The sequence below is a fragment of the Odoribacter sp. AF15-53 genome, from assembly GCF_003479425.1.
In the GTDB taxonomy this organism is placed as follows: Bacteria; Bacteroidota; Bacteroidia; order Bacteroidales; family Marinifilaceae; genus Butyricimonas.
The window spans coordinates 1-57671 of record NZ_QUHC01000012.1 but is presented as its reverse complement, the minus strand read 5'-3'; the positions used below and the strand labels follow the sequence as shown (position 1 = coordinate 57671).

42 protein-coding genes (1 of these 42 running past the window's edge) are annotated in these 57671 nt (G+C 43.2%); 33 read left to right on the top strand and 9 right to left on the bottom strand.

From position 1 onward, the window contains the following. The 5 genes from DWW52_RS17985 to DWW52_RS17965 form a co-directional block, all read left to right on the top strand. On the top strand, positions 1-1174 hold the 3' portion of the coding sequence (locus tag DWW52_RS17985; RefSeq protein WP_233556977.1) for a DUF4261 domain-containing protein. Its footprint begins 113 nt before the window's first position; only the last 1174 of its 1287 coding nucleotides appear in the window; its start codon lies off the left edge, out of view; its stop codon occupies positions 1172-1174. A 52-nt stretch (positions 1175-1226) separates the two neighbouring features. Then, positions 1227-1733 (top strand): hypothetical protein, encoded by a 507-nt coding sequence (locus tag DWW52_RS17980; protein ID WP_118716979.1) that lies wholly within the window; start codon positions 1227-1229, stop codon positions 1731-1733. A gap of 13 nt (positions 1734-1746) precedes the next feature. Further along, the gene (locus DWW52_RS17975) at positions 1747-2319 is read left to right on the top strand and encodes a DUF4240 domain-containing protein (protein WP_118716977.1); all 573 of its coding nucleotides are present in this window, start codon (positions 1747-1749) and stop codon (positions 2317-2319) included. A 361-nt stretch (positions 2320-2680) separates the two neighbouring features. Further along, entirely contained in the window at positions 2681-4021 is a 1341-nt protein-coding gene (locus tag DWW52_RS17970) for an MATE family efflux transporter (protein WP_118716975.1), read from the top strand. Positions 4022-4289: 268 nt separating this feature from the next. Further along, positions 4290-4886 (top strand): RNA polymerase sigma factor, encoded by a 597-nt coding sequence (locus DWW52_RS17965; protein ID WP_118716973.1) that lies wholly within the window; start codon positions 4290-4292, stop codon positions 4884-4886. Between the two features lie 2 nt (positions 4887-4888). On the opposite strand, the gene DWW52_RS17960 is transcribed toward DWW52_RS17965, so the two are convergent. Both DWW52_RS17960 and DWW52_RS17955 read right to left on the bottom strand, forming a co-directional pair. Then, positions 4889-5536: a hypothetical protein gene (locus DWW52_RS17960; protein ID WP_118716971.1), complete on the bottom strand. Its 648-nt coding sequence runs from the start codon at positions 5534-5536 to the stop codon at positions 4889-4891. A gap of 9 nt (positions 5537-5545) precedes the next feature. Further along, positions 5546-6187 (bottom strand): DUF6266 family protein, encoded by a 642-nt coding sequence (locus tag DWW52_RS17955; RefSeq protein ID WP_118716969.1) that lies wholly within the window; start codon positions 6185-6187, stop codon positions 5546-5548. A gap of 461 nt (positions 6188-6648) precedes the next feature. Here DWW52_RS17955 and DWW52_RS17950 point away from each other — a divergent pair, with 461 nt between their 5' ends. From DWW52_RS17950 to DWW52_RS17865, 18 genes are all read left to right on the top strand, one after another. Continuing rightward, positions 6649-7581: an Rpn family recombination-promoting nuclease/putative transposase gene (locus DWW52_RS17950; protein ID WP_118716967.1), complete on the top strand. Its 933-nt coding sequence runs from the start codon at positions 6649-6651 to the stop codon at positions 7579-7581. Between the two features lie 168 nt (positions 7582-7749). Then, positions 7750-8919, top strand: a complete 1170-nt coding sequence (locus DWW52_RS17945) for a FecR family protein (protein WP_158582658.1) — start codon at positions 7750-7752, stop codon at positions 8917-8919. An 84-nt stretch (positions 8920-9003) separates the two neighbouring features. Continuing rightward, complete coding sequence (locus tag DWW52_RS17940) at positions 9004-12687, top strand: SusC/RagA family TonB-linked outer membrane protein (RefSeq protein ID WP_118716963.1); 3684 nt, start codon at positions 9004-9006, stop codon at positions 12685-12687. Between the two features lie 12 nt (positions 12688-12699). Beyond that, the gene (locus DWW52_RS17935; protein WP_158582657.1) at positions 12700-14280 is read left to right on the top strand and encodes a RagB/SusD family nutrient uptake outer membrane protein; all 1581 of its coding nucleotides are present in this window, start codon (positions 12700-12702) and stop codon (positions 14278-14280) included. 18 nt (positions 14281-14298) lie between these two features. Then, the gene (locus DWW52_RS17930) at positions 14299-15276 is read left to right on the top strand and encodes a hypothetical protein (protein WP_118716959.1); all 978 of its coding nucleotides are present in this window, start codon (positions 14299-14301) and stop codon (positions 15274-15276) included. Positions 15277-15383: 107 nt separating this feature from the next. Beyond that, a complete protein-coding gene (locus DWW52_RS17925; protein WP_118716957.1) occupies positions 15384-17849 on the top strand; it encodes a zinc-dependent metalloprotease in 2466 nt (821 codons plus the stop codon). Between the two features lie 36 nt (positions 17850-17885). After that, on the top strand, positions 17886-20216 hold the full coding sequence (locus tag DWW52_RS17920; RefSeq protein WP_118716955.1) for a zinc-dependent metalloprotease: 2331 nt from the start codon (positions 17886-17888) through the stop codon (positions 20214-20216). 5 nt (positions 20217-20221) lie between these two features. Beyond that, positions 20222-22195, top strand: coding sequence for a protein-disulfide reductase DsbD N-terminal domain-containing protein (locus tag DWW52_RS17915; RefSeq protein WP_118716953.1), 1974 nt, complete (start codon positions 20222-20224; stop codon positions 22193-22195). Positions 22196-22201: 6 nt separating this feature from the next. Beyond that, positions 22202-22738: a peroxiredoxin gene (locus tag DWW52_RS17910; protein WP_118716951.1), complete on the top strand. Its 537-nt coding sequence runs from the start codon at positions 22202-22204 to the stop codon at positions 22736-22738. 25 nt (positions 22739-22763) lie between these two features. Further along, positions 22764-25046, top strand: a complete 2283-nt coding sequence (locus tag DWW52_RS17905; protein ID WP_233556976.1) for a DPP IV N-terminal domain-containing protein — start codon at positions 22764-22766, stop codon at positions 25044-25046. Positions 25047-25193: 147 nt separating this feature from the next. Then, positions 25194-25754, top strand: coding sequence for an RNA polymerase sigma-70 factor (locus DWW52_RS17900; protein WP_118716949.1), 561 nt, complete (start codon positions 25194-25196; stop codon positions 25752-25754). 84 nt (positions 25755-25838) lie between these two features. Beyond that, complete coding sequence (locus DWW52_RS17895) at positions 25839-27008, top strand: FecR family protein (RefSeq protein ID WP_118716947.1); 1170 nt, start codon at positions 25839-25841, stop codon at positions 27006-27008. Between the two features lie 108 nt (positions 27009-27116). Further along, entirely contained in the window at positions 27117-30551 is a 3435-nt protein-coding gene (locus DWW52_RS17890; protein WP_118716945.1) for a SusC/RagA family TonB-linked outer membrane protein, read from the top strand. Between the two features lie 24 nt (positions 30552-30575). Then, a complete protein-coding gene (locus DWW52_RS17885; RefSeq protein WP_118716943.1) occupies positions 30576-32096 on the top strand; it encodes a RagB/SusD family nutrient uptake outer membrane protein in 1521 nt (506 codons plus the stop codon). Between the two features lie 18 nt (positions 32097-32114). Continuing rightward, the gene (locus DWW52_RS17880; protein ID WP_118716941.1) at positions 32115-32873 is read left to right on the top strand and encodes a DUF4843 domain-containing protein; all 759 of its coding nucleotides are present in this window, start codon (positions 32115-32117) and stop codon (positions 32871-32873) included. A 39-nt stretch (positions 32874-32912) separates the two neighbouring features. Then, entirely contained in the window at positions 32913-34508 is a 1596-nt protein-coding gene (locus tag DWW52_RS17875) for a PKD-like family lipoprotein (protein ID WP_118716939.1), read from the top strand. A gap of 18 nt (positions 34509-34526) precedes the next feature. Beyond that, on the top strand, positions 34527-35531 hold the full coding sequence (locus tag DWW52_RS17870) for a hypothetical protein (protein WP_118716937.1): 1005 nt from the start codon (positions 34527-34529) through the stop codon (positions 35529-35531). A 185-nt stretch (positions 35532-35716) separates the two neighbouring features. Next, positions 35717-37198: a putative Ig domain-containing protein gene (locus DWW52_RS17865; RefSeq protein WP_118716935.1), complete on the top strand. Its 1482-nt coding sequence runs from the start codon at positions 35717-35719 to the stop codon at positions 37196-37198. Between the two features lie 28 nt (positions 37199-37226). Here the strand turns inward: DWW52_RS17865 and DWW52_RS17860 are convergent, their stop codons facing one another. Further along, positions 37227-37601, bottom strand: a complete 375-nt coding sequence (locus DWW52_RS17860) for a hypothetical protein (RefSeq protein WP_118716933.1) — start codon at positions 37599-37601, stop codon at positions 37227-37229. 234 nt (positions 37602-37835) lie between these two features. Between DWW52_RS17860 and DWW52_RS17855 the strand changes: the two genes are divergently transcribed. From DWW52_RS17855 to DWW52_RS17835, 5 genes are all read left to right on the top strand, one after another. Beyond that, positions 37836-38393, top strand: a complete 558-nt coding sequence (locus tag DWW52_RS17855; protein WP_118716931.1) for an RNA polymerase sigma factor — start codon at positions 37836-37838, stop codon at positions 38391-38393. A 168-nt stretch (positions 38394-38561) separates the two neighbouring features. Then, entirely contained in the window at positions 38562-39737 is a 1176-nt protein-coding gene (locus DWW52_RS17850) for a FecR family protein (RefSeq protein WP_118716929.1), read from the top strand. Between the two features lie 141 nt (positions 39738-39878). Beyond that, on the top strand, positions 39879-43505 hold the full coding sequence (locus DWW52_RS17845; RefSeq protein WP_233556975.1) for a SusC/RagA family TonB-linked outer membrane protein: 3627 nt from the start codon (positions 39879-39881) through the stop codon (positions 43503-43505). 10 nt (positions 43506-43515) lie between these two features. Beyond that, on the top strand, positions 43516-45093 hold the full coding sequence (locus DWW52_RS17840) for a RagB/SusD family nutrient uptake outer membrane protein (protein ID WP_118716925.1): 1578 nt from the start codon (positions 43516-43518) through the stop codon (positions 45091-45093). A gap of 11 nt (positions 45094-45104) precedes the next feature. Further along, the gene (locus tag DWW52_RS17835) at positions 45105-46037 is read left to right on the top strand and encodes a hypothetical protein (RefSeq protein WP_118716923.1); all 933 of its coding nucleotides are present in this window, start codon (positions 45105-45107) and stop codon (positions 46035-46037) included. A gap of 35 nt (positions 46038-46072) precedes the next feature. Here DWW52_RS17835 and DWW52_RS17830 read toward each other — a convergent pair whose 3' ends face one another. From DWW52_RS17830 to bcp, 3 genes are all read right to left on the bottom strand, one after another. Next, positions 46073-48148, bottom strand: coding sequence for a S9 family peptidase (locus DWW52_RS17830; RefSeq protein ID WP_118716921.1), 2076 nt, complete (start codon positions 48146-48148; stop codon positions 46073-46075). Positions 48149-48181: 33 nt separating this feature from the next. After that, a complete protein-coding gene (gene recA, locus DWW52_RS17825; RefSeq protein WP_118716919.1) occupies positions 48182-49204 on the bottom strand; it encodes a recombinase RecA in 1023 nt (340 codons plus the stop codon). Positions 49205-49389: 185 nt separating this feature from the next. After that, complete coding sequence (gene bcp / locus DWW52_RS17820; protein ID WP_118716917.1) at positions 49390-49851, bottom strand: thioredoxin-dependent thiol peroxidase; 462 nt, start codon at positions 49849-49851, stop codon at positions 49390-49392. Positions 49852-50019: 168 nt separating this feature from the next. Here bcp and DWW52_RS17815 point away from each other — a divergent pair, with 168 nt between their 5' ends. After that, on the top strand, positions 50020-50334 hold the full coding sequence (locus DWW52_RS17815) for a DUF4491 family protein (protein ID WP_118716915.1): 315 nt from the start codon (positions 50020-50022) through the stop codon (positions 50332-50334). 153 nt (positions 50335-50487) lie between these two features. Continuing rightward, positions 50488-50916, top strand: coding sequence for a PaaI family thioesterase (locus DWW52_RS17810; RefSeq protein ID WP_118716913.1), 429 nt, complete (start codon positions 50488-50490; stop codon positions 50914-50916). A gap of 87 nt (positions 50917-51003) precedes the next feature. Here the strand turns inward: DWW52_RS17810 and DWW52_RS17805 are convergent, their stop codons facing one another. After that, entirely contained in the window at positions 51004-51387 is a 384-nt protein-coding gene (locus tag DWW52_RS17805) for a hypothetical protein (protein WP_118716911.1), read from the bottom strand. Between the two features lie 117 nt (positions 51388-51504). Here DWW52_RS17805 and DWW52_RS17800 point away from each other — a divergent pair, with 117 nt between their 5' ends. Further along, a complete protein-coding gene (locus tag DWW52_RS17800) occupies positions 51505-52188 on the top strand; it encodes a hypothetical protein (RefSeq protein ID WP_148315399.1) in 684 nt (227 codons plus the stop codon). 672 nt (positions 52189-52860) lie between these two features. Here DWW52_RS17800 and uvrB read toward each other — a convergent pair. Next, on the bottom strand, positions 52861-54867 hold the full coding sequence (gene uvrB / locus DWW52_RS17795; protein WP_118716907.1) for an excinuclease ABC subunit UvrB: 2007 nt from the start codon (positions 54865-54867) through the stop codon (positions 52861-52863). Between the two features lie 115 nt (positions 54868-54982). Further along, positions 54983-55360, bottom strand: a complete 378-nt coding sequence (locus DWW52_RS17790; protein WP_118716905.1) for a thioesterase family protein — start codon at positions 55358-55360, stop codon at positions 54983-54985. 258 nt (positions 55361-55618) lie between these two features. On the opposite strand from DWW52_RS17790, the gene DWW52_RS17785 reads away from it, so the two are divergent. Both DWW52_RS17785 and DWW52_RS17780 read left to right on the top strand, forming a co-directional pair. After that, complete coding sequence (locus DWW52_RS17785) at positions 55619-57397, top strand: hypothetical protein (protein WP_118716903.1); 1779 nt, start codon at positions 55619-55621, stop codon at positions 57395-57397. A gap of 11 nt (positions 57398-57408) precedes the next feature. Continuing rightward, positions 57409-57671 (top strand): hypothetical protein (locus DWW52_RS17780; RefSeq protein ID WP_148315398.1); only part of this gene is annotated, 263 nt, incomplete at its 3' end.

Genomic DNA, 57671 nt, shown 5'->3' with positions numbered 1-57671 from the left:
TTATGAGGCGGTGTTAAGTATCGCTTATGCTTATTTGAATCAGGAAATGTATGAAGATGCAGAGGAGTGGTTGCGTAAAGTGGAGGAGCAAGGGTGCATGAGTGGGGTGTGGAATTATCGGTTGGCTGTAGCGTTGATGCATCAGATGAAGTTGGATGACGCGTTGCCGTATGCCAAGAACGCGACACGGGTAGAGGCTGATTATCCTTGGGGGTGGTTGGTGTACAGTAAATTGCTATATGGCAAAGAAAAGACCGAGGAGGCATTACAGGCGGCGAGAAAAGGGTTGGAGTTAACATCGGGTGATAAAGAATTCGTTTCGTTGATTGAAGATATGTCTAACGCTTTGTCTTTTGCCGAGGTCACGGGAATAGACTTGAATAACGGGGATACAGAAAACGGGGAAAGAAGGGGCGGAACGTTTTGCGGATCCGTGTTGTTGAATACGGTAAATGTTGATATGGAGAGGATCATGTATGACTTGAAGGAGGATTGGGGCATCGTGTCAACAGAGGCTCCGGGGGAACAAGTTAATTATGATCCCGACGAGGAGGGGACGACAAAAGTATTTTATGTCGGGGATACACTCGTGGCAATTAGTCTTATGCCGGTGAAAGTACCGGATAATGAAGCAGAGTATTTTGCCGGAACGAATTATATGTGGCCCGAAGCGGTAGAAATCACGAAAACGCATAAAGCGCACTTGTTGGTAGCTGTTTTACCTCGTGAATTGACCCCGGTGGAAGCGGGTAAGTTATACGTGAAAGTGGTTGCCGCTTGTTTGAAGCAGCCCAATGCGATTGGTGTTTATACGTCGGGAACGGTGTTCCAGCCTGAATTTTATATCGAGGTGGCAGATATGATGCGAGAGGACGAGGAGGCTTTGCCGCTACTCGATTGGGTTTACGTGGGATTATACCAGAATGAGGAGGGGAACAACGTGTATACGTATGGTATGACGGCTTTCGGGAAGGATGAAATGGAGATATTGGGAAGCAAACAAGAGTTGAGCGACTTGCAGGGATTCATGTTTGAGATTGCTTGTTATGTTATCGGGTCGGGGGTGACTTTGCGGGATGGTGAAACGATCGGTTTCAGCGAAGAACAGAAGTTGCCGATAGCACGTACCGAGGGGATTTCCGTTGAAGGAATGAGTTTGAAAATCACGTGTTAGCATTCAAGGAACTCGGTTAACCGGATTTATTGCGTGAATACGATAACAAAGAATGAAGAAGAGAAGAGGATTAAGAAAATATTACCGGAAATTGGAGCGGCTCAACGAGTTTTCGTCCGGTGAGAATTGGTTGACTTATGTTCACGATGCAGATGATTGGTTCAATTACGCTCATCTTCATTTTGACTGGGAGGGGTACGGTGATTTGTACTGGAAAGAGCGTCGAGCGCATTTGGACGCCTTGTTTCGTCATTACGAAATGCTTGCCGAGGCGTGTCTGCACGTGGAAAGGGCTTTACAGGTTTTTGCTATCATCCACGAGTTTGACAGCGGTTCGGATGCTTTATATTTGCATTCTCCCAATCCAACGGCTGACAATTATCCTTTACGATCGAATAATATTGAGACGTGTACTTTTACGAGTAAAAATCTGGTCGAATATTTAGGGGCATTAAAAATGAGAGGGTATACCGTTTTGTACGCCCCTCCGGGGAGTCGTTATTCGGACTGTATAGTTTTTAGGGATTCGGTGTGTGATAATCATTTAATAAAGAAATAATATTTGGAAGATCATGAATAAAGACCTTTTTTGGCAAATAATAGAACAAGCCGGGATTTCGAAAGGAAATTCAATTGGAGAGGGAATCCGTTTGATTCAAGGGACTTTGGAACAGTACTCGGTGGAGGACATCGTCAAATTTCAAATCCTGTTTGATGCTTATAAAGAGGCTGCCGATTACGGGTTGATCATGGGGCTTGCCAGTATATTGATGGGATGTACCAGTTATGACGAGTGTGTGGATGTTTTTGATTATTTTCTGGATGTCATCGTTTTCTACGGGAAAGAATGTTACCTGAAAACTCTGGAAGATCCGGATTCTTTCGTGGAAGTGCTGACTGCCGAGGAACAGGAGGAATATGATGTGGAGGCCTTGAATTGTCTTGCCAACGCTCCTTTCGTGACTAAATGTCCGGAAAGGGAATTTAGGGGGAAATACGAGAGTTTGATACTGAATGATCTTGAAAAGAGGCAGTTGTTGAAAGAGATCGTTTATTCCCCTCATATCAGTAAGAATTGGGATGAGGTGGATGAACTTGAAGACGTGTTGCCCCGTCTGTTTCAGGTTATTGACGGTGAAGAGTGATCAGCTGTTAACCTGGCCGGGGTGGAGACGGGAGAGAACGTGACATGCGAGTGGCTGGAATGATGGAACGAGCCTATGTCGGGCCATGTTAGCGAGTAATGGGCAGATTATAAAGATGATACTTTCGATAAATCTTAAAAAAACAGATAAAAAAGTGCATGATAATTTGGGTATGAAAAAAACAATGCCCAAATTCGCACCGCGAAAAAGAGAACATATTTAAATTCCTCATCGGAGGGGATTATAATAATAATTATAGTGCCGGATAAGATGAATGGTAGAGATCATTCAACTTGTCCGGTATTTTTATTCATGGGAAAAGGAATTTAATAAAATTGGAATAATAGAGCGATAGAACTTTATGAAAGAGTTAGATTTGACACAAGGAAGCGTACCGAAAGTGCTGTTACAATTTGCAGTACCTTTTTTAATAGCGAATGCACTTCAGGCTCTTTACGGGGGAGCCGATCTCTTCGTCGTGGGACAATACGATGATTCGGCCAGCGTGGCAGCCGTGGCAATCGGTAGTCAGGTGATGCAGACGATCACGGGAATCATTCTCGGAATTACAACGGGGACAACTGTGTTGATCGCCATTGCTACCGGGGCAAAAGATAACCGGCAAGTGGCTTCAACGATCGGTTCTTCGGTGTGGTTGTTTTCTATTGTCGGTGTGATCCTGACCTTGGTTATGACGTTTTTCCACGGGCAGATCGCCGTGCTCATGCATACTCCCGTGGAGGCTATGGCCGACACGAAAAGTTATATTTTGATCTGCTCGATAGGAATCCTTTTTATCGTGGGGTATAACGTCGTGTGCGGTATATTGCGGGGGCTGGGTGATTCGAAAACGCCGCTTTATTTCGTGGCGTTGGCCTGTATGATTAATATCGTGCTTGATTTCGTACTGATCGGGTATTTTCACATGGGACCCACCGGAGCCGCTGTTGCTACCGTGACGGCACAAGGGGTTAGTTTCGCAACGGCCCTTTGTTTTTTGTATCGGCGGGGTTTTCATTTCGAATTCACCCGGCATGATATCCGGTTGAGTCGCGTGCTGTCCCGTAAAGTCTTGGTCTTGGGGGCGCCTATTGCTTTGCAGGATGCGTTGGTGAATGTTTCGTTTTTGATTATCACGGTTATCGTCAACCAGATGGGAGTAATCGCCTCGGCGTCTTTGGGAGTGGTGGAAAAAATTATCGTCTTTGCGATGTTACCTCCGATGGCGGTGTCGTCAGCGGTGGCAACGATGACGGCCCAGAATTACGGTGCGGGACTTGTTGATCGGATGAATAAATGTCTCTATTCCGGCATCGCGATGGCGCTTGTGTTTGGTGTTGCGTTCTGCGTGTACTCGCAATTTCTGCCGGAAACACTCACGGCGTTTTTTACCAAGGATCCGGCGGTAGTGGCGATGGCGGCGGAGTATATGCGGGGATACAGTATTGATTGTATTCTTGTCAGTTTCGTGTTTTGTTTCAACTCCTATTTCAGCGGGCAGGGTAATTCCATATTTCCGATGATACACAGTATGATCACTACTTTTTTATTCCGGATCCCATTATCATATTTGTTCAGCCGGATAGATCCTTCTTCTTTGTTTATCATGGGATTCGCTCCGCCTCTTTCAACCGTGGTTTCGTTGTTGATATGTATATGGTATCTGCGATATTCCCAACGGCGATATCGAGAGAGTGTCTAGTAAGTCTATTTATATAGAACTACCATCCCTAACCCCTCCTTACACGGGAGGGGGAAACGCTTGGTTATCAACTCTCCCCCTATGTAAGGGGGAGCTGGAGGGGGTAGTTGTTTTGTAGAAAAAGGACTTGTTAGACACATCCTCTTTAGTCAAAAGTTTATAAGGTCTATGCCCCGGCGGGGCGTTTTATTCACGGTAGCCTGAGCTGATACATTCTGCTTTATGTTGATTCTCGGTTTTTATTTTTATATTTGCGTTTGGTAAATCTTTGGAACGGGATGTGTACGACATGGAAAGTGATGATGTGCTAATGGGATTAAAGCGTCGGGAAGAGTCTGCCTTGGCAATTCTTTTCGATATGTACTACGAGAAGCTGTATCTTTTCGCCGAGAAGTACATCTATGATTCAGACAAGGCGCATGATATCGTGCAGGACGTGTTCCTGAGGATATGGGAGACTGCCGAGCGTCTGGTTCTGAAATCTTCAATTCAACACTATCTTTTCGCTTCCGTTCGTAACGGTTGCCTGAATTACTTGAAAAGTCTCCAGATCGAGGATCGCAATAACCGCAAGTATGTCGAAGCTTACATCGAGTCCCAGAATGTTGACATGGTAGAGGATGAGGAGTTGCTTGTCAAAATCCGGCAAGTGCTGGACGAACTACCGGACAAGTGTCGGGAAGTGTGTTTACTGCGTTTCGTGGAGGGATACAAGTATAGCGAGATTGCCGCATCGCTGGCTATGAACGAGAACACCGTGAAAGCTCAGTTGCATCGCGGCATGGAACGTTTGAGGCAAGCCTTCTCCGGTTACGATTATGTCGTGGTGCTCTGTGCTTTGGGACGGTTGTTCATGGAACGGTGAGGTTATTCCGTTTCGGGCCGTTCGATATTCACGAATGCTGTATCGGACGTGTTTGTTTTCAGTGAGGATATGGCAAACGTGTAGCCCAGTAAATTTGCCGGGGTAAACTCCTCGGGCAGACTGATTGCCTTTTCACCCGGATTTCCTCGTTTCCCCAGCGGGTAGATGGCGGTATCTTTTTCTTTCGTGTCAAGAAGAGCAATATACAAGTCGTCTTCGTCTTTGGCTATCGGTGATAAAGGTTGCCGGAACCATTTCACGAGAAGGGAGCGGTCTGCCCCCTGAAAGCTGACTTGCACGTTAGGGGGAATTAGTTTTCCTGCCGAACAAACCACTTGTTCGAGTAATACGGTTGCTTCAAGCGTGGTTTCGTCAATTTCTACGGTTTTCTGGTTATGCTTGATAAACGCTCTTCGAGCTTGCGACCACGAATCCCTGGGAAATCCCACGATAGCTGTCTGGCAAAACGTGTCTGCCAGTTGGGTCAGGATTTTGAACCGGAGTTGTTGCACGCATTGGGATTCCGATTTCTTTTTCCTTTTGAAAACGATCTTTGCTCTCACCACGTTTTTCTTTTTGTATTTGTATAGCGTGATGTTTCCCACGGAGCCAGAAGCTCCTTCCAAGATGGAAGAGTTGAATATAGCCATATTTTCGGGTTAAAAGTGAAAGTTGAAATAAACACTCTCCGAGAACAGGTCTCGGTCTTCATTGGCGAAGAAACAATAAACGTGTACGTTCCTGACATCGGAGCGATCCACGGAGAACGTCGCTTCCCCGTCTTGTCGGGTAGCTCCGGTGTTCGTGATGATCTCGACCCGGAAGGGTTCGTCTTCGTAAATCACGGCTGCGATCAGTTGATCTTTGCCCCGGCGTTGTAACATCCACGGGGCGGCCTCCCACGTGAGAGAACAGGTCCCGGCGGGGGAGGGCTGTTGTTTCATCCCGAACGGGATTTGTAATGTTCCCACGCAAAGGGTTAATTGCGTGAAATCACCCACGTTGTAATTATCCCCGAAGGCTTTGATGTTCTTTTTCACGAAATAGTTGTAACCGGAGGAAATTTTGTTCCGAAGCGCATCCGAACGCCATGAATCGACTAGAAACGTGTGTTTGATTGATTGAAAAAGGGTCACGACCGAAGTCATGCGCGAGTTTTGTACTTCACGTGTCGGGGAGCCCGCATTCCCGTCATACGAAGGTTTTTTTCTCCCGTAGGTTTCACCTCTCATTTGGTAGATGATCATGTTTTTGTAAGTCCCGTTAGCATCTTTGAATATGCCTGATTTGAAATGTACCATATATCAATATTAAATATTACTTAATGCCTTCTCGTTCGTTCCCACTTGTTATTTTATAAACTTTCTAAAGGTACATCTGAAAAGAGCTTTTGTCAAGTTAAATAAACGTAAAACCCACTAAAATGGCGGCGAAATGGCGGCTAGGTGGCGGTTAAGTGTAGGCTAAGTCTGTCAATAATCAGGTAATTCTCGGGCAATAGTCGGTCAAAAAGGATGTTTTCTGGATGCGGAGGAGTTTTTTTCCAAGGAACGTGCTTTCGCTTTGTTCGGACAGGTTGCGCTAGATGACCGTAAATGAGGAGATAGAGGTCCTGTTGGAAAATAAATGGGAGTTTGGGGATGTGATTATGCATCGGTGGCGGTCAGGTTGAGTGAAAAGTGTTGAGCGTGTGAAATAAATACAGTTTCTTGTCTGCCGTTCGGGAAAAAATCATAACTTTGTAATTAAAGAATAGAATATTATGGAACAAGAGGATAGGTACATTCGTTTTGATTGGGCGGTTAAAAGATTACTGCGTCAGAAAGCTAATTTCGGGGTTCTGGAGGGATTCCTCACGGTGCTGTTGGGCGAGAAGGTGAAAATTATAGAATTGCTTGAAAGCGAGAGTAACCAGATGGCGATTGATGATAAATTCAACCGGGTGGATATTAAAGCTAAAGACAGTAAGGGTGAGATTATTATCGTGGAAATACAGAATACTCGAGAGTTGTACTATCTGGAACGTATTCTTTACGGGGTGGCAAAGGCTATTACCGAACATATTTCATTGGGAAATCGGTATTGTGAAGTGAAGAAAATCTATTCCATAAGTATTTTGTATTTCGATATCGGCAAGGGTAATGATTACTTATATCATGGGCAGAATTCTTTCACGGGTGTACACACGGGCGACCGGTTGGAAGTGACCACACGTGAGAAAGATGTTATCGTGCATAAGCTTCCGGCGGAGATATTCCCTGAATATTTCCTGATTCGGGTGAACGAGTTTAATAAAGTGGCGGTGACGCCGCTTGAAGAATGGATAGAATATCTTAAAACTGGTATTATCCGTTCGGATACGAAGGCTCCCGGGTTGGAAGAAGCTCGTGAAAAACTGGCTTATTTTAATATGAGTAAGGAGGAACGTTATGCTTACGACGAGCATATTAATGCTATGATGATTCAGAATGACGTGTTGGATGGGGCAAAGTTGGAAGGAAGAATAGAAGGAAGAATGGAGGGAAGAATAGAAGGACTTGCGGAAGGTCGTGAGGAAGGTCGTGAAGAAGGTCGTGAAGAAGGGGAAAGAAATAAACAACTGGAAGTTGCCCGTAACTTGAAGGATATAGGACTTTCGGTCGAGATGATTATGAAGGGAACAGGTCTTTCCAAGGAAGAGATAGAAAAATTGTAATGGGTTATTATAACTCCGATAGGCATTTTTACCGGGTCATTTTTTGATCCGGTTTTATTTTTGAAAAAAACTGACCGTATTTTGAAAAATAATTGATTTTCTTGTAAACATTTCGGGAGAGGAGTTTGTCTTTATAGTGATTTCGGGAAAGAAATAGATGAAATGATTATGAAGAAAGAAGATATACATATTGATTGGGAGATTATCTCGAAGAGTTTTCGGGGGGATTTGTTATCGGATGAGCGGGTGAAGTTGGAAGAGTGGTTACAGGTTTCCGGCAGGCATCGAGAATTTTACGAACGAGCGAAGCGTGGAGGTGAGACTGATCCGTGGGAGGGGGTGGGACGGGCTGTTCTGAACAGTAAGAAAGAGGAGATGATGCGGAAAGCCCGGGAGATTAAAAATGTTCGGGTGCGCCGGATACAATTGCGGTATTTGTGGTATGCTGCGGCTGCCGTGTTACCTTTGGTGATAGCTGTTAGCATGTGGATGAATACGAGCCGGGAGATGTCCGGGTCGGTTGTGGCTGAAAGAGTACAACCCGGTAGCGGGCGTGTTGTGCTGGAGTTGAATGACGGGCGAACATATTTTTTGGATACGACTCGTGTCGTGGAGACCGGGATCGAGGGGAGTTTGGCAAAAGCGGAACGGAAATCACTGGTGTACGAGAAACGGGAAACGGAAGAATTGATATATAATAAAGTGACGGTTCCCCGGGCTGGAGAATACGCCCTGACTCTTTCCGACGGGACGCGGGTGTGGTTGAATTCTGACACGGAAATCCGTTACCCGGTGGCTTTTAGCGGGAAGCAAAGGATCGTGTTTTTGACGGGTGAGGCTTATTTCGAGGTGACAAAAGATTCAACCCGTCCTTTCCGCGTGGTGGTGAACGATATGGAGGTGAAGGTTTACGGGACTTCGTTCAACGTGAACACGCATTACCGGGGAACGGTACAGACGGCTTTGGTCGAGGGGAAGGTTGGTATCCGGGTGAAATCGACGGGTGAGGAATTTTTGTTGAAACCGAATCAGGTGGCGAAATTTGACGTGCAAGGTAAGGACGTGGAGGTGAGTGACGTGGATACATACTATTACACGGCTTGGCGGGTTGGGGAGTTCGTGTTCCAAAACGAGACGATCGAGGAGATTATGGATCGTTTGTGTTTGTGGTATGACACGGAGGTTTTCTATGCTAATGATGACGTGAAGGGCAAACGATTCACGGGTGTTATAGCCCGGTTCACGGATGTGGCGGATGTGCTTCATCTGATCGGGGAGACGGCTACCGTCCGGTTTAATTTGAAGGGAAATACGATCACGGTAAGTGATTCAAGATAAAACCGTAAGTTGTTGACGCAACCTACGGTTTGATAACGGATGTTGTGTGTACATCCATAATGTTTAATATTAATCAACAAATCTATGAAAAAAAACAGAAAGTGTTTTATTTTTCCGAACTTTTTATGTTCGGGTAGGATAAAACTTCTATGTAGTAGGTGGGGATTTGTTCTGGTGATGCTGATCGGTTTGCCTTTTTGGGCCTCGGCACAAGACCAGAAAGTGACGATTAACGTGAATAAAGTTGACGTTCAAGTGGTGTTTAAACAGATCAAGGAGCAGACGAAATTGAATTTTGTCTACAATGCCGATCAGTTGAAATCTATGTCGAGCGTGAGCTTGAACGTGCGGGACGTGGCGGTGGATTCCGCATTGTCTAGGTTGTTTGCGGGTACTCCTTTCGAGTACAAGTTCGAGATGTCTTCTATCGTGATCAAGAAGAGTGCGGAGAAGTTCGAGAATACGAAGGTGTTGGTTTCCGGGCGGGTGACGGATAAGAAAGGGAACACGCTTCCCGGTGTCGCCGTTTTGTTGAAGGGCACGACAGTCGGTACGGCCACAGATATGGAAGGTAATTTCAAGTTTTTGATGTCCAAGGAGGACAATGCGTTGCTAGTGTTTTCTTTTATCGGTATGAAGCGGTTGGAGATTCCCGTGAAGTTCGGTGAACCGATGAAGGTGACTCTGGAAGAGGACGCCACGGAGTTGGATGAGGTAAAGGTGATTTCGACGGGATATTATAACGTGGACAAACGGCATTTGACGAGTTCTGTGACCTCGTTGAAGATGGATGATATTATGATGCCGGGAATGAGTACGATTGATCAGATGTTGGAGGGCCATGTACCGGGTATGATTTTCATGCAGAATTCGGGACAGGTGGGTGCTGCTCCGAAGTTGAAGATCAGGGGAACATCAACGATCCTGGGGTCTACGGCCCCGTTGTGGGTGTTGGATGGCGTGATATTGACCGATCCGGTGAACGTGGATCCTACTCAAATTAATGATCTTGATTTCGTGAATTTGTTGGGTAACGCAATTTCCGGCTTGAACCCGGATGATATTGAACAGATCGACGTGTTGAAAGATGCTTCCGCGACGGCTATTTACGGACCGAAGGCCTCTAATGGCGTGATCGTGATTACCACGAAGAAGGGTAAGGTGGGGGCTCCTTCTGTGTCTTATTCGGTAAGCGGTTCTATACGTCGTCGGCCTCATTACACGGATCGTGCGGTGAATGTGATGAATTCTAAAGAGCGGATTGATATATCGAGGGAAATCGTGGATAAACGCTTGAAAATTGGAGATTTAAGTAGTTGGGTCGGTTACGAGGCTGCCGCATCGGATTTGTATAACGGGGTGATTAGTTACGGGGAATTTAACGAGAAAGTGCGGGATATGGAGACTTGCAATACGGATTGGTTGGATATATTGATGAAAAATTCATTCTCTAACAATCACACGTTGAGTGTCTCCGGGGGTACGGATCACATACGTTATTACGCTTCGATGGGGTACAATGATGAAAACGGTAATATTCGTAAGGAGTCGAGCAAGCGTTATTCGGGGTTGGCGAAAATAAATTTGAATTATAGTGATTTTACGGTACAATTTTCGTTAACCGGGAACTTGCAAAAGAAAGAGTATACTCCCACGGAAGTTGGGCTTACAGGCTATGCTTATAATACCAGCCGGAGTGTGAGAGCTTATAATGATGATGGTTCTCTTTGGTTTTATCAGCGCGGGGACAGAACCTACGATCAACCCTTTAGTATTCTTAATGAACGCGATCACTCGTATAATAAGATCAATACGGATCAGTTGAATCTGACGGTCGCATTGGGGTATAAAATATGTTCTTATTTGAAGGCGGACATTCAATTTTCCTATGGCGTTTCTCATACGGATGATAATACTTATTTTGGTGAAAAATCCTGGTATGCGGCGGAGAAAAGGAAGTGGAGCGTACACACGAAGGCGATTGCTGTTGGCAGCTCTGAGCTTCCTAAGGGGGGAGAATTGAGATTGAAGAATACGAGAAACGAGAATTATAATCTGCGTGGTCAGTTGACTTTCAATAGTTTTTTGGATGCAGGTAATATTCACCAGTTGACGGCTTCTCTTATCGGAGAATTAAATTCTTCGGTTTATGATGGTTTTTCAATTACTCGCAGGGGGTATATGCCTGATCGAGGAATGATTATTGATGAGATTTATAATAAAGATAATCCATACACGGCGTATAATAATTGGTTGTTGACGGATGCCAGTGCCCGTGGGGTGTTGACAAATAATCTGACGCGTTTGGTCGGATTGATAGGGACTGTTTCTTACGTGTACAAGAATTCGTATATTCTTAACGCAAATGCCAGGATAGATGCTTCGAATAAATTTGGAGATAAGAGTAACGAACGTTTATTACCGATCTGGTCTGTTTCAGGGCGTTGGAATTTGCATGAGAACGTGTTGAAGAATGTGACTCGTGTTAATACGTTGGCGTTGAAACTGTCGTTCGGTTACCAGGGAAATATGTCAGCGCAGGAGTCTCCCCGCTTGATTATTAAGAAGGGGGGAATGGATAATTTTTTTCAGGAGTATAAATCGGAGATACAGAATTACCCGAATCCTGATTTGAAATGGGAGAAGACTTTAACCTTGAATGCTGACGTGGAATTTTCTTTCTTTAATAACAAGTTGAACGGTACCGTGGGTTATTATTACAGGAAGACAACGGATGCTTTTATGAGTAAAACCGTGTCTTTTATTAACGGTACCGGGAAATACTCGGTGAACAAGGGAACGTTGACAAATCAAGGATACGAGTTGTCATTGAATTTTGTACCGATTAACACGGCTACTAGTATAAATGGAGAACGCCGTGGTTTTGTTTGGCGTTTTGATCCGAATTTTGGCTCCGTGTTTAATCAATTGGTGGATAAACTGAAAAAGAAAGATAAGGTGTTGGAGGATGAAATAACTTTTAAAAATTACCTGGATGGTTCGGTGCAGATAGCGGGACGTCCGGTCAACACGTTCTTTTCGTATAAGTTTAAGGGGTTGAGCCCGGAGGACGGTCGTCCGATGTTCTATGGGGCGGAGGAAACTTCGATGGTCGATGGTGAAGAGGTGAGTACCCATGATTTGTACACGAGTATGGACAAAGAAGAGGTGTTTGCGGCCGTTATGGAGCGTTCCGGATGCCGGGAACCCTTTTTACAAGGAAGTATCAGTAATTATTTCGGTTGGAGAAATTGGGGGCTTTCGGTGAACGTTTCGTACAGTGTAGGGTCAAAGATTCGTTTATTGAAGATGTATAATAAGCCGACGAGTGCCGCACCGGGACCGGAAACGAATATGCGCGGGGAGTTTGTGAATCGTTGGCAGCGTCCGGGAGACGAGTTGCATACAAATGTTCCCGGTTTGTTGACACAGAAGGAGTTCGAGAATACGTTGAGTCGACAATTCTGGTTTGGGAAGAGTTACGAGTTTGCTGATAATATCTGGACGATGTATGATTATTCGAATTTGCGTGTGGTTTCCGGCGATTACGTGAAATTGCAGGGATTATCCTTGCGATACGTGGTTCCACAGCGTTTTTGCAGTAAGCTTGCACTGAAATCGGCTTATATAAACTTGAGCGGATCTAATCTTTATACATTTTGCAGTAAAAAGTTGAAAGGACAAGATCCCACGCAATCGGGATCTTCGGATTTGATAAATTTATCTGTACGTCCGATGTATTCATTCCAGATTAACCTAACCTTCTAAATGCGAATAAAGATGAAAAAAGTAATTTATTTAATTATAGGATGTCTCGGTTTTGTTTCTTGCGGGGATTTTCTGAAGGAATATTCTCAGGATTTGGTGTATGCTTCTTCGCTGGAGGATATGGATGAGGTCCTGATTGGTAATGGCTACATGAAGCATGAAGGATATCCTTCTTTTGTTTTTTCTTCGGGACAGGCTAATGCAGTATACTATATGTGGCTCAACGTGATGGATGATGATATTCAAGAATTTGGATCGGGACCTTATTCTGTCGGGAATTCGGGTAATCCCAGTGAATATTTACGTTCATTTTACGAATGGAGCAAGGTCCCGTTTCAAAATGAAAAAGGAGTGCCTTACGATGACGAGAACTGGAAGAAGCTCTACGCGCACATCAGTTATTCGAATGTTATCATTTCGCAAGTGGATGAATTTTCAGAAGATTCGAAAGGTGCCAAACGCCGGATTAAGGGAGAAGCTCAATTTTTGAGAGCGGCTTATTATTATTTGCTGGTTAATTTTTACGCGAATCCTTACGTGAAAGCGACAGCTGAAACAGATCCGGGAGTTCCTCTTAAATTAATAGAAAAAGTGGATGATAAATATTATAGCCGTAATTCAATAGCGGAGGTTTACAATCAGATTGTAAAAGATTTGAAAGATGCCGCCGAGAATTTGACCGGAGTGGAACAACCGACAGTTTATCGGGTTAACGAAGCGGCTGCGCGTATATTATTGAGCCGGGTATACCTTTACATGGGCGAGTGGCAGTTGGCCGCTGATGAATGTGACCGGGTAATGAAGCTTGGAATTCATTTATCAAATTTAAATGATTTCGACTTGACAGAAACGATAGGAGTGCCTGGGGATAAATTGAGGGTTACGAAAGCTCAATATATGAATACCAGCCAGTCACCGGAGGTGTTGTTTACCCAGGGAAGTAACGGGTGTCCGTATCTTATGTTTGATAAAACAAGCATAGGAAGATATGCCGTGTCCCAAGAGTTGTGCGATTTGTATACCAAGTATCCGGAGGTGACGGATTTGCGGTTAACCGGTTTCTTCTCGAAGTCACAAGTTAATGGTAATTATCGTTTTGTACGGAAAACTTCAGATGTTCTGGCTGATATGACGACATTTGACTGTTTTATAATCCGTTCGGCGGAAGCGTATTTGAATAAAGCGGAAGCCGAGGCGATGTTGGGAGGGGATGCGATTACACCGATAAAGAAGTTGTTGGAGAATCGGTTTGCCGGGGGGCAAATACCGGCAATTGATGGTTTATCGGGTAAGGAGTTGGTGGAATTTATTCGGGATGAACGTCGTCGGGAATTGTGCTTCGAGAGTCAGCGCTGGTTTGATTTGCGTCGCTATGCCGTGTGTGTTAAGTATCCCGAATCGAAGGAGATTGACCATGTGTCTTATTTACCCGCAACGGCAGCAAATGCTAACGGGATTCCGAATGGTACGTACCGACTGAAACGGTACGAGGAGGAGCGGGCTTACGTGTTGCCTATTCCCGGATACGAGATTGTATTTAACCGGGGCGAACTGGTTGATAATCCGGAACGAGAAGATCGTGAGGCTATTTAATGATATAATAGGATAGTTATGAAAAATAAATTTATAGTATACGGGATTCTAAGTGTTCTTTCGTTTGTCGGTTGCGATAAGGAAGATGATTTGTCTTGGAATGGAGAGAGGACCAATTGGTTTGAGATTCAAGATAAGCCTGGACGATTTAATCAATTAGCATATCAGGTTTATCGGGAAAGCGGATTACCTATTTTTGTGAATGACACGATTGGAACGGAAGTCCGCGGAACGGATGCATACGGAGAGCCAATTATTCATCACGAGATGTTTGTTGTCGGTTACAGTATTACTTCACAATTGGGGGAAGCGGGTTTCGTGTTGTCGTCCGATACTGCTAATATGTTGAAAGCTGTCGAGTTGATCCGGGATCGTGTTATTCCTAATTTGCCCGCTAAATTATTGTATCGTCCTTATTCTATTTTTTTGGTGGATACGTTGTATTCGATTGATTACGATTGGAAGGCGGATCCTAAATCTTGGCCGGATAATATGCAAACCGCGTATAGTTACAGAAGTATGATGGGGGTTGTTGCCGGGCGATTGTTTGAAATTTCAAGAATGAATGAAGATGAACAAGCGTTTTGGGCTGGGATGATTGTGGCTGAAAATGTGGCACCTGCACTTATGGAGCATTATAATGATGATATACAGGATTTTTATAAGGTGACAAAGGATGCCGGGGGAGATTATCGCACTATGTATCGGGGATTTGCATCAACGGGTGCGCCCATTGACCCTAATTTTAGTAAAGAGTGCGAAGAGTTAGGTTTTTTCGAATGGAAAAACGTGGGAAGGTATAAACCGGCGCCGACACTTTTTGTGCAAAAAACTACCATCAGTGATGCTTTGGATGTAAAGGAATATGTCGCAGCCGTGTATGCTTATACACAGCAGAAATTTGAAGAATTGTATGCAGACTATCCGTTTTGTATCAAGAAGTATGAGATCATGAAAGGGATCGTTGAACGTTTTAAGCAAGAAATAGATAAATAGTTTTTAGGGAGCCGAGAGGCTTTTCGGCTCCCTGTTTGTATGTTTTATTCGGGAGTACCGGGATTTCCGGTGCTTAGGGAGTGTGTTGTATTTAAATTGCAAATAGTATGAAAAGATTTTTGAGGATCATTGGGTTGAGCGTGTGCTGTTTAGGCGTGTGCATGGCAGAAGGGGCCGGACAGATGAAGAAGTCGCAGGAGCCGAAAAATCGGGAGGCTTCTTTACCGGAAACAGGAAGTATTACAAAGGCAAAAGAGGTTGTTGCTATTGAGAAGTTCGTGAAACCGACGGCACGAACGTATAAGGGGATGTTTAACGTGTACGTGCAGGACGGGCGGTATTTCGTGGAGATACCGAGAGCGTTGCTCGGGCGGGATATTCTGGCAATGCAGGTATTGGCGAAAGGGTCGGCGCAGAACGAGAGGGCTTCTACCCAGTTGTTGGGGTATGCGGGGGACCCGTTGTCAAATCGTTTGATTCGTTTTGTGCAGGATGGGGAGAATGAAGTGCGTTTGATAGAACCGGAGGGAGATAAATGGATGAAGGACACGACGAGCGAGATATATCGCCTGATGCAGGCGGTGGGGAAAAGATCGGTCACGATGATTTTTGACGTGAAAGCGAGGGGAAAGGAGAGCGTGTTGATTGACATGACAGATGTGTTGATGACGGATAATAACGTGTTTTCGATGAAAGACATGAAATCGACCCTAGGGTTAGGGGCGTATCAGGCGGATCGGGCGAGTATCGCGGGATGTCGCGTGTTCCCGGATAACGTGATTTTTCGGATGATCAAGTGCTACGGGGCGGGTGCGGCACCGCAGTTGTCATCTTTTAGTAAATCAAAAAATGACGTGAAGCAGAATCCGACGGAGTGGGAGTTGGCGGTATCGTTGCGCTTGCTGCCGGAGGAGAGGATGCGACCGAGGTACGAAGATAAGCGGGTCGGGTATTTTGTGGTAAAGGGGATGGAGTACGGGAATCCGTTGAGGACGAAAGAGGCTGCGTATGTTTGCCGCTGGAGGATGGAACCCTGTTCGGAAGACATGGAAAAATATAAGCGGGGCGAATTGGTGGAACCCCGGAAACCGATCGTTTTTTATATTGACTATGATATTCCCGAGTTTATGATCCCGCATTTGATTGCAGGGGTGAAGGATTGGGAGAAGGCTTTCGAGCGGGCGGGTTTCAAGAATGCGATAATGGCGAAACGTATGCCCCGTCCTGGTGAAGATCCCAGTTTTTTGCCGGAAGATGCCCGTCACTCGATTATCTCGTATAAGGTGTCACCAATCGGGAACGCTCTCGGTCTTCAAACGAGTGATCCGAGGACGGGGGAGATTTTGAGTGCCCGTATATCTGTGTTTCATTGCGTGCAGGAGTTGTTGCAGAAATGGTATTTCGCACAAGCGGGGGCTATTGACGAGCGGGTTCATCGTTTTCCTTTCCCGGAAGAGGTGATGGGAAGGCTGGCGAGATACCTAGTTTCTCATGAAGTGGGCCATGCTTTGGGTTTGCGTCATAATTTTTACAGCAGTACGACGTACACGATTGACCAGATCCGGGATAAGAATTACGTGAAGGAGCACGGGCACACTGCGTCGATTATGGATTATGCGCGTTTTAATTACGTGGCGCAACCGGGGGACGGGATTGCGCTGGATGATATGGTGCCGCGCATGGGGGAATATGATTTGTTTGCTATTGAGTGGGGGTACCGGTATTTCCCGGAGATGAAGGATGAGCAAGAGGAGAAGGATTATTTACAGGCATGGACGACCCGGCAGAGGAACGAGAATGAACGTCGGATTTTTGGTAGCGAATACAATCCTAGTGATCCCCGGATGCAAAGTGAGGATTTGGGAGATAATAATATGAAAGCAAATGAACTGGGCATCGAGAATTTAAAGCGAATTGCGAAGAACGTGGAGGTGTGGACGGAAGGGGATGATACTTTCGGTTCGGTACAGGTGGAGATGTACAAGGGTTTGTGTGACCAGTATCTGAAATATATCACTCACGTGGTGAATAATGTCGGGGGACGGTTCACGTGTGATAAGTTGCGTTCGGAGGGAAGCGGCATGGTCGTTCCTGCCAGTAAGGAGCAGCAAAAAGAGGCTTTGGCTTTCTTGGATAAACATTTTTTCCATGCCCCGGAATGGTTGTTTGAAGATCGTTTGACGGATATAGCCGGGATGAATAAGGTGAGAGTTATGCGGATGTTGTACGGGATGATGTGCGAGAAATTGGTCGGGGCTTTCTTGAGTATTTCAGATGACGAAGGAATGGCGGAAGATTCTTATCGTTTGCGGGAGTACATGGATGATTTGTACGGGATGATTTTCACGGAAGCGTTGAATTATAAACCCGTGGATCCTTGTCGTAGAGAGTTGCAACGTATGTATTTGGGTGGTTTGAAAAAGGCTATGGAGCGTACTTTCGTGGATTATCCGGCTATTACTTCTTTGATTTTTGAACAACAGGAGAGAGTGAAGGCTGATGCCCGTAAAGCGGCAGAAAAGAGTAAAAATTATTTGACACAAGCTTATTGGAAGAGCCTTGTAGAACTTTAGATTTATGATTTCAGATTTACGATTAAGTGATTGGTTATGAAAAGATATTTGATAAGTATAGTATTGTTGGTATTGTCGGTTGGCGTTTTCGCGCAAGGAAAAGAACCGATGGTGTTTTCGGCTTTTAATAAAGCGGAAGTAGAAAAAACGGATGGAATTTTGCCTGTTTACCGAATGGGGGATAAATGTTATCTGGAGATTCCGGTAAAGATGCTGGGACGGGAGATGTTTTTGTCGGGATGCGTGGTGCGCGGCACTGGGTTATCTTATACTTTGACAGAAGGGCTGGGGGTTGTTGTATTTAAAATGGAACCGGGACATAGGGTGTCTTTGTCGAAAGGCATACTGGGGGAACGGGTGTCCGATACGACTTCGGGGATGTATAAACTGATGTCGGAACGGGTGCTGGAACCGGTAGATTTTTTATATAATGTTGTGGCATACGGGGCGGATGGGAAAAGTCCGATTGTTGATATCACGGCATTGGTGAAGAGTAGTCCGGAGTGGTTCGGCAGTGCGGAGAGAGGAGCGATAGATGCTTCTAAATGCGAGGTGACGGGAGTGGAGAGGTTGGAAGACGGGGTTAAGTTTTCTGTCGTGCGGGTTCACTCGTTCGCAAAGCAGGGATTCATGGGCATACCGGGAAAGGAGGGAATAACTCCGATAGAGATGGCGTGTATTATCCGGGTGTTGCCGGAGAAGTCCATGGTAGTACGTTACGCGGATCCGAGGGTTGGCTATCGGACGTTGAGTTACTTGGATTACGGGCGTAATCCGCAAGGAGTGGAGAAAATGTCGTTGATATACAAGTGGAATCTTTCTATTGCCCCGGAGGATCAAGCTCTCGTGGAGCGCAACCAGTTGGTAGCCCCGGAAAAGCCGATTGTGTTTTATATATCTCAGGAGGTGCCGGAACGTTTTCGCCCGGCGATTCGGGAAGGAATATTGGCGTGGCAGGTGGCTTTTGAGCAGGCTGGGTTTAAGGGGGCATTGCAAGTGAAAGATGCGGATCAAACGGTTGATTTGGCTTTGGCTGATGCTGTTGTGACTTGTTCTCCTACTAGCGGGGGTATAAGTTCTTCAATTTTAGCGCATCCGAGAACGGGTGAAATCCTGAAATGCCGTTTGAATATATCGTACTATTTTATACAAAGTGAAATGGCAAATTATCTGTTGCAATGCGGGATGGTTGACGAGCGTATCGTGAATGATAGGGCTTGCGAGGCTTTGGCTATGGATATATTGCGTTATAGGGTGTCTTCTGAAGTGGCGAAAGTTTTTGGTTTACTTCCCAATTATGCCGCTAGTATGGCTTTTACAGCAAAACAGATGAGAGATCCGAAATGGCTTGCAGAGAATGGTTATACCGTTTCCGTGACGGACGAATTGCCTTTTAATTATGCCGTGCAGCCGGGTGACGGGGTGAATGTGAAGGATTTGATTCCCCGTGTCGGTTCCTACGACCGTTGGGCTATCACGTGGGGATATAAGCAATATTCCGCCACGCCTGACCCGGAACAGGACAAGAAGGTGTTGGATCAGTTGTGTCAATCCGTAAGGAAAGTTAAAGTTTTGCGGTATAGAGGGTATGACAAAGTAGATCCCCTGGGGACCCGGGGCGATTTGGGGAAAGATCGTGTTGCGGTGGTCGAATTGGGAATGAAAAATTTGGAAAGGATATACCCGAGGTTAGAAGAGATTACAGCTAAAACAGACGGGGAGTCATGGGAAGAATTGAAGGGTATGTATAGCCAGGTACATTCCTTGTATAATGATTATTTGAAGAATGTCGGAGGATTGATTGGCGGGCGGTATACCGCTCCCGTGATAAAAGGGAGTGACGAACGCCCCGTGTCTTATGTATCCCGCAAGGAACAAAAGGAGGCAATGGAGTTTTTGAATCGTTACTTGTTTGCAGGTATTCCAACGTGGTATAATAGTGAGCTTAGCGTGCAAAACGGTTGGTTGACCGCCGAGGAGATGTTAAGACGGTTTGCTGATTCTTGGCTGAAAGAAAAATTAGAGGAGGGGAATATCGAAATATTGTTTCGGGGGGAAGTTGCCGGAGGGAAGGACGCTTATTCGGTGAAGGAGTTTTTCGCTGATCTCGACAGGATGATTTTTGATGATTATAAGGTTTCGGGAGTGACAAGCGTTCATCGGAAAAATATGCAATATTCTTACGTGAAAGGCATGGTTGAGGGTATGAGAGAGGTGCAGGGAAAGTCGAAATCCGATGAATATAGTATGGTGATGGTAATGCATACCCGGGAGATGAAGGAAAAATTGGAACAATTAGGAAAATCTCACCCGGATGCCGGAGAAGGGGCATACTTTAGAAGTCTGGCTGCTAAGCTTAAAAAATAATCGTGATGAAAAGGTGTGTTTTATGTTTGATGTCTGTAGTATTATTTCTGGCGGTCAATGGGTGCCGCCAGAATACAGACCATAAACAGAATCTTCGTGTCTTGTATGTCGGGATTGATCCGGGCAAGAGATTACCTCCGATGAATTTTGCTCATGGTGCGGGTATCGCGGAAAGTCGTTACGAGGAAGATATGAGAGGGCGTATGCCTGCTTTTGAGAAGTTGTTGAAGTCGCATTTTGTCAAGGTCGGGACCGTGGATGCGCGGGATTACCGGGAAGAAATGACCGGGGATTATGATGTGATTATTTTTGATGCGGTGCCGGAAGCGGTTGTACCGGGGAAAAAAAGTACGAAAACGAACTCTTTGAATCTTGATCTGTTATCCGAGAGTGTGCGTAAGAAGCTGGAAAATGTTGTGGATACAAAAGAGTTGTTCTCGGCCCGTTATTTCTCGGATCAGTATAGTAAACCGACTCTGTTCGTGGGGGATAAAGCTGGGATTCTTGGGGCGGCTCTGGGGTTGAAGCTGAACTGGTTTTGCCGTTGTCTGGATGCTCACGGGTATGATTTGTGCGTGGATCACCCGATTTTTAAGGAACCTTTGCCTGTCGAGTTGAAATATGAGAGACGTATTGCCCCCTCGTCCGCAGTTTCCGGGGTGGAAGGGGTGATGGTTTCCGGGGTGATGGATATGTGGCGGGTGCAAACGGAGGGTTATCGCGAAGGAGGACGGAATCGGTATCGACAGGGGCTCGTGGCTTTTGGTGATGGATTCGAGGAAAATGGCGATGGGGAACGAATAGCGGGAGGAGTGAGTGATAAGAAACGGGATGCGGTGTCTATCGGGAGGCACGGGAACTTTTTCATGTGGGGGTTCGCTGCCGATCCGGGTTACATGACGGAGGCCGCGCAACGGGTGTTCGTGAACGCGATATGTTATATCAGTCATTACGGGGGGCAGGTGCCTGTAACCCGAAAGTACGAGAATGGTTACGTGACGAGGAATAAGTTGCGCCAACAACTGGCTTTGTTCGACCGGGATGCGTTCAACCGATACGTGAGTTCGAGGGAGGCTTATAACGAGAAGTTGATGGAGTTGAAACAGGAGGTGGAGAATCTGAATGCCGCAGGGAAAGAGGTACCGGGTGATTTGATGAGTCAGGCATGGCCGCAACGTCAGGAGGTAAGAGGGTACGAGGAGTATTTGAATTATTATTTGAAGAAAGAGGGGGAACGGGTCGGGTGTCCGGGTGTGGAAGCGTATCGTCGTTACTTGGAGGAAAATATGGATTATTTTTACGGGGGAACGGGTGATTTTTCTTTCACGGTGGACGAGGATTTGAAACAATTGGGTATCGCGGTGGGAGACGTACGACTGTTGGATAAGGCTATCGGGTTGCTGGGGGGGGCGAGAGAAGAGAGGGAGAGGGGAGAGCGGTTGTTGAATCGTTATTCGGTGGAACATTTTTCAACAGCGGAAGAATGGAGTGCGTGGTTGAATGGAGCGAGAGGACGATTGATTTTTACGGAATCATGTGGGTATAAATTTGTTGACAAGGAGCGAGGAATGAGACTCCCGGGGCAGAAGGTGGAAAGTCGGGGAGGAGTACAACAGGAGAATCCGGTAGTCGTGACAGCATCGAGGAAGGGGAATGAGATTCGGGTGCAGTTCGCGATAAAGGAGGGTTTTCATATTTATTCGGGTGCCGGGGAGGAAGGTGCCTACGTGTTGACAAGTGTTCAATTTGAATATCCGGAAGGTGTTCGGGCTGACGGGAAGCTTGAAACCCCGGAAGGAAAGGCGTATGATGCGGACCCCAAGGTGCGGATTTACGAGGGAACGGTTGTTTTTATACAGCCGATAAAGATTGAAACCGATGTTGATAAGATGGTTTGTACGGTGACTTATCAGGCTTGTGATGAGACGATTTGTATGCCCCCGGTGACGGAAAAAATAGAGATCATAAATATTAAATAAATTGATATGAAACGAATTATTGTATTGGTGCTGGTATTGGTCGGGTGCGTGAAGTTTTCGGACGCCCAGATAGAGACGTATCCCGAAAAGTACGGGTTTAAGGTTTGGACGGGGCAAATGGTTCCGGATTTTGAGGTGAAAATGACAAACGGGAAAACTGTTAAAATGAAGAAGTTGCGCGGAAAGGTCGTGTTGTTGGATTTCGTGGGTGTTCATTGCGGGCCGTGTATTGCGGGATTGAAGAAGTTCGAGAAGGGGATATTCGAGCGTTTTAAAGGAAAGGATTTGGTGGTTATCCCGATTCTGGTGAAATATAAGAATTTGGAGGAGGTCAAGAAGTTTCAGGAACGTCTGGGATTTACTTTTCCCTTTGGTTTGGATGAGGATTTCGGGATAGCTTCTCTTTTTTATAATCAAGGTATCCCGCGGTATTTTGTAGTTGACCGGAAAGGGAAGATCGTGTATCACGGGCCAAGTTACATGCCCGGAACTTGGGAGGTGATGCTGGAAGCTATTGATAAGGCGTTGAAAGAGAAAAAATAGATATAAACGAGATTATTTTATAAATATGAGAATCTGGGGTTACATGATGCTTTTGCTGGCCGTGAATGAGTTATCAGCACAAAGTATAGAAGGGAAAAAGTCAGGTCGGGAGGCTAATTTTGAACAGGCGGAACGGTTTACGAGTATGAAATTCGGAATGTTGGTCGGTTCTATGAATGTAACCCCTCATTTTATAAATGGGAGTGATCGTTTCTGGTATTCTTTTAAAACTGGGGACGGGACTCGTTATTATTACGTGGATCCCAAGACTAACGTGAAGAAGGAGCTTTTTAACAGGGAACGATTGGCCGGGGATTTGAGTCGGTGGGTGCAGAAAGAGGTGAAGGGAAACGAGTTGTTTTTACCGAATTTGGTGTTTTCGAAGGATGATCGAGAGGTGGAGTTTAGGTATGCCGGGAAAAATTTCAGATATGATTTAAAGAAAGAGGTACTTTTGCTGGATACCGGGAAACGTGAAATTCCTGTTTCGGTTAAGAAGAAGGTGATGTTTGGTAAATATTCACCGGATAGCGCATATGTGGCTTACGTGAAATGTCATGATCTTTACGTGATGCGGGTGAAGGATTCGATTGAGAGTAGGTTGACGTTTGACGGGGAGCGATATTTCTCGTACGGAAGTAAGGGGGATGACACAACAAGCGGGAGGGTGGAAACTCGTGCGGAGTGGTTCGGTGATTCGAAAAAGATGTACGTGATCCGGGAGGATTTGAGGAAAGTGGGGGAATTACCATTGATTTCGATTTCGGGAAAACGGCCGACAGTGCGAACGTATAAGACAGCATTGGCGGGAGACGTGCATGTGCCGCAATATGAAGCTTCGGTGTGTGATGTGGTTGGCGGTAGGCAGGTGAAGGTGAAAATGGAGAAGTGGAAAGATCAGTTGTTGTGGTTATCTTACGCTGGGAAGAGTTCGAATCAGCTTTTTATCCAGCGTAAGAAGCGTACGCGGGAGGAGTTGGAGATTTGTGCGGTGAACACGGAAACGGGAGATGTGAGGGTTGTGATTCACGAGAAAAGTTTACCTTATTTGAATGATGATTTGTACTCGATTGCTTACCTGAATGATGGCAGCGAGATATTATGGTGGTCGGAACGATCGGGGTGGGGAAATTATTACTTGTATGACAGCAGGGGAAATTTGAAAAATCAAGTAACGTCCGGGGAATGGACCTCCGGGAAGATTGTTCGGATTGACACGACGAGACGGGTGCTTTATTTCGAGGGATATGGGCAGGTGAAAGGCGGGAATCCTTATTATGCCCGTTTGAATCGGGTGGATTTGGATGGCAAGGGGAACGTGAAGATGTTGACACCGGAAGAAGGGAATCATCAAGTGACTTTTTCTCCTTCGGGGCGTTATTTCGTGGATACTTATTCTCGTCCGGATCAGGCGCCGAGGAATGTTTTGCGGGATTGGGACGGGAAGTTGATACGGGAGTTGGAAGCTCCTGATTTGAGGAATTTGTACGAGACGGGGTGGAGAAAACCGGAGTGTTTTACTGTGAAGGCGGCAGATGATTGTACTGATTTATACGGGGTGATGTATAAACCTATGGATTTTGATTCGACAAAACGATATCCCGTTATATCATATGTGTATCCGGGGCCCTGGACGGAATATATCCCTGTGGATTTTGAATGCTCGTCTTTATCGGGAGCCCCGCAATTGGCCCAAGTGGGGTTTGTCGTGGTTTGCTTCGGGAATAGAGGGGGAAGTCCTTACCGGGGGAGAGTTTATCACTCGTACGGGTATGGAAATCTGCGGGATTATCCGTTGGCCGATAATAAGTACGGACTGGAGCAGTTGATCGGACGGTATTCTTTTATTGACAGTACAAGGGTGGGAATATTCGGACATTCCGGAGGGGGAGCGATGGCGGTGACGGCGATTTGTACTTATCCGGATTTTTATAAAGCGGCGGTGGCTTCTTCCGGAAATCATGACAACACGATTTATGATTACGGGTGGAGCGAGATTCATCACGGGATAAAAGAGGTTCAACAAGAGGATAGCGTGAGTTTTGAATTTTGCATCAAGACGAATATCGAGTTAGCCAAGCAGTTGAAAGGGCATTTGATGTTGGTTACCGGGGATGCGGACGATAACGTGAATCCGGCGAACACGTTACGTTTAGTGAATGCTTTGATCATAGCGAAAAAGGATTTCGAGCTGGTGCTTCTGCCCGGACAGAAGCACGGATATATGGGACCGGCTAAGGATTTTTATTACCGGAAGATGTGGCAACATTTTGCGAGGTATTTGTTGGAGGTGAAGGATAATATGTGAAGAATAAGATTTTAATGATTCTTTTTGAATGTATATGTTATGTCCTTAATGATTTTTTTTAATCTCTGATTTGTGTATTTGTCATGATTAATGTAAAAAGATTATTTTATATTTGTATCATAAAATCGCACGTGAGATTGTAAAGCAATGATGAACAAGGACGTATTTATTGAACAGATTAACCGGAAGGAGCCGGAGGTTTTTCGTTATTTATTTAAAAATTACTATAAATCTTTGGTTTATTTTTCAATGCGTTACGTGGGAAATCGGGAGGTCGGTGAGGATATCGTGCAGGAGTTTTTCGCTCAGTTGTGGGAGAGTGAGACTGAATATCTTTCTTATAATAGTTTTCGTACTTTTTTGTATACTTCGATCCGTAATGCTTGTCTAAATTATCTGAAGCATAAGGATGTGGAACAAAAATATATTTCTTATTCCTTGTTGAACCGGGAGGAAGATGACGAGTTGGATTTGAAAATCATGCAGGAGGAGCTTTATCGTACATTGTTTCGGCACGTGGAAGAGTTACCGCAGCGAAGAAAGGAGATCTTTAAACTTTATTTGCAGGGAAAGACAAACGAGGAGATAGCTGTTTTATTGAATGTTTCTTCGGAGACGGTGAAAACGGCAAAGAAGGAATCCGTGCGTTATATCCGGGGAAAAATGGGACATGCTTTCTTGTTACTTCTTTTATTCGATATGATTTAAATTACTTTTGGGAGTAGATTTTTTTTTGTTTTTTCGATCCCCCGTTTCTTGATCCATGTTGTCTTATATTCAAAATAAGAAAATATGGACGACTATCATTACCGGATCATTGAATTGATAAAATGCCGCTTTACGGGAGAAATAACCCGGGAGGAGGAAACGGAGTTATCCGAATGGATTCGACGAAATCCTAGTCATCAAGTTTTTTTTGATATGCAATACATGGAGATGGAGAATAGGAAACGGGAAGAGGTATTTGCGGAAATTGACGAAGAGAGGGCTTTGAGGTTTTTCGAACGAAAAATAGGATATCGACACCGTGTGTTCGTAAGAAGGTGGTTTGGGTATGTGGCAGCGGTCGCTGCATGTGCTATTGTGATGTTCATGTTGTATTTGCCCGGTCGTGACGGATTGAGGAGAGAACAGGAGCCGGTATCTATTACCGCGGGTAAGAAGCAAGCCACCTTGATTCTTTCGGGAGGGCAAAGTATGGTTTTGGGTAAACAGGATACCTTGAATGAAATTCTCGTGAATAATGGGGTAAAAGCTCTTGATGAGGAGGGATTGTTGATTTATCAAGATAATTCTGATAAGGTGGTGAAGCAACAATATAATGAATTGGTAACTCCTCGGGGTGGAGAGTTTCGAGTAACCCTGTCTGACGGGACGGTTGTGTATCTAAATGCGGATACTCGTTTGAGATATCCCGTGACATTTGTTTCCGATAAACGGGAGGTACATCTTTCGGGAGAGGCTTATTTTGAAGTGACTAAAGATACATTGAGGCCGTTTCACGTGATTACAGATGACGTGAATGTAAAAGTATACGGGACAGCGTTTAGCGTAAATACTCATCGGAAAGGAATTGTTCGAACCACGTTGGTGAACGGTAAGGTGGGAGTTACGATAGTTTCCACGGGGCAGGAAATGATGATGAGACCTAACCAGATGTTGGAGTATGATTCGGGAACCGGGAGTGTTAGACTGGAAGACGTGGATGTATATACTTATACCGCTTGGAAGTCCGGAGAGTTCGTGTTCGTGAACGATCGTTTGGAGGAGATCATGGAACAATTGAGTATATGGTATGATGCGAAGGTTTTCTATGCTAATGAAAAGGTGAAGAATTTGCGTTTCACCGGTGATGCGACTCGTTTCACGGAGATAAAGGATATACTAAGTATTCTTGAGAAGACCGGGAGTGTCGTGTTCGAGATGAATGGTAGAACGATTACGGTATACGGTAAAGAGTGATTTTTAATTAAAAAGGATAAAAATAGCCGAAAGTCGGTGGCTCGACGTTCGGCTGTAAAGGATAACTATATCATCCTTTTTCTATGTATAATTTTAATTTTCAAATTTATGAAAAAAAATCGAAAGCAGGCGCTCTTTTCTAGGTTAACAAACTTGAAAATAGCTAAACGAAGAATCGGGCTTTTGGGGCTGTGTTTTATTCTATGGATGCCGTTGATTTCCATGGGACAAAGCCAAAAAGTGACCATTCAGGTGAGTAAAGTCGATGTACGTGTTGTTTTTAAATCAATCAAGGAACAAACGGGGCTGAATTTCATGTACAATGCAGAGGAATTGAAAGTGATTAATCCGGTTTCTCTGGATTTGAAGAACGTGACGGTTGATTCCGTGATGAATCGTTTGCTAACAGGAACACAGTTCACGTACGTGTACGAGAATAACGCAATTGTGATTTCGAAAGAAAAACCGGGTGTTCGCAAACAGGATGATGTTTATATCGGAGAAGTTACGGATACGGACGGGAACCCGTTACCCGGTGTAACTGTTTTGTTAAAGGGAACGACAATCGGTACTTCCACGGATTTGGACGGGAGATTCAAGTTCCCGGCTGCAAAGGCAGGAAAGTCGATGCTGGTATTTTCGTTTATCGGTATGAAACCGGTGGAGAAAGAAATAACTCCGGGTAAAAAGATTGTCGTGGAGATGGAAGAAGAAACTAAAAACATCGAAGAGGTGGTTGTGAACGGTGTTTTCGAGCGTAAGGCGAATACTTTTACCGGTTCGGTCAAGACAATCAGTAGCGAGGAGTTGAAACGGGTAGGTAATTCGAATGTGTTGTCATCCTTGAAAAACCTTGATCCTTCGATCTTGTTTATTGATAATATGGCATTGGGTTCCGATCCGAATGCGGTGCCCGAGATCGTGTTGCGAGGTAAGTCGTCTATCAATATGGAAGGGACAGACCTGAAGGCCACGTATGAGAGTGATCCGAACGCTCCTCTTTTCGTGTTGGACGGTTTTGAAGTTTCCATTCAAAAAGTGATGGATTTGGATATGGATCGAGTGGAGAGCATGACGATTCTGAAGGATGCCTCTGCTAAGGCTATTTACGGTTCGAAGGCTGCTAATGGAGTGATTGTAATTGAATTAAAGAAAAATCCTTCCGGTGATTTGCGGGTGACGTATAATGGTAGTGTGTCTATCGAGGCTCCCGACTTGACTTCCTACAATTTGTGTAATGCGGCCGAAAAGCTGGAAATAGAGAAGGAATTCGGCATGTATGATGATGAAGAGGCAAATTATGACAACCAACGAATGGCGGAGAAAATTTACAATCAGAAACTTGCTGCCGTTGTGTCGGGTATTAATACAGACTGGCTATCTAAACCGGTACGATTGGGAATTGGTACGAAACATGGTATTTCCGTGGAGTTGGGAGATAGGGAGTTGAGGTCTATTATTGATTTGTCGTATAATAGTATCAAGGGGGTTATGAAAGGTTCCGATCGTACGACTATTTCCGGTGGTGTTTCTTTATCGTATCGTCGAGAGAAGTTCCTTTTCCGGAATCAAACGACTATTACTTCCAACGTGGCGAACGATTCACCTTACGGTTCGTTCAGTGAATACGCTGCTTTGAACCCTTATTATACGCCTTATGACCAGTATGGGAATATTTCTGAAAATATTGTTCCTCATTTGGATGCAGGAAACAGTGTCATGGTGAATAATTGGTATAAGGATATAGAATTTAAAGCCAATCCGCTTTATAATGCACAATTGAATACCTTGTTGCAGGATAAATATTTCGAGTTTATCAATAATTTTGAGATTCAGTGGTTTGCCTTTACAGGTATGAAGGTGACCGGACGTCTCGGTTTGACGGAGAAACGTAGTCGTGAGGATGATTTTTATCCATCCAATCATCTGAAATTTAGAAATATGACAGGTGAAGACCAGTATAAAAAAGGAACTTATAAACTGGTTAATGGCGAACAAAGTAATTTGGACGGGAAAATCGACGTGCAATATAGTCGGGAGTTTGCGACCCATCACACGATATACGTCAATGCAGGTTTTAATATAGGGCAAAGTAAGTATATTACGAATGAACATAACGCGGAGGGTTTCCCGAGCGATAAGATGAACGATATTATTTTTGCCCGCCAATACGTGGAAGACAGTAAACCCAAGGGGAGTGAAAGTACGACCCGTGAGGTGGGGTATTATTTGTCTTTGAATTATTCTTTTGACAATCGTCTCAATTTTGACGGGACTTTTCGCCAGAGTGCTTCCAGTCAGTATGGAGCCGACAGCCGTTGGGGAGAATTCTGGAGTTTCGGTGCCAGTTGGAACTTGCATAATGAGGCGTGGTTACAGGGAACAGATATCAGCCAGTTGAGGTTGAGGGCGACGACAGGTTCAACAGGTTCGCAGAGTACGGCGGCTTATAATGCCATCGCATCTTACAACTATTTTTTAGATAGTCATTACAATAATTTGTTAGGAGCCCAGTTGAAAGGGATGAGAAATGAAACCTTGAAATGGCAACAAAAGATGGAGTATAATTTTGGTCTTGACTTTAACTATAAGAACCGGTATGCCTTGTCTTTTGAATATTATATCCAGACGACCAACAATACGGTGAATCCTATCGACTTGGTTCCTTCTACAGGTTTTTCCACCGTGCAGGAAAATATCGGTAAGGTGGAAAACAAAGGGTTTGATGCTTCTATTTCAGCCATAGCCTGGCAACGTCCGTCGGATCGTTCCTATCTGCGTTTTTCGTTGATGATGTCGCATAATAAGAATACGTTAAAGGAAATTTCGGGTGCCATGAAATCTTACAACGAGCAACAGACTGCTTTAGCAACCAGTACGAATAAGCCGTTGAGTAAGTATTATGACGGAGTGTCTATGGATGCCATCTGGGCGGTGCCTTCATTGGGAATAGACCCGGCAACCGGGAAGGAGATTTATTTGGTTACGGACGAGAATGGTAACCAGTATCGTACGTTTAACTATGACGGAAACAAACAGGTTGTGTGCGGTGATGCCTTACCTAAAATCAACGGTAACGCTGGTATCAGTTTCGAGTATAAAGGATTAGGCTTTAATGCCGTGTGTACTTACAAGTGGGGAGGAAAGATGTATAACACAACTCTAGTTAATAAGGTGGAGAATGCAGATTTGAATAATAATGTTGACCGCCGTATTTTTACAGGCAGATGGAGAAAACCCGGAGATGTTTCTCCTTATAAGGCTTTGGGTAAAGTTTACGTGGCAGGACAGGATGAAATGGCTTCTCCCCAAACGTATCCGACGACTCGCTTCGTGCAGAAAAATAATGAATTGACGATTTCTTCTCTTCAGCTTTCTTATGACTTTTTCCGTCACGCATTTGTAAAACAAATAGGGTTGGAAAGAATCGTGTTGAGATGTACTGTCAATGATTTATATAAGTTTTCAACTATTAAAGTTGAACGGGGAACGGATTATCCGTTTGCCAGAACGTTTGACATGTCATTGTCCATTACTTTATAATTTGTACTATTAAAGCTAACAGATATGAAACATTCTCTATATATGAGCCTGGCAGCAGGTCTCGCTTTTACAATATCTTCCTGTTCCAACTGGTTGGACGTGCAGCCCAAGACGGAGGTCAAACAGGATAAAATGTTTGAAACAGAATCGGGTTTCAAAGATGCATTGGTCGGTTGTTATATGTTAATGGGAGATGCTTCTCTTTACGGGCGTGAGTTGACTTATACTTTTTTGGAGGTATTGGCCCAGCAGTATGAATTTGTAAATACTTTTAATCCATATCAAAACGTGAAGTTGTATTCCTACTCAACTTCCAACGTGGAAAGTATGATTAACGGTATTTGGTCAAAACAATACAAGGTTATTGCTAATTTAAACGCTATTTTGGAATATATCGAAGATGAAAAAAAGATCCTTCATCCAGTTAATTATGCTAATATCAAGGCGCAAGCGTTGGGGTTACGTGCTTTCCTGCATTTTGACCTGCTTCGTATGTTCGGTTGGGGAGATCTCGTGAATACACCGTCTAATCTGGATAAATTGTGTATTCCATACGTTACCAGGTATAGCAAGGAAACGACGAAGCAATCGACTGTCCGGGAAGTGTTGCAGTATATTCATGCAGATTTGGCGGTTGCCGAGGATTTGCTTGCTTATAATGATGTTTATCATCAAAAAACTCAGGATGAGGATTACGAACTTCCGAATGATGATGGTTTTTACGATACGCCTAGGGGATTTTTCAATTATTATGCGGCCAGGGCGACCCAGGCTCGGGTTTATATGTGGGAGGGAAAGTATGAGGCTGCATTGGAACGCGCTTCGTTTTTTACTAAATCTCCCAGCCCTATTTCTTGGGTAAATTTGGATCGGAGTGTTATAAATGCAACACAGACGACCCGTGATTTATCGTTTACTACCGAGCATATTTTCAGTTTAGATATACATAATATGTATGAATCTTTAAAAGATTATGTCGAGCAATTCAAGACACAATCAGGTATTAACGTGAGTGAAAATAACAAGTATTTTTTTCATACGGGAGCACGTGCCGATGAGTTGTTCGAGATTACTGCCGGTGGTGGAAATGACGTTCGTTATAATTATCTCTATGATCAGGTAGACAGGCAACATTATCTGTTCCTCAAATTGAAAGAGGAGCCGGAAACTCAATCGGCTTCTAAAAATAAAATGCCCATGATCAGAAAACCTGAAATGTATTATTATGCGGCAGAATGTTACAATCGGCTTAACGAGCCGAAGAAAGCTATTCAGTTGTTGAATGAGGTTCGACTGGCAAGAGGACTGGATATAAAAGATAATTTGCCTGAAACCCTGACCAAGGATGCGATCGAACAGGAGATCACGAAGGAATGGCGTAAAGAGTATATCGGGGAGGGGCAGATGTTTTACTATTACAAGCGTTTAGGACTTATTATTCCCAATGCCACGGCAGAAGGAGATAAAGCATTTATACTCCCTCTTCCCCGTACTGAAGTTGATTTGGGTGGTCGAGAAGATTATAAAAATGATGCAGAGTTATAATTATTAAAACAGAATCAGATGAAATTTAATGTATTTATAGGTTGTCTTGCACTAGTATCTTTCTTGTTCGGTTCTTGTGAGCGGGAAGGAGTAACGATGTATGAGGAATCTCCGACGGTTTATTTCGGGGAAAGTTACAGGTCATATACTTTTGTGGAGAATATGGATCGTATAAAAATAGGTTTCGATACGATAAAACTTCCGTTGCAAATTTCAGGTTCTGCCGTGGATCGGGTGCGGGAAGTTGTAATGGAAGCGGTTCTGGACGATACGTTGCACACGGCAGAAGCCGATATGTTTAGTGTTGGGAAAGGCTGTATCGAAGCAAACGAATACAAAGGGTATATTCCTCTTCGGGTGAATTATTTGCGGGTGTTGGATGATTCGGTATATCAAATTCGTCTTCGTTTAGTTGCTAATAAAGATTTTCCCGGGGTCGATTTGTACGGTTATACTTTTACAGTTTCTTTGACGAATAAACTTACGCAGCCTTCCAATTGGAGCAGAATAAAGAATTACTTCGGTCCTTACTCCAACTCCTGGTATCGTTTTATTCTGGAAACTACGGGGCTGACTTCTATTCCATACTGGAGTACGAATGGAAGTTCGGATAAAAATAATCCGGATCCGGAAAGATGGACCATGACTTTGTATGAAGTGAAAGCGTATGCCGCCATGGTAAAAGTTGCTTTGGAAGATTATAACCGAAAACATCCGCAAGATCCATTGAAACACGAGGATGGCGAAGAAAAAGGGAAACCGGTAACTATGCCTTAATAAATTCCGGAAGTGGTTAAATAACTAAAGATAGACACCATGAAAATGCAGAAAATTATATTATTTTTAGTATGCCTGACAGGTTTCTTACATTCCTGTTACGAGGATAAATCTTCTTTGAATTATACGTTGGTCAATCCTATCAATATAGATTTAGGAGGGGCAAATACGGAATATTCTGTTTTTGCTTATGATACGTTGGAAATCAAGCCGATCGTGTATAAAGAAGGTGTAAGTGATACAGAGTTATCATACCGTTGGACCGTGAGTGGTAATTATATCGTACCCACGGTATTGGACAGTACCATGACTTTGAAAGTACGTGTGGATTTACAACCTCAAACTATTGCCTATAATTTGCTATACGAGGTATGGGACAATACTACGGGCATCAAACAGGAACAAACTTTTAAGATAAAGGTTGAGACGCCTTTTGGTTCCGGCTTGGTTATCTCCGAGACTGAAGATGAACAAACTTCCGATATTTCTTTAATCCGTGCTTATTGTTTCAGTTCTGGTTTTAAGAAAGCTCAAGATACAACGATGCGTAATTTGTTTTCGTTAGTTAATAAACGGAAAATAGCCGGAGTGGGAACAGCGATTCTTTCTACGACTTACGGTGTTTATGGGCGTTTTATGACGATCGGTACCAATAGTAGTGTTGACAGGATTGATCCCTTCGATTATAGTTACATAGATGGGAACGGGAGTAGTTTTATGATTGATCCCAAAAATTATAATGTAACGAGTCTAGGTTTTTCTTCTAACGCGGGATGTATAGAAACTATTGTTATCGGGGGTAAATTATATACACATTACTATCAAACACAGGCAATCCATACTTTTTCATATTATCTGTTGACCAGTGATATGTCGGATTACCGGGTTGGTTTGGCAACACAACCGGAATGGGCTTACGGGTTGTGTTTTGATGAGATGAATGGCCGTTTCCTGGAAATTCAAGGAACGAAATATCTTCGTGTGATAAACAGTAAGAAATTGGAGCCGGATGCAGCTTTTGATCCAAATAAATTACAGGATTTTACCTGTCGTGCCATGTTCTCCGGCAGAAATAATATTACTCACAATATTCTTCAAGAGAAAGATCCCGTGACAGGAAAGCCGAAGCTTGACGGTAAGATTTATTGTTATGATACAAAACAGGAGTATTATTATAATGATCCAGATTTGATTAATGGTATGCCTTCTAAAATTATAGATCTGAACGGTTTTCCGGATATCCAGAAAGCTCTTTTCTTTAGTGGCACGAATAACCGGGACTATATTTATTATGCCACGGAAGATAAGATTTATACCATTAATCTGATTATGAATGTCGTGACGGAGGATTATGTTGTACCAACGACGGAGTCATCGGATGAAGTTATTACTTCTATGGCAGTTTGGTTAGGTTATGGCTCGATGAATTTTACAAACAATCAGGGAGAAATGGGAACGACCAGTTCTGCTAACAATATGTTGGTTGTCACAACGTATAGTCCTTCTTTAAAAGAAGGATTTGTCAGGACGCTTCCGATTTCTATTTATACCGGCCGTATTGAAGCGAACAAAGACTATCATGGCATGTTCCGTGGTTTCGGTAGAATTACGGCAACGACTTCGCAAAAGGATTAATTGTAAAAATAAAGGATTATGAAATATAAATATATTATATATTTGCTTGTTTGCATTATGGTAACTGTTGCCTGTAACGAGGAAAGTAAATACAATACTCCGGATGAATTTCAATATTCACCGAAGAAAAATGCTTTTCGGGTTACCAAAATATCAGGAACTAATAGCCACTGGGGGAAATTTACTCTTACAATGGAGTACGATAAAGAAGAGTTGTCGAATATTACTCGTACAAACGCGACTAATGATACCGTTGGAGGTATAGGAATAATTCGAAGTACAAGTAGTATTACTTATGAATTGCAAGATTGGATTCCAAGTATTGATAATGATTCTATTCATCGTATGGATTCTATTTTGAGTGCTAAGTATGGTACGGGAAATTATCAGCTGTGGGATAGTCTTCCTAAATCGGCTCAAGCTATTTTGCGAACAACTGTTTATACAAATACGAATGGTAGTATAAAAAAATTATCAATCCAAAGTTATCAACCGAACGAGAAAAGCGAGGTTGTGGGGGATGATTTTGCCTATAATTATATATTGAAAACGACAACTGCGAGTACTTATGAGTATGATGTAAATAGTAATATTTGTATAAATCGGATCATGTATGATGTACATGACCCGGTAGATAAAGAAATATATGAACGTTCTTTGTATAAGACTGAAACCGAATATGGTGGTGATAAAATCAAAACTTTAACATGGTTTACTGTTCCCGGAGGAGCGGGTTTCACGGAGTATAACCGTTATAATTATACTTATAATGATAATCGGTTGACTGCTATTAACGGGACTGATTTCACAAGGACTTTTACTTATAGCGGTAATCAAGTGACGGTTAAAACAAATAATTCCGAAGTTGCCATTTATGAATTGGATAGTAATGGCAATGTGGTTAAAATGGATGATGGCAAAGGGAATGTATATACAATAGAGTATGAACCCGGACACGGTAATTTTAGTCATGTATTTGTATCTGTCAGCGAACAGATGACTAACCCGTTTTTTATAAAATAAAAGCGACTTGAGGATCTGGGAGATATTATTTTAAAGTTTCAAACGAGATAATTGAATTATCTGCCATTGAATTTCGAAAGGAATGAGTTTAGATTTATATCGGCTCATTCCTTTTTTTGTTAAAATAGGGATGAGTTGGCATATGAATCTGTTATATTTGTGCTATAATCATTAAATAGTAGCTTATGAAAAAGGTTGTGTGGTTTGTATTGGTGTTTACCTTGTTCGGGTGTTCCGGTAATGGAGAGAAATTCGATGGTGTGTTTGAAGGGAGACCTCGTGTAAATCCGCCTTACGTGGTGGGAAATTATCCTGGTACGGAGTTTATTTTTGCAATTCCGACATCGGGGGAAAGGCCGATGACGTGGACCGTGGAGGGGTTACCGGAAGGATTGACATTGAACGAAAAGACCGGGATTATCCGGGGTGTCGTGAAAGAGGCGGGGGATTACGGGGTGAAAATTACCGCAAAGAATGCCCACGGGAGTCAGGTTAGCGAGTTGCAAATTCGGATCGGGAAGGAGTTGGCATTAACTCCGGTGATGGGATGGAATAGTTGGAATACTTTCGGTCAGCATTTGACGGAAGCTCTGATTATCGAGACGGCAGAGGCTCTGATTGCGAATGGGATGAGGGATTTGGGGTATAACTACATTAATATTGATGATTTGTGGCAGTTGAAAGAGAGGGGGGCGGACGGCCATATCGTGATTGATTCAACAAAATTCCCAAGGGGGATTAAATATGTTGCCGACTATTTGCATGAGAGGGGATTCCGTTTGGGAATCTATTCGGATGCATCGAAATATACTTGTGCGGGAGTATGTGGGAGTTTGGGATACGAGGAGGTTGATGCCCGGGATTTTGCCGAATGGGGTGTGGATTTGTTGAAATACGATTATTGCGGGGCTCCGGCTTCAAGAGATACGGCTATCGTGCGTTACCGGAAGATGGGGGAGGCTTTGCGGGCTACGGATCGTTCCATTATTTACAATATTTGTGAATGGGGCCGTCGGAAACCATGGGAATGGGCGAAGGAAGTCGGGGGACATTACTGGCGTACCACGGAGGATATTCGTGACGCTTGGGATCTGCGGGAGTCGGGTACCGGATTGTACGGGATTATGGATATTATTGACGTGAACGGGGAACTGGCCGATTACGCGGGACCCGGTTTCTGGAATGATCCGGACATGCTTGTCGTGGGAATATTCGGGAATAGTTCGAGTATTAATTCTGGAAAAGTGCAATATGGCTGTACGTTGAAGGAATATCGTACACACATGAGTATGTGGTGTATGATGGCTGCTCCTTTGTTGAGTGGCAATGACGTGCGGAATATGCCGGATTCGGTTCTGAATATTTTGACAAATCCGGAGATTATTGCTATTAATCAGGATCAATTGGGGATACAAGGGAAAATGGTAAAGAAAGAGGGGGATTGTGAGATTTGGATAAAACCGCTTTACAAGGGTGAAGTTGCTTTAGCCGTGATGAACCGGGGGGAGCAAGCTGAAAAAGTAGAAGTACCTTTACAGCTTGCCGGCTTTGTGAATAAAGCATTGGTCCGAGACGTGTGGTTACATCGGGATCTCGGGGAATACGAATCTTTGAAGTTGGATTTGGAGCCACACGTGACGGTTGTGTTGCGTTTAACGCAACACTAAGAAGGACGACAATATATCGCGTGGCCTTTCATTTGCGGTGAAAATTCTGGTGTAAAGTGTTACTCACGTGTATTACTCTTACGGGATTCTTGGTAAATGTAGAATCAAATACAAGGAGTACACTATCCGGTTGTCCGGGAAGAATGATGCCTGCCCAAAAGGTTCCCTCGTCTTCGTCTTGGCGCATAGTGATGGTGGCGGAATGTTCACCTGTTTCTTCATAGTCGAAGAAGGAGGCACGCGGGGCAATTCTTTCCACCTTCACCGACTCTTGTTCCTTTTCTATCGGGTAGGAGGGAGTTTCTGTCCGGCTTGTCGTGAATCCTTTGTCTAAAAAATAAAGAAATGCAAAAAATGCGATTAACATGAATACAATGATGAATGCAAAATGTTTTAGTTCCATGACTTTAATTTTAAATGTTAATTTTTTACCTATTCCATTATTGAAATAATTTATCAAAAGTATACTAAAAAATAAGAAGAAAACATAGGAAATATGATAAAATTATGAGAATTTTGGATGAAGAATTTATTTCGAGTTGATCTCGGCGGGTAAAATAAGTCTTGTTTTTGCGATTGGGATTAATTTGTATACCTTTGCCCAAGTTGAAGAGTGAAGTAAGTGATCAACAAGTGTATGGAAAGCAATGTCGGAGATAAGTTAGTGGGTTTTAGGAATGGTGATGAAAGTGCATTTCGTTATTATTACGATATGTATTATAATGCTTTATGCTTATTTGGGGTACGAATGTTGAGAGATGAGGAAGTCGTGGAGGATATTACTCAGGATGTGTTTGTTAATTTGTGGAAAGCGAGGGAGACAATAGAGTCGGTTTTGCATTTGAAAATGTACCTGTACCAATCCATGCGGCACCGTTGTTTGAATTATATCCGGGTGAAGAAGTTGGAGGAGGACTACCGGGTGGAATATGCATTACTCAAGTCAGAAGAGGGATTTGGAGATGCTGTCGTGGAGGAAGAGGTGCATCGGGTGGTGATGGAAGAAATTGATAGTCTACCACAGGAACAACGTCGGGTGATTCTTTTACATCTGGAAGGGAAGAATAATATTGAAATAGCGGAGGTCATGGAAGTTTCCGTGAACACGGTAAAAACGCATAAAGCCCGAGCCCGTCAGCAGTTGAAAACGAAGTTGCAGGATCTTTTCGTGATAACTTTTATTCTAGGGTTATAATTTTGTGATACAGTCATTTGTAAATATTGGGCAATGAAAATTATCAAGTGCCGTTCTTTAATATTTGAAAAAAATAAAAAATAATTTGATTTCTTGTCATCCTCTTGCCCGACATCTTTGTATTAAGAGTAGTTATTGGGATAATAATCCATAATAATAATTTGGACTATGGACAAAGATTTAGGGATATCAATCGAGGAAAAGGTTCTCCGGATAAAGGCTTATTTGGATGAAACGTTGACACCGGAAGAGGAGGTAGAATTCCGGCAATGGTTAGATGCATCCGTGTCGAACCGGATTTTACTGGATCGAATACGGGATGAACGTAGTTTGGTGGACAAGATTCGTTTTGCGGAAAGGTGTGACAAGGAAAAAGGTTGGTGTAATATTCAAAAAAAGATAAAAAAACGTCCGACTATTTTTATTCGTTTTATGCGTTATGTGGCCGTATTGATTGCTATTGTAGTGATTGGTATTGCTGTTTATCAGGTGGGAGATAACCCAAAAGAGGGAGATAGTGAGTTCTTGGCTCGGGAACAACCTGTGCCTACAAAGGGGGGATACAAAGCATACTTGGAGTTAGCTACCGGGGAGCGTTGGATGCTGGATAGTATAAGCAAGGTGACGACCCGGGTTGAAGGAGCCGTGATAAAGGCTGAAGATAAAGGAACCGTGATCATTGATGAACAAAGAACAGATTCTATCATTGAAAAAATGGAATATAACCGACTTGTTATTCCCCGGGGAGGAGAGTACAAGATCGTGTTGGCAGACGGGAGTCAGGTGTGGATTAATTCGCAATCAGTGTTAGAATTTCCTGCCCGTTTCGTGGGGAAAGAACGTCGGGTTAAATTGACGGGAGAAGCTTATTTTGACGTTTCTAAGGATGTGGAAAAACCTTTTGTTGTGGAGGTTGGAGATAAAGAAGTTCAGGTGTTGGGGACGAGTTTCAACGTGAATGATTATGACGGTAAGTTTATGACAACGCTGGTGACTGGAAAAGTGCAAGTGTCTGTCAATGATAAGAATTATATTCTTACACCTTCCATGCAGGTTCGGATAGAGGGGAATGATATTCTTGTTGGGAAGGTGGATGTGAGGGAATTTACGGCTTGGAAAGACGGGTTGTTTGTTTTTAAAAAGCAGAAATTACGAGAGGTGATGGATATATTGTCTCGTTGGTATGATGTTGATGTCTTTTATCAAAATTTAGAATTGCAGAATTTGCATTTTACGGGAACCATACAACGGCATAGTGAAATCTCTGGCGTGTTGAAATTTTTGGAAAAGACAGATATCGTAAAATTCACGTTAAATGGGAAAACGTTAATAGTGTCTAAATAAAAAGCTGTTGAAAAATTAGGCCCTTTTCAACAGCTTGAATGAACAACTGAGTGTTTCATCTTTTAGTAGAACAAATTTATGAGAAAAAATCGACAAATACGATTTTTGAGAAATCGTATTTTAAAAAAAGTAGTGAACATTATGAAATTGACATTCATTTTGTTGTTTATCAGTTTTATGCAGGTGTCAGCAACCCTGTATTCTCAAAATGATAGAGTTTCCATTCAAGTAAAAGGAGGCTTGATAGAGGACGTTTTTCGATTGATAGAACGGCAATCTAATTATGTATTTGTGTACAACCACGAACAAGTGAGTAGGGTGAAGAAACTTTCGCTTGATTTCAAAAACAAGAGTGTTGCAGAGGTACTTGACGAGTGTTTGAAAGATTCGGGTTTATATTACGAATTTTTAGATAATACAATTGTTATTCGTGGTTTAGGTGAATCGGGAGGAAACGAAAAGGAGGTGAAAGGAAGAGTTATTCAAGGGGTGGTTACGGATTCGCAAAAAGGGCCTTTGCCGGGGGTTTCGGTATTAATTAAGGGAACTTCTCTGGGAGTGGTGACGAATACGGAAGGTTTATATCGAATTTCATTACCCGATAATCAAAAAGATATAACATTAATCTTTTCTTTTATAGGGATGCAAACCAAACAAATTAAAGTTGCTTTGCAAGACACGATTAATGTGGTACTGGAAGAAAATTTACACGAATTAGACGAGGTTGTTTCTTATGGATATTATCAGGTTGATAAGCGTCACATGACGAGTTCTGTGACCTCTTTGAAAATGGATGATATCATGCAGCCTGGTGTAAGTACGGTTGATCAGATGTTGGAAGGGCGTGTTCCTGGGATGATTTTTATGCAAAATTCAGGACAAGTAGGTGCTACACCTAAGATCAAAATTCGTGGTACAACAACAATTCTGGGTTCTCAAGCTCCGTTATGGGTTGTGGATGGTGTAATTTTGTCTGATCCGGTGAATATTGATCCCACGTCGATTAACGATTTGGATTTCGTGAATTTATTGGGGAATGCGATTTCAGGAATCAATCCTGATGATATTGATCAGATCGACGTGTTGAAAGATGCTTCTGCCACGGCTATTTATGGACCAAGAGCATCTAACGGAGTGATTGTGATTACAACGAAAAAAGGAAAAGTAGGTGCACCTTCAGTTTCTTATTCTTTGACGGGAACTTTTCGTCAGCGTCCTCGCTACACGGATCGAGCAGTCAATGTTATGAATTCCCAAGAAAGAATAGATTATTCTAGAGATGTGATAAAGAACCAACTGAATGTACCGAATTTGGATAGCTGGGTAGGATACGAGGCTGCTTATTATGACTATAGTACAGGTAAGATTAATTATCAAGAGTTTTTGGATCAGGTTCGAGAGATGGAAACAGTGAATACGGATTGGTTGGGAATTTTAATGCAGGATTCTTATTCCCATTCTCATTCATTGAATGTTTCCGGGGGAACTGATCATATCCGTTACTATGCATCTCTGGGATATAATGATGAAAACGGTAATATTCGGGGAGAAAGTAGCGACCGTTATTCAGCAATGGCTAGCTTGAATTTGAATTATAACAGGTTTATGATGCAATTTAAGTTGAATGGTAGCACGATGAAGAGAGAATATACTCCGGCAGAGGTTGGAGTGACAACCTATGCTTATAACACGTCTCGTAGTGTTCCTGCTTATGATGAGAACGGGGAGTTATGGTTTTATCAAAAAAATAATGTTAGTTATGACCAACCTTTTAGTATTATAAACGAGCGGAAAAATTCGTATGATAAAATCAATACGGAACAACTAGGTTTGAATGTGTCTTTGGAGTATCGCTTATTGCAGAGTTTAAAGGTGGGTGTTTTTTGTTCGTATAATGTATCTAATTCAAGCGAAGATGTGTATTTTGCTGATAACACGTGGTACATAGCAGATTTGAAGAAAGCAAGTATGTCCACGGGTGAGATTGATATAACCACAACGTTGTGTCCGGTGGGAGGAGAATTACGAATGGATAATACGAAGAATGAAAATTACAGTTTACGTGGGACGCTTACGTTTAATAAGGCCATGGATAAAGAATTAAATCATGTGCTTTCTGCTTCTTTAATCGGAGAATTAAGTTCATCGAAATACACAGGTTTTAAGATTACAAAGCGAGGATATATGCCAGATCGCGGGATGATTTTTAATAAGCTTGAAACAATGAATAAAGATAATTTGTACACGGCGTATAACGAATGGTTGTTAACAGATGACGCTATGGGGGTCATGAAAGATAATTTAACGAATTTGGTTGGACTTGTCGGATCTTTCGTGTATTCTTACAAAAATTCTTATATTTTTAATGTGAATGGGAGAATTGATTTCTCGAACAAATTTGGTGATGCGAGTAATGATAAATTGTTGCCAATTTGGTCTGTTTCAGGTCGTTGGAATATGCACGAAAACGTGTTGAAGAATGTGGGTTGGATAGATATGTTGGCGTTGAAGATGTCTTTTGGCTATCAAGGAAATATGTCTGCATTGGATTCTCCTCGGCTGATTATAAAGAAAGAGGGAATGGATAACTCTTTTAAAGAATTATATTCAACAATTGCTAATTACCCAAATCCTAATTTGAAATGGGAGAAAACTTCTACTTATAATATTGATGTTGATTTCTCATTATTAAATCGTAAAATAAGAGGAACGATCGGGTATTATTATCGATATACGAGAGATGCTTTTCTTTCTAAAAAAGTGTCAGTTGTGAATGGCGTTGAAGTTTATACGGTTAATGAGGGTAATTTGCGGAATCAAGGATATGAATTGACGTTGAATTTTATGCCAGTGAATACGGCAACTTCGCTCAATGGGCAACAGAGAGGGGTTGTTTGGCGATTTGATCCTAATTTTGGATCGGTTTTCAATCAATTAATAGATAAAGTAAAACGTAAAGATCGGGTTTTACAAGATGAAGTAAAATATGAAGATTATTTGAATGGTAAGGTGCAGGTTGCCGGACGTCCGGTAAATACATTCTATTCTTACAGATTTAAAGGATTAAATCCGGAAAATGGTTCTCCGATGTTTTATGGAACGGATAAAACTACAATGGTTAATGGGGAGGAAAAATTGACAAAAGAGATTTATGGAGAAATGGACCGGGAGGATGTGTGGTTAACGGTTATGGAACATTCGGGAGCGCGTGAACCGTTTTTACAAGGGAGTGTTAGCAATTATTTAGGATGGAGAAATTTAGGACTTTCGTTTAATTTGGCGTATAGTGTTGGTTCAAAAATACGTTTGTTTAGAATGTTCCCGAATGATGGAGTCGTTGTCGGTCCGGAAAAGAATCTGCGACGGGAATTCGTTAATCGTTGGAGACAGCCAGGGGATGAGAAATATACAAACGTACCTGGAATATTAACTGGAAGTGCTTGGAATGATGCTAGATGGCCTTGGTGGGCTACTGAACCGTATAAATTTTCTAATAATTTGTGGGAAATGTATGATTTCTCGAATATTCGGGTTGTATCTGGCAATTATTTGAAATTATCAAGTCTTTCTTTGCGTTATGTCGTGCCGGAATATATTTGCAAAAAAATGCGAGTTAAATCTCTGTATGTTAATTTGAGCGGAACAAATTTGTTTACTATATGTAGTCGAAAATTAAAAGGACAGGATCCGTCGCAGTCAGGCTCGACATCTTTGATAAATCTTTCCGTGCGTCCGACGTATTCGCTACAATTGAATGTGACATTTTAAGTGATGAATTATGAAAAAGATATTATTGATTATTATGGGATGTACTTTGTTGGGTGCTTGTGGTGATTTCTTGGAGGAATATTCGCAAGAACTCGTGTATGCAAGGTCCTGTGAAGATTTGGATGAAATTTTAATAGGAAACGGGTATATGAAACGAAATGCCTCGCAGGATTTCTTTTATTATAATGAAACAGGTACGTATTATCCTTATTTACACGTGATGGATGATGATGTGGAGGAATTTATTACAGGAGGGTTGAAAATGAATGGTTTTTCTACGCCGGCAGAACGTTTACGTAATTTTTATGCGTGGGGAGAAAGACCTTTTTCTTATATGGATGGAACAGAAATGAGAGATATAGATTGGAAGAGACTATATCAGCATATTGGGTATGTGAATGTGATTATATCTTACGTGAAAGAGTTTGAAAAAGATCCGGAAGAGATACGTCGTCGAGTAATGGGGGAGGCTCAATTTCTGAGAGGATGGTATTATTATATGTTAGTAAATTTATATGCTAAACCTTATTCTGAGAAAACGGCGAGTATGGATTTGGGAGTTCCTTTAAATATTACAGAATATATTGAGGATAAGTATTTTAGTCGAGATCCCGTACGAAAGGTGTATCTACAAATTGTAGAGGATTTAAAAGCTGCAGCTGATAATCTTGCAGGTATTGTTCAACCTACATTTTACCGGGTTAATGAGGCTGCAGCAAGGACTTTACTTAGTCGGGTATATCTGTACATGGGTGAGTGGCAACTTGCGATAGAAGAATGTGATAAAATTATCGCTTCTGGGTGCAAACTGCAGAATATGAATACGATGAGTGGACAATGGTTGAACACGGTGGATTCTCCAGAAATATTATTTACCCAAGGGAGTTATTCCATGCAGTTTTTAATGGATAATAGTCTTATTTCTTATGCAGCTCAAGGTGGAGGACGATATAGGGCTTCAGATGAGTTAATCAGTTTGTACAAAAAATATGAAAGTGAGGGGATTGTAGATTTGCGGAATACAGCTTTTTTGGAACCTTCATCGAGGTATTGTCCGGGATTTTTCTTTGTACGCAAATCTCCTGATTTATCGACAAAATCAGGTTTGGCTAAAGTTTATGATGCCTGCTTGATTCGTTCTGCAGAGGTTTATTTGAATAAGGCAGAAGCCCAGGCAATGTTAGATCAATCAGAGGCTATAAATACGATTAAAGTTTTGATGAATAACAGGTATAAAGATGGAATAATTCCCGTAATTGATGGACTGAATGGGAAAGCTTTAGTTGATTTTATTCGGGAGGAAAGACGTCGGGAATTATGTTTAGAGGGACATCGTTGGTTTGATTTGAGACGTTATGCCGTAACTTCAAAATATGCTGATGCGAAACAGGTGAGACATGGAGTTTATCAATCAGCCATGGCGAATATGCAGCCGGGAGTCTATGATGGAAATTACGTATTAAAAGCTTTTGGGGAGGATGATGCTTGGGTGTTACCGATTCCTGATTACGAAATTGTTTTTGATCAGGGTGCTATGGTTGATAATGCCAAAAGAGTGCCTCGTAAGAAAATAGGAATTAACGAATAAAGGATGCAAGTATGAAAAATAATTATTTTACAATATTGGGAATTGTACTTTGTCTTTTCATGGGGTGTAACTCTGATGATGAGGATGTGAAAGCTGTTGAAAATATGCCCGATTGGTTTAAAATAGAAGATAAGCCAGGGGAAATTAATCATTTGATTTATGGTATTTATAAAGATTACGGGGTTACCATTTTTATAAATGATACGCTTGGTTATGAGGAGTCAGGAGAGGATGCTTATGGAAATCCGGTTGTTCACACAGAATTATTCAATATGGGATATTATGTGTATGGTACTTATACGGATGGGAGAATGAGACTGTCTTCTGATACGGCTGCAATGATAATTGCCGTAAATATGATCAAGGATCGGGTAATCCCTTATTTGCCAGAAGAGAGTGTATACAGGCCTCTTTCGTTCTTATTGGCAGATTCGATATTATTGACGGAAACGATAAGTTATACACCCGTGACTCGTGAAGTTAACGTGTATGGTAAAGGATTGAGAGGAATTGTTGTAGGACGGTTGAATGCAATGAAGGAAATGGAGCAGGATGAATTGAATATGTTGGGGGGAGAAATATTGGCTGTGAAGAGTGCGGATTGGATTTTGGAGTTTTGCGTGGATGAATTGGAAGACTATTATAAAATTACGGGAGAAGATCAATATGGGAAGACAAGTACTGAAAGTCCTTTCTCTCCCGCCCCGAAACCTGAAGAATTAGGGTTTATTCGGCGAGTGGATGCTTCAATTTCAGGAAGAAAATATATGAAAAATCCGGATCGGAAACAGGATATTCAAGATTACGTCACTGTAATCTATGCTTATCGAGGAGAGGAAAGTCGTTTCTATGAGTTGTATAGTACTTATCCGAAGGTAATAGATAAGTTTAAATTGATGCGACCGATAGTGGAAAAATATGAAATTGCCAATGGGATAAAATGAATAAAAAGCCTCGCTTGAACGAGGCTTTTTATTTATTACTTCAACCACTTATCCAGCCAAGCTGCGAAAGTACGTTGCCATAAAATACCGTTCTGACATCCTAGTACCCAGTGACATTCTTCCGGGAAGTACAAGTACTGAGCCGGAATACCACGCATGCGGGCGGCGTTGAATGCGCCCATGCCTTGGGAGGCATCGATACGGAAGTCTTTTTGCCCGTGGATGACCAAGATCGGGGTATCCCATTCTCCGACAAATTTGTGCGGGGAATTGTCAAATGTGCGTTGAGCTACTTTGTTGTTCTTTTCCCAGGGGGAGCCGCCCATATCCCAGTTGGCGAACCACATCTCTTCGGTGTTGTAGTACTGCATTTCCATGTTGAAGATACCGCAGTGAGCGATAAACGCTTTGAAACGTTTGTCGTGGTGTCCGGCAAGGAAATACACGGAGAATCCACCGTAAGAGGCTCCCACGCAACCCAAGCGATTTTCGTCGATATAAGGTTCTTTCTTCATTTCATCGATAGCGGAGAGATAATCCTTGATATTCTGTCCCGGGTAGTCTCCACTGATCTGTTCGTTCCATTCCTGTCCGAATCCCGGTAAGCCGCGACGGTTCGGGGCCACGATGATGTAACCGTTGGCTGCCATCATCTGGAAATTCCAACGATAGCTCCAGAACTGGCTCACGGTGCTTTGCGGGCCTCCCTCGCAATACAGGATTGCCGGGTATTTCTTGTTCGGGTCGAAATGAGGCGGGTAGATGATCCAGGTCAACATATCCTTGTTGTCCGTGGTCTTGATCCAGCGAGATTCAACTTTACCCATGGTCAATTGATCCAGAATACCTTTATTCACGAAAGATAGTTCCGTGTCCTTGCCGTTTGTCAGGTCGACTTTATAAATCTCGGCCGGTTTACTCATAGAAACCTTGGTGGCGATCAGGTAATCGTTTACCGGGGTAACAGATTGGTAATTGTGTACACCTTCGGTTATTTTCGTGATCTTACCGTCGTTCAAGGTCAACTTGTAAATCTCGTCCGTGGCATGATAGTCGGAAATGAAATAGATCGTGTTGTCATCAGCCCAGGAGAGACCACCCACGTTCTGGTCGAAATCTTTCGTGTATTCTTTTTTCTCCCCGGTTTTCAGGTTCATCACAAACAGGCGGATTTTGTCGGCTTCGTAACCGTCACGCTCCATGCTTTCCCAGGCCATGAGTTCCCCGTTGGGAGAGATCACCTGATTCTGGTCATAACCCATCATACCCTCGGTCAGGTTGGTGGTTTTACCGGAATTCAGGTCATAGAGGTACAGGTCCGTGTTGGTCGAGGTCATGTAAGCGATACCCTCTTTTTTGCGGGCCATGTAGATGATTCCTTTCCCGTCCTTGGTCCAGGTAAGTTGTTCCGTACCGCCCCAGGGACGAACGGGCGATTCCCATTTCTCGCCTTCCATGATGTCTTTACCCGTGGTTACCATTTGGCCCGGGATATAGTCGGCCACGAAAGGATGCGTGTATGCTTCCACCCAATCGTTCCAATGACGGTATACCTGATCATTGATCAAACGGGCGTTTGCTTTTGGGAGGTCGGGATGCAGGTCATGCACGTCTTGCTCCAGTTTTACATCTTTCAGGAAAAGAAGCCGGGATTTGTCCGGGGAGAAAATGAATCCCCCGATACCGCCTTCCACGTTGGTAAGCTGCGTCAACCCGCTACCGTCAGCGTTCATTTCCCATAATTGAACGGAACCGGATTTACTGGACATGAAGGCGATTTTGCCATCGGGAGTCCAGGTCTCTCCGAATTCTTTGTAATCCGTGTCTGTTAATTGTTTGGATTTCCCGTCAGCGAGGTTCATCACGTAGATGTCACTGTACGAGCGGTCTTCTTCTTTGTTGAAGTAAGTCACGTCGTACACGAGTGATTTCTGGTCGGGCGATACGCTCACGCCGCCGATTCTACCGAATGACCATAATACCTCGGGAGTCATCACGTCGGATGATAGTTTCATATCCGGTGTTTTATAACTTGGTTTTGCTGCCTCTTTCTTGTTGTCGCACGACACCATAGCCAACAAGACTAAAGCAGAACATAAATAGTTTCTCATCACAATTTTAGCTGTTTTGTTACACCACTCTTGTTATTTTGTTGCCGGTTGAACACCATTTTCCATGGCTTCAACGATTTTCTGGGTAAGCTCTTCCGCCAGTTCCGGGTTATCGCTTACCATTTGTTTCACGGTTTCCCGTCCTTGTCCCAGTTTGCTATCCCCGTAAGAGAACCAGCTACCGCTTTTCTTGATCACGTTGTATTCTACGCCTAGGTCCACGATCTCACCCGAACGGGAAATTCCTTCACCGTACATGATGTCGAACTCGGCCTTTTTGAATGGAGGGGCGACTTTGTTTTTCACCACCTTCACGCGCGTGTGATTACCGTAAATTTCTTCCCCGTCCTTGATTTGCCCGATACGACGGATGTCCAGACGCACGGAAGAGTAGAATTTCAGGGCGTTACCTCCGGTAGTTGTTTCCGGGTTACCGAACATGACACCGATTTTATCACGTAATTGGTTGATAAAGATGCAGCAAGTATTCGTTTTACTGATCGTTCCCGTGAGTTTACGTAGAGCCTGAGACATCAAACGAGCCTGTAATCCCATGACGCTGTCACCCATTTCACCCTCGATCTCGGCTTTCGGGGTAAGAGCGGCTACCGAGTCGATCACGATGATATCAATCGCTGCCGAGCGAATCAATTGTTCCGCGATTTCAAGGGCTTGCTCGCCGTTATCCGGTTGGGATATAAACAGGTTGTTCACGTCAACCCCTAGCTTTTCAGCGTATACCCGGTCAAAAGCATGTTCCGCGTCGATAATAGCCGCGATACCTCCCTGCTTTTGTGCCTCGGCGATAGCGTGAATTGCCAACGTGGTTTTACCTGAAGATTCAGGACCGTAAATTTCAACTACACGACCTTTCGGGTATCCCCCAACTCCTAAAGCCCGGTCCAGTCCGATCGAGCCGGAAGGAATAACCGCAACGTCTTCCACTACATTATCGCCAAGTTTCATGACGCTTCCCTTACCGAAATTCTTCTCGATCTTGTCGAGAGTAAGTTGAAGTGCTTTTAACTTGTCTTGATTGGTTTCTGCATTTGCCATATTTATTGATTTTAGATTTTAAATTCCTATTGATTTCTTGATTTATGATTTCCGATTAAGTGATCCTATCCACACAAGTGATCGCCTGCGGCGAGTTACAAGTTGCAGGTTACATTTGCCTTCGGCAAGTTGCAGGTTAATGCCCCGCATTGGTCACTGCTTTTTTCATTTTCAATTCTCCATTTTCAATTTTCAATTGTCAGGATTTGTTGCGCGTGATCCTTGGTGTTCACCTTGGTGATCACTTTCTCGATGATCCCGTTGCCGTCGATGATGAACGTGGTGCGCAAGACTCCCATGTAAGTTCTGCCGTACATTTTCTTTTCGGCCCACACGCCGTAGGCTTCCAGTATCTTTTTGTCGGTATCGGCGATCAGGTTGAATGCCAGGTTGTATTTGGCGATGAATTTCATGTGCGAACTTGCCGAATCGGGGCTGACACCAACGATCTCGAATCCTTTTTCCGTGAGGGAAGAGTAACCGTCGTTCAAGCTGCAAGCTTCTGCCGTGCATCCAGAGGTGTTGTCTTTCGGGTAAAAGTAAAGTATCAGTTTTTTGCCTTTAAAATCTTCTAGCGTGATTTTTTTCCCGTCTTGATTTACTCCCTCGAAGTAAGGGGCTTTATCTCCTTCTTTTAATGGTGTCATATTCGTTTAAAATTTAGTGATTTACGATTCTAATTATAAACAATTTATGATTTGCTATAACTTGTTTAATCTATTGCTCGTAGTCTATTACAAATGTAGGAATATTTTGGTGAATTGAAATAGTGTTTGGGAATATTTGTACATTTGCGTGAATCTAAAAAAACGTTTATGGAGTTTATTGAAGCGTATAATTTGACAGGTTTGATCATCGGGATTTGTACTTTCCTGATTATCGGTTTTTTTCATCCCGTGGTGGTGAAAGCGGAATATTATTGGGGAACCGGTTGTTGGTGGATTTTCCTCGTGTTGGGAATAGTGGGAACCGTGGCGGCTTTGTTGGTGAGTAACGTGTTGTGGTCTTCTTTGTTGGGCGTGTTCGCATTTTCTTCTTTCTGGACGATAAAAGAGATTTTCGAACAAGAAGAGAGGGTGCGTAAAGGGTGGTTTCCGGCAAACCCGAAGAAGATTAAGAAGAGTTCATAAAGTTTGTAAAGTTTATAAGGTTTATAAAGTCTATGGACCCCTGCGGGGCGCTTGGTTTATGGCAGCATGAGCTGCCGGATCACTTAATCGGAAATCACGAAATGGGAATGGCCTTGTGTGAGAAATCTAAAATTTAAAATCTAAAATTAATACATGGATAGTTCAGCAATTATAGAACGGATGAACCGGGAGAGCCGGGGAACGTTAATGGCAAGTTTGGGTATTGAATTTACTGGTATCGGGGAGAATTGGTTGGAGGCAAAGATGCCGATTGACGAACGTACGATGCGTCCCGGTAATTTGTTGCATGGTGGAGCGATCATGGCATTGGTGGAGACCGTGGGAAGCGGGTTGACTTATATCGGGGAGAACCTGGAAGAGAATCACGTGTTTGGAATCGAGATTAATGCCAATCACGTCCGGAAGGCACAAGGCAAATATGTTATCGGACGGGCGGAATTTATTCATAAAGGACATCGCACGCACGTGGTTTCTGTCAACGTGACGGACGAGTTTGGAAATCTGGCTTCCGTGGGGCGGATAACGAATGTCGTGTTGCCTAAATCTTCTGATAAAAAGTAGTTTCTTGTTGTGGCTGTTTAACAAGAAGATTTATTGAAATATACATGAGATCATGTGAGAGAATTGTCCTCGGCATGATCTTATTTATTATAGGGAGCTTTTTAGTTGTAGTATTTCCTGTTTGAGCTTACCTATTTCTTCTGCGAGTTCTTTTATTTCCCTGTCTTTTTGGGCTATAATGTTAAGAAGTTTATCTTCAATATTTGCGTTTGTCCCGAAGAGTGGAGATGTTTCATTTTGTCGGGATTGAAGTTTGTCTCCCTTTCCGGTAAAAATCCATATAGGTGATAGATTAGGGTATGCGGCGAAAAGTTTTGTTAGCGTGTCCTCCGTGATGCCTGTTTTACTTTCTAACGTTCCCCGTGAAATCCCGGTTAACGAGTAAAATTCTCTTTTACTCATTCCTGATTCTGCGATAAATTGCAAGATTCTTTGCTTTATTGGCGAAATGTTTTGTATTTCAGGTTGCATTATGGCGAAATGTTTTGTATGTTTGTGATGTCTTAGCCGGTTAAGGCAGTGTAAATATACAGAAAATAACGAATCAGGCAATGGTAAATTCATTGTCACGGGAAAGGAATAATGGTTATGAATGAAAAAAATGAAGGTGCCCGAATCAATAAAATTAGAGAATTGCAGTCCGTATGCAATTATAGTATTACCGTCAATGGTGAGTTGTTGTACGATCTATCGTTCAGACAATTGGTTGGGATTCACGATACGATAGAAACGTTGCTCAAGCACGGGGGATTATTCTTTCGGGAATTTGAAGATGATGATTTGTACTCGGTTGATATGACAATGTCTGTTTTTCGTTCTGCGGGAGATGATTCTTATTCTGTTGCTTACGGCATAGATACTTACGAGGGGGAAATGAGGTTTACCTCTTCCGAACAAATGAAGTATGTGATCAAGCAAATGCAACAATTCTTGGATGAGATAGAAGAGGGGAATTCTGTTGATGCCGTGGAAGAGACCACGGAAGAGATTTCCGTTGTTATCAGGGAAGACCATACGCCGAGAGAACGAGTTCTGAGGGAGACCCCGTGTGTGAATAAATACGTGCGTCAAGGTGATGATGAAGCGTTGGTTACGGATTTCACGATAGGAGCCAACGGGTTGTATTTACATGATCTGTCTGCCAGCCAGTTGAAATGTGTTACTCGGAAGCTGGAAAGTTTCTTGGATACAGTCGATGAAAAGTGGAGAGAATTGGGGACTTCGATGAAACAATTGGATGAGGAAGGGGAATCTGAATCGTTTATGGATTAAAAAGTGTGGGGGGAAGTCTTCTTCAAACACCCTCTCAGTTTCGCCATCGGTATTTATTACCCGTCTCTATGTATGTATAATTTTTGAATGAAATTATAATAAACATGAAATTTGATATTATAAACGTGGGGTGTTGTATGGTATATTCGGTTGTTTATCAGTATACATACGGGGTGTCTCAAGTGTAAGTTAACGATAAGTTGCCGATAAGTTACCGATAAGTTGCCGATGTACATCGTTAACTTACCCTTGATTTCGTGTTGACGTGTCATCGTGATATAGGTGAGAGTAGGGCGGGAGGATTGTGGGAGGGTGAGGGTAAATAGTAACTACTTTATGCGTGATTGGCAAGAAATGTCATACATTACCCGTCATGATTCTTGCTTGTGAATCTCTATTTTTGTGTAAAGGGAATATGGGTGAGAGGGTGAAGGGAAATAAGGGGGTGTTTAGGGAGAAATAAGGCACCATGAACAGATGACAGACGTGTTGCCTTCGTTTCATAGCCGTTTGGGAACTGTATTTGATACGTCGGCAACACGTCCTTGGGGTACGAGTGGTGCCCGATTACTTCCTTATCACGTGTTTATCTGTGTGGGGAAAATATTAAAGCGTTATCATCTATATTGGATATCCCGCTTTCGAGTGATCCGTGCTTTTGAAACAGAGTCTTTAGGGATTAAGCCGTTTAATAGTTTCTTCCAGTTTAAACATTTCGTCCCGGAGGCGGGCGGCTTCCAGGAAGTCCGTTTCTTTGGCGGCTTTTTGCATGGCTGCTTTTGTTTTTTGCAACATCTTCTCTAATTCCGGTTTACTCATGTAGGCCGTGACGGGATCTGCTACCATGTTCACGTGTTCTTCTTCGATGTAGGCACGGGAGGTTTCTTTCAACACGGATTCCGTGGACTTGTGTATCTGGGTCGGGGTGATGCCGTGTTGGCGGTTGTATTCCATTTGTTTCTCCCGGCGATACTGGGTTTCGTCGATGGTTTCCTGCATGGAGCGGGTGATCGTATCGGCATACATGATCACCTTCCCGTTCAAGTTACGGGCCGCACGCCCGGAGGTCTGGATCAGGGAACGGGTGGAACGTAAGAAACCTTCTTTGTCGGCATCCAGTATGGCAACGAGGGAGACTTCCGGCATATCCAATCCCTCGCGGAGGAGGTTTACTCCCACGATGACATCAATGACTCCCTTGCGTAAGTTTTCGATGATCTGTACCCGTTCCAGCGTGTCGACATCCGAGTGGATGTACTGGCATTTGATGCGAATACGGTCCAGGTATTTGCTCAGTTCCTCCGCCATGCGTTTTGTTAACGTGGTGACGAGGACTTTTTCGTTTACCTCGATGCGTTTTTGTATCTCGTTGACGAGGTGGTCAATTTGATTTTTGCTAGGCACGACTTCTATTTCCGGGTCAAGAATTCCCGTCGGGCGGATGATCTGTTCTACCACGACTCCCTCGCATTTTTCCAGCTCGTAATCTGCCGGGGTGGCGCTGACGTATATGGTTTGTCCCGTGTTAGCCTCGAATTCTTCGAAGGTAAGCGGGCGGTTGTCAAATGCTGCCGGGAGACGGAAACCGTATTCCACGAGTGATTGTTTGCGGGAATGATCGCCCCCGTACATGGCTCTCACTTGCGGGAGGGTCACGTGTGACTCGTCGACAACAAGCAGAAAGTCCTGCGGGAAATAGTCCAGCAAGCAGAAAGGGCGTACCCCGGCCGCCCGGCCGTCCAGGTAACGGGAATAGTTTTCGATACCGGAACAGTAGCCCAGTTCACGAATCATTTCCAGATCATATTTTACCCGTTCGTCCAGTCGTTTGGCTTCAAAGTGTTTGCCGATCGAGTTGAGGAAATCGACTTGCACCACCAGATCGTGTTCGATGTCATGGATAGCTTTCGCCAGGGTTGCCTTGTCGGTCACGAACAGGTTGGCCGGGTAGATGTTCAGGTTTTCCAGTTCATCAACCGTTTTCCCGGTTTGAGGGCTGAACGTGGTGATCCGGTCGATTTCGTCGTCCCAGAATTCAATCCGGTAGGCGATTCCCTCGAAAGTTTCTATCGCCGGGAAAATATCCACGGTTTCTCCCTTGGCCCGGAAGCTGCCCCGCTTGAATTCCAACTCGTTGTTCACGTAAAGAGCGTCAACGAGGCGGCGTAGGAGTTGATTCCTGCCAATTTTTAACCCTCGCTTCAGGTAGATGATGTTCGAGCCGAACGCGGTAGGGTCCGCCATACCGTATAGGCAGGACACGGACGAGACCACGATCACGTCCCGACGGCCGGATAACAGGGAGGCCGTGGCACGCAGGCGCAACTTGTCGATCTCGTCGTTGATGGCGAGGTCTTTCTCGATATACGTGTTGGTGGTCGGAAGATAGGCTTCCGGTTGGTAATAGTCGTAATACGAAACGAAATACTCGACCGCGTTCTCGGGGAAAAAGGATTTGAACTCCCCGTATAACTGCGCGGCTAACGTCTTGTTGTGACTCAGGATTAATGTCGGTCGTTGGACTTCTTGTATGACGTTGGCAATCGTGAATGTTTTTCCCGATCCTGTAACTCCCAATAATACCTGTCCCGGGGCTCCTTCCTGAAGTCCTTGTGTTAACTGTCTGATGGCTTCCGGTTGATCCCCGGTCGGCTCGAATTGAGAGGTTAGGTTAAACATGTACGATTTATGATTTGCGATTTATGATTTACGATTTACGATTAAGCGATTCTATGAGTTTAAAGCGTGGCTTTGTGTGGTTGGAATCTAAAATCTAAAATCATTAAATCTAAAATTATTTAAGTTTGCTCATGAACTTTTCGGGGTTGATGATGAAGCGGTCGTGTATTGCCGAGCCGATAGGGGCGATTTCGTCCCATGCTTCGATCGAGAAGCGGACACGGCGCCCGTCTACTTCGGTGATGGTGGCTTTACAGGTTACTTTTTTACCAACCGCGGTGGCTTTCACGTGCTTGGTGTTGATTTCGATGCCGACGGTGTCGCTGTCCGGGTCAAGCATGCCTTCCAGGCATTTGATGGCCGTGTTTTCCATTAATCCGACCATGGCCGGGGTGGCGAATACTTCCAGTTTACCGGAACCGTAAACGGCCGCGGTGTCTTTATGTTCTACCGTTATCTCTTGCGTGAACGAGTGTCCTATTTTTATTTCCATGATTCTGTAATTTGATTTGCAAAGGTACCAAAAATATCTGTTACGTGTTTGTATCTCGTGAGGTGTAACTCGCTTTTTATTCTAAAAATTATTAAATGAAAATTGTGAGGGTAATTTTATAGAAAATTTGTATATTTGTTCTGAAGAGTACTATTTAGTGCTCTATATAAAAAGAAAGGAGGTGCCCAAAATTAGTAAACTACAGTTTTATCAGCAATAAATTTATCAGCAATTTTTATTAACTTAAACAGTCGTGACATGAAAAAAAATGGAAGTAAGTTTAAGTACAACGTGTATAGTGTAAATTATATCGTTGTATGTGTTTCGTGTTTGTTTTTAGTTTCTTGTTCCAAGGATATGATTGATATTCCCGTGGAAAAAGAAAAGATGGAGAATGAGAAGGAGGTTTTCTTTTCTGTTGAGGAAGCTAAAGCTTTTTTTGAAAATTCTCGTTCCAATCAGGTCCTATCTCGTGTGGGGGAAAGTGAGCGGTCATGGCACTGGCTTTCACCGGGGCGTTTTATCCCGAAATGGGACAGGGCTGTTGTCGCGGAGAGCCGACGTTTGGGAAGTGCTAATATTCCATTCCTAACTTCGAGTAAATACAAGGCAAAGTTGGCAGGAGATCGTAGTTGCGTGGAGGTTTCTCAGAAATTACTCGTGGTAAAAAGTAAAAAAACGCGACAACATGGTATTTACGTGTTATCGTTAATCCCGGATAGCGCGTACAACTCTCAAAATGAAAGTGATATTTGTGACAGGTTTATAAATTCGGGAAATAAAGGCGGGTTCAGTGGTATGGCTATATATTCTAAAATGAATAGTCAAATCCCGGTTACGGTAGCTCTTTTCAAAGATGGGAAGACTATTGATAAAGTATTTTTGTTTGACACGGTCCGGGGATTGACTTGTCAGGTGAGTGCGATGAAAAGATTGTTAAAAGGTGTCCGTTTCAAGCGAGAAGAAGTCATGATGTTGGCACGAGCATCAGAAGGAACCGGGGGAACAGGTGGAACGGGAGGTGGTGGATCGGGTAATACAGAGGGAAATATGGGTACATCAAAACCGGGAGATAATGAGGACGAAGACGAGGACGATCCGGACCCGAATGATGATGATGACGATTGGGAATGGGATGATGCGTTGTTTTTGGGGTATGACGAAGAGTACGGGGCAGATATTTATATCGTGGAGATAGATGGGGAGTTTTATTATCTTGCAGATACCGATTTCGATGGAGAACCGGATAGGTTGATAGAGGATGAAACGATCGTGGAGCCGGATGATCCGGAAGATGACGAGGAGATTGATGCTGATCCTAAGGATGATGATATTTGGAACGATAAGGATGAAGATAAGGATGAAGATAGTATTGATAATAATCAACAACCGGATAATGGGGATCGTGATCAAGGTAATGGCTCGTCTTCAGGAAATAAACCTCTTACGCCTTTGCAGCAGATATTTAATACACAAGGTACAAACTTAACTCAGAATCAGATAGATTCTTTGAATAGGATGATTGTAAGATTCATGAAAGCATCTTCCCTGTTTAAAAGGATGATAGAAAAATTTATTGAGAAAGGATTGAAGGTGCGATTAATCATAAGTGAAGTCGGTTCAAAAGGAATGCCTGCCCGGTATGATCAGAAGGAACAAATTATTTATTATAGAGATGGTGACCGAATTTATGCGGTTAGTTCTCTTGAAGAATTTATTCATTGGATGCAATTCGAGGTGGTTTATAAAGATGGAGGATATCCGAATGTTAATAATATTGAGTTTGAAGCTAAAGTGTTTTTTGATTTATGTCAGTATCCGATAGAAGGAGCGATGAGTAGTCTTTTAAGTGGTGGATTTTCTTGGGATGAGCGATATGATTATGCTAAGTTTCTTGAAGATGTAAAAAAGGATGGTTTTACAAATGAGCTTCTTGAAAATTATCATGATCTGGGAAGTCGGTGGCATGATCCTGAATATAAAGGAACTTACAATCCTAATCGGGATCCGGAATTAATTGAATCAATGTTTGAATAAAATGAAATGTTATGAAAGCAATTATTACTTTTTTATTATTGTTCGTGTCGGTGCTATCTTATAGCCAGTCTGAAAAATATTTTGATTATAGATCTTATAAACCTTTAAGTTCAAGAGCTGATACAACTTATTCTATAACTCCCAAATTCGAGGAGTGTCCTTATAAACAGGAGGATTTTGGACTGTTTGATTTTAAGGATGGTGCAGGGGAATATGTCCGAAGATTCGTGAATAATGTAACGAAAGCCGTGTTGAAAGATACGGTTGAGATGTT

Excerpts from the sequence above, each read along its gene's own strand:
- DWW52_RS17980 (WP_118716979.1), top strand. The coding sequence starts at position 1,227 with ATGAAGAAGAGAAGAGGATTAAGAAAATATTACCGGAAATTGGAGCGG.
- DWW52_RS17975 (WP_118716977.1), top strand. The coding sequence starts at position 1,747 with ATGAATAAAGACCTTTTTTGGCAAATAATAGAACAAGCCGGGATTTCG.
- DWW52_RS17970 (WP_118716975.1), top strand. The coding sequence starts at position 2,681 with ATGAAAGAGTTAGATTTGACACAAGGAAGCGTACCGAAAGTGCTGTTA.
- DWW52_RS17960 (WP_118716971.1), bottom strand. The coding sequence starts at position 5,536 with ATGGCTATATTCAACTCTTCCATCTTGGAAGGAGCTTCTGGCTCCGTG.
- DWW52_RS17955 (WP_118716969.1), bottom strand. The coding sequence starts at position 6,187 with ATGGTACATTTCAAATCAGGCATATTCAAAGATGCTAACGGGACTTAC.
- DWW52_RS17950 (WP_118716967.1), top strand. The coding sequence starts at position 6,649 with ATGGAACAAGAGGATAGGTACATTCGTTTTGATTGGGCGGTTAAAAGA.
- DWW52_RS17945 (WP_158582658.1), top strand. The coding sequence starts at position 7,750 with ATGAAGAAAGAAGATATACATATTGATTGGGAGATTATCTCGAAGAGT.
- DWW52_RS17940 (WP_118716963.1), top strand. The coding sequence starts at position 9,004 with ATGAAAAAAAACAGAAAGTGTTTTATTTTTCCGAACTTTTTATGTTCG.
- DWW52_RS17935 (WP_158582657.1), top strand. The coding sequence starts at position 12,700 with ATGAAAAAAGTAATTTATTTAATTATAGGATGTCTCGGTTTTGTTTCT.
- DWW52_RS17930 (WP_118716959.1), top strand. The coding sequence starts at position 14,299 with ATGAAAAATAAATTTATAGTATACGGGATTCTAAGTGTTCTTTCGTTT.
- DWW52_RS17925 (WP_118716957.1), top strand. The coding sequence starts at position 15,384 with ATGAAAAGATTTTTGAGGATCATTGGGTTGAGCGTGTGCTGTTTAGGC.
- DWW52_RS17920 (WP_118716955.1), top strand. The coding sequence starts at position 17,886 with ATGAAAAGATATTTGATAAGTATAGTATTGTTGGTATTGTCGGTTGGC.
- DWW52_RS17915 (WP_118716953.1), top strand. The coding sequence starts at position 20,222 with ATGAAAAGGTGTGTTTTATGTTTGATGTCTGTAGTATTATTTCTGGCG.
- DWW52_RS17910 (WP_118716951.1), top strand. The coding sequence starts at position 22,202 with ATGAAACGAATTATTGTATTGGTGCTGGTATTGGTCGGGTGCGTGAAG.
- DWW52_RS17905 (WP_233556976.1), top strand. The coding sequence starts at position 22,764 with ATGAGAATCTGGGGTTACATGATGCTTTTGCTGGCCGTGAATGAGTTA.
- DWW52_RS17900 (WP_118716949.1), top strand. The coding sequence starts at position 25,194 with ATGATGAACAAGGACGTATTTATTGAACAGATTAACCGGAAGGAGCCG.
- DWW52_RS17895 (WP_118716947.1), top strand. The coding sequence starts at position 25,839 with ATGGACGACTATCATTACCGGATCATTGAATTGATAAAATGCCGCTTT.
- DWW52_RS17890 (WP_118716945.1), top strand. The coding sequence starts at position 27,117 with ATGAAAAAAAATCGAAAGCAGGCGCTCTTTTCTAGGTTAACAAACTTG.
- DWW52_RS17885 (WP_118716943.1), top strand. The coding sequence starts at position 30,576 with ATGAAACATTCTCTATATATGAGCCTGGCAGCAGGTCTCGCTTTTACA.
- DWW52_RS17880 (WP_118716941.1), top strand. The coding sequence starts at position 32,115 with ATGAAATTTAATGTATTTATAGGTTGTCTTGCACTAGTATCTTTCTTG.
- DWW52_RS17875 (WP_118716939.1), top strand. The coding sequence starts at position 32,913 with ATGAAAATGCAGAAAATTATATTATTTTTAGTATGCCTGACAGGTTTC.
- DWW52_RS17870 (WP_118716937.1), top strand. The coding sequence starts at position 34,527 with ATGAAATATAAATATATTATATATTTGCTTGTTTGCATTATGGTAACT.
- DWW52_RS17865 (WP_118716935.1), top strand. The coding sequence starts at position 35,717 with ATGAAAAAGGTTGTGTGGTTTGTATTGGTGTTTACCTTGTTCGGGTGT.
- DWW52_RS17860 (WP_118716933.1), bottom strand. The coding sequence starts at position 37,601 with ATGGAACTAAAACATTTTGCATTCATCATTGTATTCATGTTAATCGCA.
- DWW52_RS17855 (WP_118716931.1), top strand. The coding sequence starts at position 37,836 with ATGGAAAGCAATGTCGGAGATAAGTTAGTGGGTTTTAGGAATGGTGAT.
- DWW52_RS17850 (WP_118716929.1), top strand. The coding sequence starts at position 38,562 with ATGGACAAAGATTTAGGGATATCAATCGAGGAAAAGGTTCTCCGGATA.
- DWW52_RS17845 (WP_233556975.1), top strand. The coding sequence starts at position 39,879 with ATGAAATTGACATTCATTTTGTTGTTTATCAGTTTTATGCAGGTGTCA.
- DWW52_RS17840 (WP_118716925.1), top strand. The coding sequence starts at position 43,516 with ATGAAAAAGATATTATTGATTATTATGGGATGTACTTTGTTGGGTGCT.
- DWW52_RS17835 (WP_118716923.1), top strand. The coding sequence starts at position 45,105 with ATGAAAAATAATTATTTTACAATATTGGGAATTGTACTTTGTCTTTTC.
- DWW52_RS17830 (WP_118716921.1), bottom strand. The coding sequence starts at position 48,148 with ATGAGAAACTATTTATGTTCTGCTTTAGTCTTGTTGGCTATGGTGTCG.
- recA (WP_118716919.1), bottom strand. The coding sequence starts at position 49,204 with ATGGCAAATGCAGAAACCAATCAAGACAAGTTAAAAGCACTTCAACTT.
- bcp (WP_118716917.1), bottom strand. The coding sequence starts at position 49,851 with ATGACACCATTAAAAGAAGGAGATAAAGCCCCTTACTTCGAGGGAGTA.
- DWW52_RS17815 (WP_118716915.1), top strand. The coding sequence starts at position 50,020 with ATGGAGTTTATTGAAGCGTATAATTTGACAGGTTTGATCATCGGGATT.
- DWW52_RS17810 (WP_118716913.1), top strand. The coding sequence starts at position 50,488 with ATGGATAGTTCAGCAATTATAGAACGGATGAACCGGGAGAGCCGGGGA.
- DWW52_RS17805 (WP_118716911.1), bottom strand. The coding sequence starts at position 51,387 with ATGCAACCTGAAATACAAAACATTTCGCCAATAAAGCAAAGAATCTTG.
- DWW52_RS17800 (WP_148315399.1), top strand. The coding sequence starts at position 51,505 with ATGAATGAAAAAAATGAAGGTGCCCGAATCAATAAAATTAGAGAATTG.
- uvrB (WP_118716907.1), bottom strand. The coding sequence starts at position 54,867 with ATGTTTAACCTAACCTCTCAATTCGAGCCGACCGGGGATCAACCGGAA.
- DWW52_RS17790 (WP_118716905.1), bottom strand. The coding sequence starts at position 55,360 with ATGGAAATAAAAATAGGACACTCGTTCACGCAAGAGATAACGGTAGAA.
- DWW52_RS17785 (WP_118716903.1), top strand. The coding sequence starts at position 55,619 with ATGAAAAAAAATGGAAGTAAGTTTAAGTACAACGTGTATAGTGTAAAT.